The sequence below is a fragment of the Streptomyces sp. NPDC055099 genome, from assembly GCF_053607685.1.
Genome location: NZ_JBSGUA010000013.1, coordinates 223,751 through 272,218, shown reverse-complemented (window position 1 = coordinate 272,218; position 48,468 = coordinate 223,751). Strand labels below are relative to the sequence as shown.

At 70.3% G+C, this 48,468-nt stretch carries 48 protein-coding genes and 2 pseudogenes (1 of these 50 running past the window's edge); 23 read left to right on the top strand and 27 right to left on the bottom strand.

Going from position 1 to position 48,468, the window contains the following annotated elements; translation table 11 throughout:
- Positions 1-3,213: 3,213 nt before the first annotated feature.
- The 9 genes from ACWFRU_RS29600 to ACWFRU_RS29560 all read left to right on the top strand — a co-directional run bounded on the left by ACWFRU_RS29600 (position 3,214) and on the right by ACWFRU_RS29560 (position 12,298).
- A complete protein-coding gene (locus tag ACWFRU_RS29600) occupies positions 3,214-3,633 on the top strand; it encodes a hypothetical protein (RefSeq protein ID WP_453691166.1) in 420 nt (139 codons plus the stop codon).
- Between the two features lie 66 nt (positions 3,634-3,699).
- Positions 3,700-4,122, top strand: a complete 423-nt coding sequence (locus ACWFRU_RS29595; RefSeq protein WP_365825742.1) for a phage tail protein — start codon at positions 3,700-3,702, stop codon at positions 4,120-4,122.
- 73 nt (positions 4,123-4,195) lie between these two features.
- On the top strand, positions 4,196-4,915 hold the full coding sequence (locus tag ACWFRU_RS29590; RefSeq protein WP_453691165.1) for a CIS tube protein: 720 nt from the start codon (positions 4,196-4,198) through the stop codon (positions 4,913-4,915).
- Positions 4,915-6,831, top strand: a complete 1,917-nt coding sequence (locus tag ACWFRU_RS29585) for a VgrG-related protein (RefSeq protein ID WP_453691164.1) — start codon at positions 4,915-4,917, stop codon at positions 6,829-6,831. The genes ACWFRU_RS29590 and ACWFRU_RS29585 overlap by 1 nt, the downstream gene beginning before the upstream one ends.
- A 55-nt stretch (positions 6,832-6,886) precedes the next feature.
- Positions 6,887-7,339: a GPW/gp25 family protein gene (locus ACWFRU_RS29580; protein ID WP_363212340.1), complete on the top strand. Its 453-nt coding sequence runs from the start codon at positions 6,887-6,889 to the stop codon at positions 7,337-7,339.
- A complete protein-coding gene (locus ACWFRU_RS29575; protein ID WP_453691163.1) occupies positions 7,339-9,297 on the top strand; it encodes a putative baseplate assembly protein in 1,959 nt (652 codons plus the stop codon). The genes ACWFRU_RS29580 and ACWFRU_RS29575 overlap by 1 nt, the downstream gene beginning before the upstream one ends.
- 43 nt (positions 9,298-9,340) lie before the next feature.
- Positions 9,341-9,916 (top strand): phage tail protein, encoded by a 576-nt coding sequence (locus ACWFRU_RS29570; protein ID WP_453691194.1) that lies wholly within the window; start codon positions 9,341-9,343, stop codon positions 9,914-9,916.
- The gene (locus ACWFRU_RS29565) at positions 9,913-11,217 is read left to right on the top strand and encodes an NADase-type glycan-binding domain-containing protein (protein ID WP_453691162.1); all 1,305 of its coding nucleotides are present in this window, start codon (positions 9,913-9,915) and stop codon (positions 11,215-11,217) included. Before ACWFRU_RS29570 ends, ACWFRU_RS29565 begins: the two co-directional genes overlap by 4 nt.
- Positions 11,218-11,896: 679 nt before the next feature.
- Positions 11,897-12,298 (top strand): hypothetical protein, encoded by a 402-nt coding sequence (locus ACWFRU_RS29560; protein ID WP_453691161.1) that lies wholly within the window; start codon positions 11,897-11,899, stop codon positions 12,296-12,298.
- An 89-nt stretch (positions 12,299-12,387) separates the two neighbouring features.
- Here the strand turns inward: ACWFRU_RS29560 and ACWFRU_RS29555 are convergent, their stop codons facing one another.
- Both ACWFRU_RS29555 and ACWFRU_RS29550 read right to left on the bottom strand, forming a co-directional pair.
- Positions 12,388-12,930, bottom strand: a complete 543-nt coding sequence (locus tag ACWFRU_RS29555; RefSeq protein ID WP_453691160.1) for a hypothetical protein — start codon at positions 12,928-12,930, stop codon at positions 12,388-12,390.
- A 167-nt stretch (positions 12,931-13,097) separates the two neighbouring features.
- Positions 13,098-13,547 (bottom strand): annotated as a pseudogene (locus tag ACWFRU_RS29550) (helix-turn-helix domain-containing protein); the annotation flags it as partial.
- 92 nt (positions 13,548-13,639) lie between these two features.
- Here ACWFRU_RS29550 and ACWFRU_RS29545 point away from each other — a divergent pair.
- Positions 13,640-14,416, top strand: a complete 777-nt coding sequence (locus ACWFRU_RS29545; protein WP_453691193.1) for an alpha/beta fold hydrolase — start codon at positions 13,640-13,642, stop codon at positions 14,414-14,416.
- A 75-nt stretch (positions 14,417-14,491) separates the two neighbouring features.
- On the opposite strand, the gene ACWFRU_RS29540 is transcribed toward ACWFRU_RS29545, so the two are convergent.
- The 3 genes from ACWFRU_RS29540 to ACWFRU_RS29530 form a co-directional block, all read right to left on the bottom strand.
- On the bottom strand, positions 14,492-15,211 hold the full coding sequence (locus ACWFRU_RS29540; protein WP_453691159.1) for a dienelactone hydrolase family protein: 720 nt from the start codon (positions 15,209-15,211) through the stop codon (positions 14,492-14,494).
- A 171-nt stretch (positions 15,212-15,382) separates the two neighbouring features.
- Positions 15,383-15,850 (bottom strand): NUDIX hydrolase, encoded by a 468-nt coding sequence (locus ACWFRU_RS29535; RefSeq protein WP_453691158.1) that lies wholly within the window; start codon positions 15,848-15,850, stop codon positions 15,383-15,385.
- Positions 15,851-16,420: 570 nt separating this feature from the next.
- Complete coding sequence (locus tag ACWFRU_RS29530) at positions 16,421-17,125, bottom strand: TetR/AcrR family transcriptional regulator (RefSeq protein ID WP_453691157.1); 705 nt, start codon at positions 17,123-17,125, stop codon at positions 16,421-16,423.
- A gap of 145 nt (positions 17,126-17,270) precedes the next feature.
- Between ACWFRU_RS29530 and ACWFRU_RS29525 the strand changes: the two genes are divergently transcribed.
- The 6 genes from ACWFRU_RS29525 (at position 17,271) to ACWFRU_RS29500 (ending at position 24,943) form a co-directional block, all read left to right on the top strand.
- Complete coding sequence (locus ACWFRU_RS29525) at positions 17,271-18,506, top strand: oxygenase MpaB family protein (protein ID WP_453691156.1); 1,236 nt, start codon at positions 17,271-17,273, stop codon at positions 18,504-18,506.
- Between the two features lie 17 nt (positions 18,507-18,523).
- Positions 18,524-19,750 (top strand): oxygenase MpaB family protein, encoded by a 1,227-nt coding sequence (locus ACWFRU_RS29520; RefSeq protein ID WP_453691155.1) that lies wholly within the window; start codon positions 18,524-18,526, stop codon positions 19,748-19,750.
- Between the two features lie 240 nt (positions 19,751-19,990).
- On the top strand, positions 19,991-22,315 hold the full coding sequence (locus ACWFRU_RS29515) for a molybdopterin cofactor-binding domain-containing protein (protein ID WP_453691154.1): 2,325 nt from the start codon (positions 19,991-19,993) through the stop codon (positions 22,313-22,315).
- Positions 22,316-22,360: 45 nt separating this feature from the next.
- Positions 22,361-22,837: a (2Fe-2S)-binding protein gene (locus ACWFRU_RS29510; protein WP_453691153.1), complete on the top strand. Its 477-nt coding sequence runs from the start codon at positions 22,361-22,363 to the stop codon at positions 22,835-22,837.
- Positions 22,838-22,981: 144 nt separating this feature from the next.
- Positions 22,982-24,049 (top strand): class I SAM-dependent methyltransferase, encoded by a 1,068-nt coding sequence (locus ACWFRU_RS29505; RefSeq protein WP_453691152.1) that lies wholly within the window; start codon positions 22,982-22,984, stop codon positions 24,047-24,049.
- Between the two features lie 126 nt (positions 24,050-24,175).
- Entirely contained in the window at positions 24,176-24,943 is a 768-nt protein-coding gene (locus ACWFRU_RS29500) for a hypothetical protein (RefSeq protein ID WP_453691151.1), read from the top strand.
- Between the two features lie 22 nt (positions 24,944-24,965).
- Here the strand turns inward: ACWFRU_RS29500 and ACWFRU_RS29495 are convergent, their stop codons facing one another.
- The 5 genes from ACWFRU_RS29495 to ACWFRU_RS29475 form a co-directional block, all read right to left on the bottom strand.
- Entirely contained in the window at positions 24,966-25,562 is a 597-nt protein-coding gene (locus ACWFRU_RS29495) for a GTP-binding protein (protein ID WP_453691150.1), read from the bottom strand.
- Entirely contained in the window at positions 25,543-25,989 is a 447-nt protein-coding gene (locus tag ACWFRU_RS29490; RefSeq protein ID WP_453691149.1) for a DUF742 domain-containing protein, read from the bottom strand. The genes ACWFRU_RS29495 and ACWFRU_RS29490 overlap by 20 nt, the downstream gene beginning before the upstream one ends.
- Positions 25,986-26,450 carry a roadblock/LC7 domain-containing protein gene (locus ACWFRU_RS29485; RefSeq protein ID WP_453691148.1) on the bottom strand — a complete coding sequence of 155 codons (465 nt, stop codon included), beginning with the start codon at positions 26,448-26,450 and terminating at the stop codon, positions 25,986-25,988. The genes ACWFRU_RS29490 and ACWFRU_RS29485 overlap by 4 nt, the downstream gene beginning before the upstream one ends.
- Complete coding sequence (locus ACWFRU_RS29480) at positions 26,447-28,798, bottom strand: nitrate- and nitrite sensing domain-containing protein (protein ID WP_453691147.1); 2,352 nt, start codon at positions 28,796-28,798, stop codon at positions 26,447-26,449. The genes ACWFRU_RS29485 and ACWFRU_RS29480 overlap by 4 nt, the downstream gene beginning before the upstream one ends.
- 147 nt (positions 28,799-28,945) lie before the next feature.
- The gene (locus ACWFRU_RS29475) at positions 28,946-29,728 is read right to left on the bottom strand and encodes an MHYT domain-containing protein (RefSeq protein WP_453691146.1); all 783 of its coding nucleotides are present in this window, start codon (positions 29,726-29,728) and stop codon (positions 28,946-28,948) included.
- Positions 29,729-30,107: 379 nt separating this feature from the next.
- On the opposite strand from ACWFRU_RS29475, the gene ACWFRU_RS29470 reads away from it, so the two are divergent.
- The 3 genes from ACWFRU_RS29470 (at position 30,108) to ACWFRU_RS29460 (ending at position 31,392) form a co-directional block, all read left to right on the top strand.
- On the top strand, positions 30,108-30,416 hold the full coding sequence (locus ACWFRU_RS29470; RefSeq protein ID WP_453691145.1) for a hypothetical protein: 309 nt from the start codon (positions 30,108-30,110) through the stop codon (positions 30,414-30,416).
- 33 nt (positions 30,417-30,449) lie between these two features.
- A complete protein-coding gene (locus ACWFRU_RS29465) occupies positions 30,450-30,995 on the top strand; it encodes an N-acetyltransferase family protein (protein ID WP_453691144.1) in 546 nt (181 codons plus the stop codon).
- Positions 30,996-31,107: 112 nt separating this feature from the next.
- Complete coding sequence (locus tag ACWFRU_RS29460; protein ID WP_453691143.1) at positions 31,108-31,392, top strand: cupin domain-containing protein; 285 nt, start codon at positions 31,108-31,110, stop codon at positions 31,390-31,392.
- Positions 31,393-31,422: 30 nt separating this feature from the next.
- Here the strand turns inward: ACWFRU_RS29460 and ACWFRU_RS29455 are convergent, their stop codons facing one another.
- The 3 genes from ACWFRU_RS29455 to ACWFRU_RS29445 form a co-directional block, all read right to left on the bottom strand.
- Positions 31,423-31,812, bottom strand: coding sequence for a hypothetical protein (locus ACWFRU_RS29455; RefSeq protein WP_453691142.1), 390 nt, complete (start codon positions 31,810-31,812; stop codon positions 31,423-31,425).
- A gap of 103 nt (positions 31,813-31,915) precedes the next feature.
- On the bottom strand, positions 31,916-32,311 hold the full coding sequence (locus ACWFRU_RS29450) for a DUF4267 domain-containing protein (RefSeq protein WP_453691141.1): 396 nt from the start codon (positions 32,309-32,311) through the stop codon (positions 31,916-31,918).
- A 169-nt stretch (positions 32,312-32,480) separates the two neighbouring features.
- Entirely contained in the window at positions 32,481-33,398 is a 918-nt protein-coding gene (locus tag ACWFRU_RS29445; RefSeq protein ID WP_453691140.1) for an NADP-dependent oxidoreductase, read from the bottom strand.
- 120 nt (positions 33,399-33,518) lie between these two features.
- Between ACWFRU_RS29445 and ACWFRU_RS29440 the strand changes: the two genes are divergently transcribed.
- A complete protein-coding gene (locus ACWFRU_RS29440) occupies positions 33,519-33,998 on the top strand; it encodes a winged helix-turn-helix transcriptional regulator (protein ID WP_453691139.1) in 480 nt (159 codons plus the stop codon).
- 41 nt (positions 33,999-34,039) lie between these two features.
- On the opposite strand, the gene ACWFRU_RS29435 is transcribed toward ACWFRU_RS29440, so the two are convergent.
- Positions 34,040-35,431: an MFS transporter gene (locus ACWFRU_RS29435; protein WP_453691138.1), complete on the bottom strand. Its 1,392-nt coding sequence runs from the start codon at positions 35,429-35,431 to the stop codon at positions 34,040-34,042.
- A gap of 648 nt (positions 35,432-36,079) precedes the next feature.
- The gene (locus tag ACWFRU_RS29430) at positions 36,080-36,454 is read right to left on the bottom strand and encodes an STAS domain-containing protein (RefSeq protein ID WP_453691137.1); all 375 of its coding nucleotides are present in this window, start codon (positions 36,452-36,454) and stop codon (positions 36,080-36,082) included.
- A 214-nt stretch (positions 36,455-36,668) separates the two neighbouring features.
- Between ACWFRU_RS29430 and ACWFRU_RS29425 the strand changes: the two genes are divergently transcribed.
- Together ACWFRU_RS29425 and ACWFRU_RS29420 are read left to right on the top strand one after the other, a co-directional pair.
- Complete coding sequence (locus tag ACWFRU_RS29425; RefSeq protein WP_453691136.1) at positions 36,669-37,085, top strand: ATP-binding protein; 417 nt, start codon at positions 36,669-36,671, stop codon at positions 37,083-37,085.
- A gap of 154 nt (positions 37,086-37,239) precedes the next feature.
- Positions 37,240-37,968 carry a hypothetical protein gene (locus ACWFRU_RS29420; protein ID WP_453691135.1) on the top strand — a complete coding sequence of 243 codons (729 nt, stop codon included), beginning with the start codon at positions 37,240-37,242 and terminating at the stop codon, positions 37,966-37,968.
- A gap of 73 nt (positions 37,969-38,041) precedes the next feature.
- Here the strand turns inward: ACWFRU_RS29420 and thrS are convergent, their stop codons facing one another.
- The 5 genes and pseudogenes from thrS to ACWFRU_RS29395 form a co-directional block, all read right to left on the bottom strand.
- Positions 38,042-39,370 (bottom strand): threonine--tRNA ligase, encoded by a 1,329-nt coding sequence (gene thrS / locus ACWFRU_RS29415; RefSeq protein WP_453691134.1) that lies wholly within the window; start codon positions 39,368-39,370, stop codon positions 38,042-38,044.
- A gap of 157 nt (positions 39,371-39,527) precedes the next feature.
- Positions 39,528-40,370 (bottom strand): maleylpyruvate isomerase family mycothiol-dependent enzyme, encoded by an 843-nt coding sequence (locus ACWFRU_RS29410; protein WP_453691133.1) that lies wholly within the window; start codon positions 40,368-40,370, stop codon positions 39,528-39,530.
- 48 nt (positions 40,371-40,418) lie between these two features.
- Positions 40,419-40,682 (bottom strand): hypothetical protein, encoded by a 264-nt coding sequence (locus ACWFRU_RS29405; RefSeq protein ID WP_453691132.1) that lies wholly within the window; start codon positions 40,680-40,682, stop codon positions 40,419-40,421.
- Between the two features lie 424 nt (positions 40,683-41,106).
- Positions 41,107-41,748 (bottom strand): nucleotidyltransferase domain-containing protein, encoded by a 642-nt coding sequence (locus ACWFRU_RS29400; protein WP_453691131.1) that lies wholly within the window; start codon positions 41,746-41,748, stop codon positions 41,107-41,109.
- A gap of 24 nt (positions 41,749-41,772) precedes the next feature.
- Positions 41,773-42,000, bottom strand: a pseudogene (locus tag ACWFRU_RS29395) (prolyl aminopeptidase); the annotation flags it as partial.
- Here ACWFRU_RS29395 and ACWFRU_RS29390 point away from each other — a divergent pair.
- Positions 41,977-42,762, top strand: coding sequence for an alpha/beta fold hydrolase (locus ACWFRU_RS29390; protein ID WP_453691130.1), 786 nt, complete (start codon positions 41,977-41,979; stop codon positions 42,760-42,762). The pseudogene ACWFRU_RS29395 and the gene ACWFRU_RS29390 overlap by 24 nt on opposite strands.
- A gap of 152 nt (positions 42,763-42,914) precedes the next feature.
- Here ACWFRU_RS29390 and hypE read toward each other — a convergent pair whose 3' ends face one another.
- The 7 genes in view from hypE to ACWFRU_RS29355 are tightly spaced (at most 10 nt apart) and all read right to left on the bottom strand, a layout consistent with a single transcriptional unit that may run on beyond the window.
- On the bottom strand, positions 42,915-43,949 hold the full coding sequence (gene hypE / locus ACWFRU_RS29385) for a hydrogenase expression/formation protein HypE (RefSeq protein WP_453691129.1): 1,035 nt from the start codon (positions 43,947-43,949) through the stop codon (positions 42,915-42,917).
- On the bottom strand, positions 43,946-45,052 hold the full coding sequence (gene hypD, locus ACWFRU_RS29380) for a hydrogenase formation protein HypD (RefSeq protein WP_453691128.1): 1,107 nt from the start codon (positions 45,050-45,052) through the stop codon (positions 43,946-43,948). The genes hypE and hypD overlap by 4 nt, the downstream gene beginning before the upstream one ends.
- Positions 45,049-45,297, bottom strand: coding sequence for a hypothetical protein (locus ACWFRU_RS29375; RefSeq protein WP_453691127.1), 249 nt, complete (start codon positions 45,295-45,297; stop codon positions 45,049-45,051). The genes hypD and ACWFRU_RS29375 overlap by 4 nt, the downstream gene beginning before the upstream one ends.
- A 10-nt stretch (positions 45,298-45,307) precedes the next feature.
- On the bottom strand, positions 45,308-46,636 hold the full coding sequence (locus tag ACWFRU_RS29370) for a Ni/Fe hydrogenase subunit alpha (RefSeq protein WP_453691126.1): 1,329 nt from the start codon (positions 46,634-46,636) through the stop codon (positions 45,308-45,310).
- Entirely contained in the window at positions 46,633-47,388 is a 756-nt protein-coding gene (locus tag ACWFRU_RS29365; RefSeq protein WP_453691125.1) for an NADH-quinone oxidoreductase subunit B family protein, read from the bottom strand. Before ACWFRU_RS29365 ends, ACWFRU_RS29370 begins: the two co-directional genes overlap by 4 nt.
- A gap of 1 nt (position 47,389) precedes the next feature.
- Positions 47,390-48,208: an FAD/NAD(P)-binding protein gene (locus tag ACWFRU_RS29360; RefSeq protein WP_453691124.1), complete on the bottom strand. Its 819-nt coding sequence runs from the start codon at positions 48,206-48,208 to the stop codon at positions 47,390-47,392.
- On the bottom strand, positions 48,205-48,468 hold the 3' portion of the coding sequence (locus tag ACWFRU_RS29355; RefSeq protein ID WP_453691123.1) for a Crp/Fnr family transcriptional regulator. It continues 195 nt past the right edge of the window; only the last 264 of its 459 coding nucleotides appear in the window; the start codon falls outside the window, past its right edge; its stop codon occupies positions 48,205-48,207. Before ACWFRU_RS29355 ends, ACWFRU_RS29360 begins: the two co-directional genes overlap by 4 nt.

Here is a 48,468-nt window from a genome sequence, read left to right as displayed (position 1 = left end):
TCTCCCCGGCCCGCGGCCCCCCCCCCCCCCCTCGGGGCGGCGGCACCGCGCCCCGCGCCCCCCCCGTGGCCCCCCCGCGGCGCGGCCGGCGCCCCGCCCCCCCCCCCACGGCCGGTCACGGAACTCGAAAGGGCCGCGAACCCGGCACCCTGGACGCCCACCTCGCCTTCCCCGTCGGCGCGCCCCCTGCCGGTGGCGCCGCTGCGGCAAGTGCAGCGGGCAGAGGTGTCACCGGGCGCTCCCGGGGTATCCGGGGCGGTGGCGGCGGCGGTGCCGGGCGCGACTGGCGGCCCGGGGCAGCGTGCTGCGTCTCGTCGGACCACGGGCGCCGCTGGAACGCCGCGTTCGGGGCCCGGGCCCGGGCAGGCGCGGAGGCCGGGGCCGGTGGCGGCGTCCGTACCCGTGCAGCGTGCTGCGGCGCCCGGGGTCCGGAGCACGGACGCACCTGGCGGCGTCCAGAGCTCTGGAGCACGGCGGTCGCGGAGCCCCGAGGTGCGGGGCTCCGACCGACAGGGCCCCGTGCCCCAGACCGTGCAGCGCTCGCGTGCCGTCCAGGAGGGGAACGGGACGTCGGTGGTCACGCCGTCCCGTGCGCCGAGCGCTGCCACGCCGCCGCCGACCCCGGCCCGTGGGGTACGCGTGACGCCGACTCCGGTCGCCGCACCCTTGGCGACCACGCGTCCGCCCGCGCTCACCAAGGCGCCGGCGGTCCCTGCGGCCGTGCAGCGCCGCGCTCTGCCTGTTGTGGCCCGTCGGGAGTCCGCGGCACCCCGGGTTGGCACGAGTGGCGGGCTGCGGGCGGGGGCGGCCTCGTCATCGGACGGGGGTGTCGGGGAGCGGGGGAGAGGTGAAGTCGGCTCGTCTGTCCGGCCGTTGACGGGGCCTTCGGTGGATCGTGGGACGAGCGCTGCGGGCGCTGTGTCTGGGTCGAGTTCGCCCGCGTCTGGGTCGACTGTGTCGCTGGCGCGTCTGCCGGGTTCGGCTGGGCCCGAGCCGGTGCCTGAAGCTTCGGCTGTGCGTGGCTCGACTGCTGCGTTGGCGTCAGAGTCGAGTACGTCGCCTGCGCGTCTGCCGGGTGGCCTGCCTGGGTCAGAGCCGAACGCTTCGGCCGTGCGTGAGCCGACTGAGTCACCTGCGCCGAGTACCTGGTCCGCGCCTGCGTCCGTGCCGGGTGTGTCGGCGGCGTCGGCGCCGGCTGAGGCCGTGCGTGAACCGGCTGCGTCCCGTGCGCCGAGGCCATCGTCTGCGACCGTGCAGAACGCGACGGCCGCGTCTGCTTCCGATGCTCGGGCCGCGCGCGAGACGAGCGTGCCGTCCGCCTCTACGTGGACTGCGTCGCCCGCGCACGCGTCGAGTCCGCCTTCTGCGCCTGTGCAGCGTGCGACGGCCGCGTCTGCGCCCCATGCTCGGGCCGTACGCGAGACGAGCGTGCCGTCCGTCCCTACGCCGACTGCGTCGCCTGCGCACGCGCCGAGCCCGACCCCTGAGCCTGTGCAGCGTGCGTCGGCCGGGGATGCGTCCCGTGGTCGGGCCGTACGCGAGACGAGCGTGCCGCCCGCCCCTACGTCGGCTGCGTCCGCCGCATCGAGTCTTTCGTCTGCGACCGTGCAGAACGCGACGGCCGCGTCTGCTTCCGATGCTCGGGCCGCGCGCGAGACGAGCGTGCCGTCCGCCTCGACGTCGACTTCGTCCCCCGCGTCGAGTCCGTCGTCTGCGCCCCTGCCGAGTGCGTCCGCCGCATCTGCGCCCCATGGTCGAGCCGTACGTGAGTCGAGCGTGCCGCCCGCCCTCAAGCCGTCTGCGGCCTCCGCGCACGCGCCGAGTCCGCCTTCTGCGCCCGTGCAGCGTGCCTCGGCCGCGTCTGAGCCCCCCGCCCGAGCCGTACGCGAGACGAGCGCGCTGCCAGCCTCCCAGCCGACTGCGTCCCGCGCGCCTCAGCCGATCCCTCCGGCGTCCGCCGCGCCCTCGCCCCCCGCTACGGCGAGTACTTCCGCACCGGCTGCCGCGAAGCCGATTGGCCCGAGCCGACCCTCCAACCCGGAGCCGGCGGTCCAGCGGGCGATACCTCAACCGCACAGCCCTGCCCTGCCCGCGACACGCCCCTCACCGTCCGCCCCATCTGCCGCGGCACCCGACGCGCGTACATCCGCGGATAACCCCCGCACACAGAGCAGTACTTCGCGTGCGAACGCAGACAACTCATCTGCCATCCCGCCGACATCACCTGCAAGGGTGGCTGCCAACGGCCCGCAGACGTCAAGTGCGGCCGCCGTCTCAGCGTCCGTCACCCCTCAGCCTCCGCAGCCTCCGCCAGTCCAGCGCAGCGCCCACCGCAAGGTGCCCCGTGTGGGTCTCGGCGCTCCGGTGACGTCGGACGTGATGCCCAAGACAGCACGGCTAGCCCTGCCTTCGTCCTCGCCGTCCGCGTCTCACCCTGCCCCGACGACGGGGGTCACCCCCGCAGCGTCCACCACCCCTGCCAAATCCTCAGTGAGCCCGGCCTCCACACCGTCCGAGCCCAAGGTCCAGCGCGCCACCGCTCCCGTCACCAAGCCTGCCCCGCGCGGGCGTACCCCGCTCGGCGCGCCCCTGACCGCACCGCCACCGGGAGCCGTGCCGCTCACGAACGCCGTGCGGCAGGGTCCCAGCGCAGCGCAGGGCGGTGACCGCGCAGTTGCGCCACCGGTTCAGCGGGCCGTCTCCTCCCGCTCGCCCTTCACGTCGAGCGACGTGTCGCGCACTCACGTACCTACGACGATGCAACAAACCCCCGCAGCCGGTCCGTTCAATCCGCACGCCGACTTGTCCGCACCGGCGTCGCATCCCGCGCCGCGCACGGACGTAACGAAGCGGCCCCCTCAGCTGCCGGAGCCCTCGGGCCCGATGACGCCACCCGTCCAGCGAGCCGGCACCCCCAACTTGCTCCCCTCGCACGCCCCTTCACCGCAACCCACGACACCCACCCATGTCGCCAACACCCGTGCAGAGCTGCCCGTTCAGCGCGCCACCGCCACCGCCCTCCCCAAGGAGGGCGCTCCGAAGCAGGCTCCCCGCGTGTCTCAAGCGAACGCCGCCGCGCCACTAACCGCCCCACGGCCGAACGCGCCAGCGATCCCGCCGGTCCAACGCGCCACCCCCGCCCCCCAGCCGCCCCTCCCCGTGGCCCGCCTCGCCCCGCCCCCGGCACCGTCCCCAGCGGCTTCCGCTCAGCCGTTGCCCATCGCCCGCACCGGACCCGTCGTGCAGCGAGGGTTCCGCTCGGCGACCCGTTCGGCCACCGAGACGCTCGCCGCCTCCGCCGCGGCGACCGTCGCGACCACGCTGGGGCGGCTTCGGACGGGCGGTCAGAACCAGCAGGGGCGGCCGAGCCGGCAGGAACAGGAAACGGTCGAGGACGATCCCTTGCCCTTCCCGCCCGACAGGAACACCGCGGCGGTCACCTCCGCCAGTGCTGCCGCCCCGCCGCCCGCGTACACCCGTGTGCCCAAGGGGACGTTCGACCCGAAGGACCTCACGGACTTCCAGATCGACGAACTCGTGCACCTGATGATCGGCCGCATCACGCGCCTGGTCCGCACCGAACTCCGCATGGACCGCGAACGCATCGGCAGGCTCCGAGACGACCGCCGCTGACCTGCCCCGTTCACCGTCCTGGCGCGCCCCGCGCCGCAGCAGCAACGACAGAAAGGCCCACCCGCGATGCCCCGCCAGGACCCGGGTTCCACGATCTGGTTCAGCCTCTCCATCGACGGCCAGAGCCTCGGTTACTTCAACGGGTGCGAGGGTCTTTCGTCCCAGGTGGAGATCGAGCACCGCCAGGAGGGCGGGAACAACGGGTTCGTCTGGCAACTGCCGTCCCGCGTCACCTTCTCCACCATCCGGCTCACCCGCCCCCTCACCCCGGACACCACCAAGGTCGCCAAGTGGATCTCGTCCGTGCAGACGGGCATCAAACGGCCCACCGCCGAGATCGCGGCGCTGCGCGCGGACGGCTCGGAAGTGGCGCGGTGGGGGCTGATCGACGTGCTTCCCGTCAGCTGGCAGGGGCCCCGGCTCGACCCCAGCAGTCCGGCCGTCGCCACGGAGGTCCTGGAGATCGCCCACCACGGGTTCACGGACTGAGGGTCCGCACAGAGCAAGGGGCCCGGGGTCCGCGTGGCCCAAGAGTCCGGAGAGAGGAGCGGGAGACACCCACATGCCCAAGAGCAAAGGCGCCGGCAAGAGCCTCGTGCGCGCCAGCCTCGCCATTCACGAGCCCCCCGTCGGCACCAGCACCACGCCGGGCGCGCTCATCAGGACGTTCAACTTCGACTTCAACCCGGCGCAGCTGACCATCGGGCGCCGTGCCAACTGGACGGTGACGCCGACGGCCGACAACCGGGACGGCGCGATGCCGGAGTTCATGGGTTCGGAGCAGCGCCAGATGAGCGTGGAGATCTTCCTCGACTCCTCCGGCAAGCCGACGAGCAACCAGGTCCTGAAGAAGGTGCAGACGCTCCTCGACTGCTGTGGAGTGACGCCCAAGAGCAAGAAGGCCGACCAGCCGTCGCCGCCGTGGGTGATCTTCCAGTGGGGGTCGTTCAAGACGGCCCGGTTCACCGCGTACGTGGCCTCCGTGGACGCCTCGTACACCCTCTTCGGCACCTCCGGTGTGCCCATCCGGGCCACCTGTCAGTTGCAGCTGCACGAGATCCCGAGTGACGCGCAGGGGCAGAACCCGACCTCCGGCGCGCTCACCGCGCAGAGCGTGCACCGGGTCGTCGCGGGCGACTCGCTGCAGTCGCTGGCCTGGCGCGAGTACGGCGATCCCACGGTGTGGCGGGCCATCGCCGAGGCCAATGGGATCGACGACCCCTCCACCCTCACGTCCGGCACCGAACTGGTGCTGCCCGCGGCGCAGGAGGTGGGTCGCTGATGGCCGGTGTCGCCTTCTCCAGCGTCATGAAGGTCAAGCTCGGCGGGGCAAAGCTCCCCGACGCGTACGCCCGGATGTTCGTCGACGGCTGGGTCGACCAGGGCGCCGGGGTGCCCGCCGCGTTCCGCCTCACCTTCCGTGACCCGCACCGCCTGCTCCTGAAGGACCTCAACGTGAAGTTCGGCACCGAGGTGGTGCTGACGCCCGTGTCCGACGGGCAGGGCTCCGGTGAGCCGCTCCTCACCGGCGAGGTCACCGCCCTGGAGGCCGACTACGACGGCACCGGGTCCTTCACCGTCATCCGCGGCTACGACCTCGGGCACCGTTTCCTGCGCCGGCGCCGTGTGGTCGCGTACGCGAACGAGACCGCGTCCTCGATCGTCAAGAAGCTGGCCGGGCTCGCGGGCGTGCCCGTAGGGAAGATCGAATCATCCAAGGGGAACTACGAGTTCATCAGCCAGCCCAACGTCACCGACTGGGACTTCATCGCCCGCCTGGCGGACGAGAACAAGATGGTGATGTCCCTGGACGGGAAGGGCAAGTTCAACTTCGTCTCGCCCAAGCCTTCGGCGGGCGCGCCCTCGCCGACCGGCGCACGCAGCGAGAAGAACCCCCTCGTCCTGAAGTCAGGGACCGACATCCTGCGCCTGCGCACCTCCGTGACCGCCGCCGACCAGGTGGCCGAGGTGGAGGTGCGCGGCTACGACGTGGCCACCGCACGCGAGATCGTGGAGACGTCGCGCCGCGCCAACAACCCCGTCTTCTCCATCGGCTCCTCGCCGAAGAAGGCCGCGGCCGCCTTCAAGAAGACCAAGCTCGTGCAGACCTCGATGCCCTACGACAAACGGCCCGAGGTCAAGCATGCCGCCGACGCCCTCTTCGACGACGTGTCCTCCTCGTTCTCCGAACTGGAGGTGATCGTCCACGGCAACCCCAAGCTGCGTCCCGGCGTGCCCGTGGCGCTCGCCGACGTCGGCTGGCCCTTCCAGGGCAAGTACACGACGACCTCCGTGCGGCACGTGTTCGGCAACGGCCAGCGCTACGAGTCCTGGGTGACCGTCAGCGGCCGGCAGTGGCGCTCCTTGTACGGGCTCACCTCGGGCGGCACGGAGAGCGAGCCGCGGCTGCCCGGCGTGGCCAACGCCGTCGTCACGGACGTCGACACCAAGGACGAACAGGCCCGCGTGAAGCTCAAGTTCCCCTGGCTGGACGACACCTACGTCAGCGACTGGACGCGCGTGGTGCAGCTCGGCGGCAAGCGCGGCGGCGGCATCTTCCCGCTGGACGTGGGCGACGAGGTCCTCGTCGGCTTCGACCGGGGCGCGCTCGACCACCCCTTCGTGATCGGCGGGCTCTACAACGGCAAGGACAAGCCGACACGGAACAAGGCGCCGCTGTACTCCGGGGCGCGCAACCAGGCCAGCCGGCACACCATCTCCGACCGCACCGGCAACCGCGTCGACCTGCTCAGTCAGCGGGTGGGCGCCCACCGGGGCGTGCGGGTCTCCACGGGTGACGACAAGCTGACCGTCAATCTGGACCGCGCCAAGACCGAGATCACCGTGGACAGCAAGGGGTCGGTCACCATCAAGGGCGGCCGCTCGGTGACCGTCCGGGCGGGGACGGACCTCACGCTGAGCGCCAAACGCAACGTCTCCATCCAGAGCGGCGGGATGCTCAGCCTCCGGGCCGGGAGCGCCGTCAACGTGAACGCGGGCGGTGGCGGAGTCAGCGTCAACACCTCGTTCTTCAATGTGCGGGCGGCCGGCATGGCCTCCCTCATCGCGACGGGCGGGGTCACGGTGAACACCGTCGGAGCGATGGCACTCACCTCCGGCGCCACGATGGCCCTGAACTCGACCAACATCGGGCTGAACGGTGTGGTCCTGGTCAACCGCAAACCCCTGCCCTTCTGATGACCCACACGCTCGCGCTCACGCTCGTACCCAAGCAAGGACCGGTGACTTCCTGATGGCCGAACAGTTCGTCGGCTCCGGCTGGGCGTTCCCACTGCGCATCGGCCCCACCGGAGGCATCGCCCTGGTCAGCGGGGAGCGCGAGGTCGAGGAGGCCATCCGGCTGGTCCTCGCGACCGCCCCCGGCGAGCGGCCGATGCGCCCGGAGTTCGGCTGCGCCATCCACGACCTGGTGTTCGCGCCGGTCAACGAACAGACCGCGGGCCGCATCCAGCACGAGGTGTACCTGAGCCTGGACCGCTGGGAGCCGCGCATCGAGGTGCACGAGGTCGAGGTCACCGCGGGCGAGGACCAGAGCGTGCTGTTCATCGACGTGCGCTACGCGATCCGCGGCACGAACAACCCGCGCAGCCTCGTCTTCCCCTTCTACGTCATCCCCTCCCACGAGGAGCCGGGAGCCGCGGAGACGTCCGACGGCCCCGGCGCCTTCCCCGAAAGCGACCGCTGATGTCCCTGCAGAGCCCCAACCTCGACGACCGCCGCTTCCAGCAGTTCGTCGACGACGCCAAGCGCTACATACAGCAGCGCGCCCCGGAGTGGACCGATCACAACGTCTCCGACCCCGGCGTCACCCTCGTCGAGACGGTCGCGCACATGGCGGACCAGATCGTCTACCGCCTCAACCGCGTCCCGGACAAGAACCACCTGGCCTTCCTCGACCTGGTCGGCATCACGCTGTTCCCGCCGTCCGCCGCCCGCACCGACGTCACCTTCTGGCTGTCCGCGCCCCGTGACGAGCCGGTGGCCGTGCCGGTCGGCACCGAGGTGACCACGCTGCGCACCGAGACCGAGGACGCCGTCGTCTTCGCCACCGAGCACGATCTGCGCATCGTGCCGTGCATGCTGCGCCACCTGATGGTGCAGCGCCGCGGGGAGCCCGTCACCGACCGCACCGCCGACCTCGCCGAGGGCAGCGACGTACTGTGCTTCAGCGAGGCCCCGAGTCCCGGTGACTGCCTGCTGTTCGGCCTGACCGCCGCCGTCCCGCACTGCGCGGTCGCCCTCGAACTCGACAGCCGCGTCGACGGCGTGGGCGTCGACCCCCGCCAGCCTCCGCTGGTCTGGGAGGCCTGGACGGCGGACGGCTGGCAGCCGTGCGAGGTGCACAGTGACGGCACCGGCGGCCTCAACCGGCCCGGCGACGTGGTCCTGCACGTGCCCGGCGGCCACGTCCTGTCCCGCAACGGCGGCCATGAGGCGGGCTGGCTGCGCTGCCGGGTCACCGAACCCCTGTCGGACCAGCCCTTCTACACCACATCGCCGACGGTGCGCTCCAGCGACGCCTGCACGATCGGCGGCACCACTCCCGTCGTGCACGCGGACACGGTGTACGACGAGCCGCTCGGCGAGGCCACCGGGCTGCCCGGCCAGCGGCTGCGGCTCGCCCATGCGCCCGTTGTCGGCGACGAACCTCCGGTGCTCCTGCAGACCGCCGAGCACAACGGCTGGGAGGACTGGCAGGTGGTCACACACTTCGCCGAATCCCGCCCGGACGACCGGCACATCACCCTGGACGCGACCACCGGCGCCATCGCCTTCGGCCCCGCCGTGCGCGAGGCCGACGGCACCCTGCGCCAGTACGGCGCGATCGCCCCCAAGGGTGCCGTCATCCGCGCCCGCCGCTACCGCATCGGCGGCGGCCGCTCCGGCAACGTGGCCCGCGGCGCGATACGCGTGCTGCGCACCTCCATCCCGTACGTCACCGAGGTCGTCAACCGGGAGGCCGCCCGGGGCGGTGTCGACGGAGAGACCGTCGAGGAGGCCAAGGTCCGCGCGCCCATCACACTGCGCGCCCAGGAGCGTGCCGTGACCCTGCGCGACTACGAGGAGCTCGCCCGCCGCGCCGCCCCGGAGACGGCCCGCATCACCTGCCTGGAGGGCACACCCGACGAGCACGGGGCGCACGCGGTGCGTGTCCTGGTCGTGCCGCAGGCCGTCGCCGACCCCGGCGGGCGGCTGCGCTTCGAGCAACTCGTGCCCGGGGACGCCCTGTTGGAGCGCATTACCCGCCACCTGGACGAGCGCCGCCTGATCGGCACCCGGCTCGCCGTCGGCCCGCCGTTCTACCAGGGCATCACCGTGGTGGCCACGGTGCACGCGTTCCGCGGGGTGGAGACCGACCGCGTACGGCGCGCGGCCCACGACGCCATCTACCGCCACCTCGACCCGCTGACCGGCGGCGCGGACGGCCGGGGCTGGCCCTTCGGCCGCCCCGTCCAGGCGGGCGAGATCTTCGCGGTGCTGCAACGGGTACCCGGCGTGGAACTGGTGGACGAGGTCGTCCTGCACCCCGCGGACCCCCTGACCGGCAAGCGCGGCGACCGCACCGACCGCATCGACCTGGAGCCGTCCGCCCTGGTCTTCTCCTTCGACCACCGCGTACGCGTGATCGGGGACGTCTCGTGAGGACCACCCCGTGGCATCCGGAGCGTCAGCGGGGCGGCCGCTGATGAGGGGCTCCATCGACGGCCTGGGCTCCTCCGCGCCCATCGGGATGATGCTCCCGGCCGTCTTCGCCGACGACGATCTGGCCCAGCGTTTCGTCGCGGGCCTCGACGAGGTCCTGGCGCCGATCCTGAACGTCCTCGACTGTCTGGACACCTACTTCGACCCCGCGCTCACCCCGATCGACTTCGCCCGGTGGCTCGGCATCTGGGTGGGCGCCGAGACGGACGGCATCGATTCCGAGGAACGCCTGCGCGCCGCTGTGGCCGCCGCTGCCGCGCTGCACCGGGTACGCGGCACGCGCCAGGGGCTGTCGGAGGCGGTGCGACTGGCGTTCGGCACCACACCGGAGATCACCGAGAGTGGCGGCGCCGCGTGGAGCGCGCGCCCGCGCGGCCCGATCCCCGGCAGCCCCCGCCCTCACCTGCACGTGGCGCTGCGGCTGCCCGACCCGACACCGGCGGACACCCACCGCCTGGACGCGCTCGTCGCCGCCGCCCGCCCCGCCCACATGCCCTACACCGTCACCGTCACCCCCAACGTCACCACCACCGCCACCGAAAGGACCCTGGAGTCATGACCAGGCAGAACTGCACCGAGTGCGACGCCCGCGTGGAACCCGGTCAGTCGTTCTGCGACGCCTGCGGCGCCGTCCTCAGCTGGGATACGGCCGGGGCGCGCTCGGGGGCGGCACCGGCCGCGGACTCCCGCGCGGGCTCCGCGGCCGTGCCGGGCGCCGCCCAGGGCCCCGGCCGGGACACCGCCGCCCGCCCGGGCCAGACCGGTCCCTCCGCCCCGGCCCCGGCCGCAGGCGGCCCGGCGCAGCCCCCGGCCGCCGACGGGCGCGCCACCGACTCCGGCCTGCCCCATCGCGCCGCGCCTCCAACGCCCGCAGCCACGCCCGAGCGCCAACCCGCCCCTGGAAACCCGGACTTGACCGACACGACACCCAACGACCCGGTGGCGCCCGCGCACACCCCCGGCCCTGAAACGGTCCGTTCCCTCCTGGTGCCCGTCTCGGACCCGGAGGCGGCCACCCCGCCGCCCCCGGCCGTGAGCCCGGTCCTGCCCGGACGGCCCGACGCCGAACGCCCGCACGTACGCGTGCCCGGACAGCAACCGCAGGCCGGCAACGGCCCGCCCTGCCCGTGGTGCGCCACCCCGAACCGCCCCGACCGGCACTTCTGCGCCCGCTGCGCGATGCCGCTGGCCGAGACACCGGGCCAGCCGTCCGCGCCGCTGCCGTGGTGGCGCCGGCTCATCGGCCCCGGCCGCAACCAGACGCCGTGGGCGGGTGAACGCCCCCGGCTGCGCCGCGTGTTCGACCACATCGGCACCTGGATCACCTGGGCCCTCGTCCTGGCGCTGCTCATCTTCGTCGCGGTGAACCTCTCCGACGGCATCCAGGCCACGCGCGACCACTTCGCCAAGCGTGCCCCGGTCGAACCGGACAAGATCCGCGCCTCGAACGCGTACGCCGGCCATGGAGCGAAGCTGGCCTTCGACAAGCTCAACAACACCTGGTGGGGCCCGGGGGTAGCGGAATCGGGTCAGGGCGAGTGGATCGAGGTGAGTTTCGTCCGGCCGACCCGCCTGCTGGACGTCATCATCACGCCGGGCGTGTCCACCCGGGCCGACGAACTCGGCAAGTCGGCCCTGCCGCACCGGGTCAAGGCCACGGTCACCAAGAAGGACGGCTCCACCGCGACCCGCGAACTCACCCTGGACCCGGGCCCGGGCGGCCAGCGTCGCTCCTTCCGCGTCGGCGAGGTCACCCGGGTCCGCTTCACCGTCGAGTCGGCACACGCCGCGTCGGCCAAGAAGCAGGTGGCCATCGCCGAGGTAGAACTCTTCGGCCGATCCAACGGCAGTCGCACCTGAGCGCACGAGGCCGCCGGGGAGTTGGTCGTCGAGGCACGGGATGCGACGATCGGTCACCGTGACCTCAAGAAAGCTCCATCGCGAACCCAGCAGACTGCAGATGGTTTCCGTCGAACCCACAACGTCGTCGGAAGCCGTCTGCATCGTTCGATGTGTGGGCGGCATAGCTCGGGCCGGGCAGAGCTTCAATGTCGAATCCGCGACTGACGCGGCACATTCAGGCTCCCGCCAAATGGTGCTGGAAATAATTGAGCGCTACGGGAGGCAAGTTGATCTCCTCGACCCTCCGCACAGCGGCAAGGTCGCTTTGTCCGGCAGAGGAGTGGCGTCCCTCGGCAAGGGAGTAATCATCACCTCCGAGACCGGGCCACCTGGCGGGCGCCTCGACGCATGAGGACGACCTGTGCTGCCGGCACGGCCGGTGCCGACAACTCGCGTGCTGGTGGCGACATCTTCCACAACCCGCGGGTAAATCACTACGCTGTAACTCCCGTAACTACGCTGGCGCCCAGGTGGCGCGGCGCGCATGGCACGGCCGAATCGGGGGCGTATGAGGCACATGGACGAGGCGGGTTCGGGGCGCACGGCGGGTGCGACTCCTGTGCCAGGTTCACCGGACCAGACGGACCGTGAAACGAACGCGACAGGCCAGTTGAATCTGGAGAGTATCCTCGCGGGGATGGCCGCAGCGCCGTTCCTGCAAGCCATATTCTCCGAACTCGGAAACAGAGTGGGGATCACGGTCGGCGGGACCCTGGAAGATGCAGTGAGTCGCCTGCGGAGACTGCGTGGTGACCGGCAAGAGGATCACGAGTCCACTGCGGACCAGAAGATCGAATTCGTGGAGTGCGCGGGCTGGATCGTAATGATTGAACCCGATGTCCCCGTTGAGGCGCTCGGGCACCTCTACGGGATTCGCGGGGCCACGGTTCATGATTTCCGAGAAAAGCTGGTCGAGAACTACGTCATTGCTTGGCGTGATGATGCGTGGCGCTTCGTGCCCGTTACGGAGGTGACCGTCGAGGGGTACCAATGGAATGGCGAGACGAGTCAGTGGGAGGTCAGCGGGCTAAGGAATTAGCCATGCGGAAGTCTCCCCTTGAATCGGTTTCCGCAGCTCTGGACGCACAGGACTTCGGCCGTCACAAGGTTCCCACGCGGGTACGAGGATCAGTCCCTGCTGCCCGTACGTGGGCGGCCGTTGTGGCGCAGGCGGATCCGGCGTCGGGGGTGGGAGCGCAGTAGGGGGTGCAGGCTCCAGTTCTGTTCCGAGGCCACGCCCAGGACATAACCGGCGCCCGCACCGCGGAAGTAGTGGGCCCCGAGGTCGAGGTCGCGGTCGTACCCGGCAAGGACGGTGGCGTTCTCGACGCGTCGGGTCTGCTTCTCGATGCGGCGGTCCACGCGTGCGCGGTAGTACGCCGTGTTGCCCTCGCGGACCAGGGACACCGGGGTCACGCACCACAGCGGGATGAACGGGACCTGGCCCAGGGTGGCATCGAGGACTCGGACGGCGCCGTTCTCGGCGCGCGGCACCATGTAGACGAACAGCTGTGCCACGGACGCCGCGCAGTAGCAGAGAGCCGCCAGGAGGAGCCACACCACCCACCACAGCGGCAGCAGCAGGAGGGTGAGGGGCAGCAGCAACAGCCAACGCAGTGGGGCCGGACGAACAGGGAAGGGGCCCCACGCGGGGTCGTCGAAGTCAGGCACGGGCGTTGTGTCCCCCTTGGTTCGCCGCGGTGTGCGGCCACAGGCGCGTGAGTATATGTCGAGAGGTCTGCGAGTCCTGGGCGGGATGCCCTTCTCTGTGCGACGGCCGTTCGATCCGTGCCCGGTGGTGTGGCCGACGCGTGGGTGCCCTTGATGAGGGCACCTCCTCATGTGACGGCCAGGCTCGCCTGCCACGCACCCGGGCGCACGCCTGTCGCCTTCCGGAAGAACACGGAGAAGTTGGATGCGTCGGGAAATCCCAGCGCGTGGGCGCAGCGGGCCGCGGTGAGGCGGTCGTGTGCGAGGAGCCGCTTGGCTTCCAGGGCGATCCGGTCGACGATGTACCCCTTTGCCGTGCGGCCGGTGACCTGCTGCACCGCTCGTGAAAGGGTGCGGGGCGCATAGCCCAGGGCGCGGGCGTAGTAGCCCCCGTCATGATGTTCCCGGAAATGCGCCTCGACGCTAGACCGGAACAGCCGGAAAACCGGATGCGAGGACTGCGCCTCGGCGTGCGGTGGCCGGAGCCGGGCGATCAGCGCGGAGAGCAGGATCTCGGGCAGCTCCGTCGAGACGTCCCCCGGCGGGACGGTCACCTCGAGGAGCAGATGGTCGCGTGCGGCGACCAGTCACTCCGATGTCCTGTGTGAGCGCACAAGTTTCCATGGACGCACAGGGAAATCACCCGTCACAAGTGACCAGGAGAGCCATGATGAACACGACGCCGTCGACGTCGTTGCCCGCTTACGACCATCGGCCGGGCGCCGGTCCGACCTTGGTGTTCCTGCACTACTGGGGTGGTTCCGCCCGCACCTGGGATCTCGTCGTCGACCGTCTCGCGGGCCGTGACGTGCTCACGGTCGACTTCCGCGGGTGGAGCCGGTCGCGCGCTCTGCCCGGCCCCTACACACTCGGTCAGCTCGCCGACGACACGCTCGCCGTACTCGCCGACGCGGGCATCACCGACTACGTACTCGTCGGGCATTCGATGGGAGGCAAGGTCGCGCAACTGGTCGCGGCGACCCGGCCCCCGGGCCTGCATGGCATTGTTCTCGTCGGCTCCGGTCCGGCGAGGCCCGCCGCGCAGATCACTCCCGAGTACCGGGAAACCCTTTCCCACGCCTACGACTCCGAGGAGTCCGTGGTGGGGGCACGGGACCACGTCCTCACCGCGACCGAGCTGCCCGCGTCGCTCAAGGCGCAGATCGTGACCGATTCGCGAGCCGGAGCCGACGCCGGACGTACCGAGTGGCCGCTGCGCGGCATCGCGGAGGACATCACCGAACATACCCGCAGGGTCAGCGTTCCCGCCCTCGTCGTCGCGGGGCAGAACGACCGTGTCGAGCCCGTCGAGGTGCTCCGCGACAACTTGGTGCCCTATCTCTCCCAAGCCGAGTTCATGGTGATTCCGGCCACCGGTCACCTGATCCCGCTGGAAGCTCCGGCCGGCCTTGCCGCCACCATTACGGCCTTCGCACCGGCGGTCTGACGCGAGAGGGCGTCAACCGATGCATTGCGACGCTCAACTGGGACGTTTTGACGGTGGCGGCGCGGCTTCGTCGCCCTACTTCAGGTGCCGGTCGAAGAAGCGGCCCCCGTCCTCCAGCTCGAACCACGGGGTGCCGGTGTGCCCGCCCAGGTTGGCGTGCAGCGTCTTCTCCTTGGTGCCGAAGGCGTCGAACAGGTCCAGGGCCCGCTGCCGCGGGTTGCCTTCGTCGTCCCACTGCAGCAGAAGGAGCAGCGGGATGGTGACCTGCCGGGCCTCTTCGCGCTGGGCGTGCGGCACGTAGCCCCCGGCGAAGAAGCCGGCGGCCGCGATGCGTGGCTCGATCGCCGTGAGCCGGATGCCCAGGGCGGTCCACCCCGAGTACCCGACCGGGCCGTCGATCTCGGGCAGTGAAAGGAGGGCGTCCAAGGTGGTCTGCCATTCCGGGGCCGCTTTCTCGACCAGCGGGCCGACGAGCGACTCGAAGATCTCGTCGACGGGCTCGCCGGCCTGCATGGCCCGGTGAAGGTCGGCGCGGACCTGCTCCTCGGCGGCGGACCGGGGCCGGTCGCCGCACCCGGCGGCGTCGATGGTGGCCACCGCATAGCCGTGCGCCGCGGTGTGCCGGGCCCGGGCCACGAGCCGGGCGTCACGCTTGGGCAGGCCGTTGTTGTGGGCCATCAGGACCAGCGGGGCGGGAGCGGACGCGGGAGTCCACAGGGTGCCGGGGATCTCGCCGAGGGTGAATTCGCGTGCGAGTACGCCGTCGTCGAGGCGCTGTTCGGAAGTGAAGTGCATGGTCGTGCCTTTCGGGAGCTCGCGAACGGCGCTCCCGGACGACCTATCGCCCGACCGTGACCCCGGAGGGGAGCACCCATGTCGTTTCTGCGTTCACGGGTACCACCTCCTCGTTCTCTCGCACGGCCTCCGGAAAAGTAGCAGGGGTTGCCCTGGCCGGCCAACGAATTATCAGCGGTCACCCCACGGGCCCTCCGGCGCCAACGCCCTGAGTACGGTCAGTAGCTGCGGCGGCTCGACGGGGTCCGGCAGTGAGCCCAGATCCGTCCACGCGATCCAGATGTGGGTGTCCAGGCTGGCCTGCTCGTCGGGGAGCAGGCCTGTGCGCACCAGCGGTGGCCGGTCCTCGGCGAACCGGGCGACGAAGAAGTGCTCCGTGCCCGTGTACCGCTTGCCGTTCCACCGCACATCGCGGTCCACGGGCACGGACCGGTCCAGAACGGCCGCCGGGTCGAGGCCGGTCTCCTCGGCCAGCTCGCGACGTGCCGCCACCAGCGGGGTCTCGTCAGCCTCGATGCCGCCACCGGGAGGCTCCCAGAGCCAGGTTCCGTCGAACGGATCGCGCCAGCGCAGAAGAAGCAGGCGATGGGCAGCGTCCAGGCAGATGACCCGGGCGGCGGGCCGTTGCGTTGTCTCCACCACCCTGACGCTACGCGGCACTTGAAATCCCGATCAAGGCCCGACGTGTGTCCCGGCTCCCGGCGTGAGGCCCGGGGCCCGCGGCCGAGGTCTGCGGGGCGTCAACGGACGCGGAGTGTCGAGACACGAAGGCGTGTGCGTTTTTTCGCCTCCTGACGGGGCCATCTCATGGTGCGCCATGGGTCGTTGAGCTGATCATGAACAAAAACGACTCGGAGCAAGAAGCGAGGGTGAAGGTGGCGGGAGCCTACGGGCTTGATTCTCCGCCGCGCGGTAGTGCTGCGTGCGTGTGGTGTGGGGAGATGCGGGGAGTTGCCTTGGGCGCCGAGCGGCGACAGCCTCAGGACGCGGGCAGAACGAGGGGTGGCATCTGGGTGTGGCTTCGTCGGTTGCGGCGGACCGTGGTGCCGACCCTGTGGGCGGCGACGGTGATCGTCGCGCTGGTGGCCGGGGTGCGGCGAGAAATCCCGTAGGGCTTGGAGGCAGGTATTGTTTTTTGGCCTGTCGTCGCAGGGCCGATCTTTGCTCCTCAGTGCTGGCCGCCGGGGACGCAGCCGGCGCAGGCGGGTCCTATGAGTGAGCAGGCTGTGGTGGTCCGAGCATGGGCACGAGGTACTGCCGGGCCACCGCCCGCATCCGCTCGTCGTCATCGACATCGATGACCTGGCTGGGGATGACGAGGAAGGAGGCCGAGACGCGGACCATCATCTCGGCGACGACCTCGACGTCCACCTCGGCCGCCACCTGACCGGCCCGCTGTTCCTGGCGGAGGCGTTCGGCGACGAACTGCTGCACCACGGCAAGGGTGCGGCCGCCGTCGCCGGCGGTCGACAGCGTGACGGCGTCGGGCTCGACGGCCATGAGGCCGCCGATGAGGCGGTTGTGGCGGATGGCGCGCAGGGAACTGACGAAGCCCAGGACGACTCGGTCGGAGACGGTCTCGGCGTCCTGGATCTCGCGGCTGAACTGGTCGAAGTAGCGCCGGAATTCGCGTCGTACGACGTGCTCGACCAGCGTCTCCTTGGTGGCGAAACGGCGGTAGACGGTGATGCGGGAGACGCCCGCAAGGCGTGCCACGTCCGCCATGGTGGAGCGCTTGATCCCCATCCGGCAGAACTGTTCGTACGCGGCGTCCAGCAGCCGCGTGGACACGTCGTCGTCCGTATCGGCCCCGTCGGCTTTGTCGGTGGCGTCGCTGAACGCGAGTTCAAGCACCGACAGGGCCGACGGGGCGCCGGAAACAGGCCCGGTGAGGTCCGGCGGGACAGGTTCCACTTCTGCCTCCCTGATTGCGTGCGGCCCCTGGCGTTCAAGCCTCGTCTGTGCTCCCCTGTTGATACAGAGATGCTGAATGCGTTTCATCGTACCAAGCGAACTGCGGAACCACAGAGCTGCCGAACTCATGGAGGAGTTCAGAGCAATGGATGGACTCAGTAGACGCAAGATGTTGACGGCGGGTGGTGCCCTGGGGGCCGTCGGCGCGCTGGGAGCGGCTTCGCCGGCCAGCGCGAGGGCGCTGTGGACCTGGGCCCCGAGCAATTCGATAGCGGGCGAGGGCGCGGGAGTTGACCCCGAGTGGGTGTGGGACGAGGAGGCCGACAAGCTGCTCGCCTCCGTGATCGACCGCGGCGACGTGCCCAAGGTCAATGAACTGCTGCGCACCTGGACCCGCAACGACCAGCCGACCCCGGCCGGACTACCGCGGGATGTACGGGAGTTCATGGAAAAGGCGCGCCAACTGCCCTCGTGGGCGGACTGGGACAAGCTGGAGCGGGCAGCCGCGTTCAACAAGTCCCGTGGCTTTTACCTCAATCTGCTCAACGGAGTGGGCGGCGGCATGCTGAGCACCGCCATCCCCAGGGAGGCGCGCTCGGTCTACTACTCCAAGGGCGGCGCCGACATGGAGGACCGCGTCGCCAAGACGAGCCTGCTCGGTTTCGCCATCGGAGACCTGAACGCCTACCGGCCCGACGGCGATGTCATCGTGCACGCCGTCAAGACCCGCATGGTGCACGCGGCCGTGCGCCATCTGCTGCCGCAGTCCCCGGCCTGGGTGCGCAACAGCGGCGGCCAGAAGATCCCCATCAGCCAGGCCGACATCCTGGTCACCTGGCACAGCCTGGCCACGTACGCCATGCAGAAGCTCCTTGAGTGGAAGGTCCCGGTCAGCTCCGCCGACGCCGCTGCCTACCTGCACGTGTGGCAGGTGACCGTGCACATGCTCGGTGTCCGTGACGAATACATCCCGGTCAGCTGGGAGGCGGCCAACTCCCAGTCCAAACAGGTCCTGGACCCGATCCTGGCCTCCACCAGGGAAGGCGTCGAACTGACCGACATCCTGCTGGGCCAGCTCGCCGAGCAGACCAGCCCCGGCGGCATCGACCGGCCCCTGTGCAACGCGCTCGGCCGTTATCTGGTCGGTGACCGGGTCGCCGACATGGACGGCATCCCCAAGGAGCCGTTCTGGGACGGCGTCCTGGAAAGCATCTGGCCGAAGCTGGTGGCCTTCCGCGAAAAACTCATCCCCCTGCCGCTGGTGCCGCCGCTCGCCTGGACGCTCGACGAAGCGGCCCGCCAGTACATCCTGTTCTACCTCACCAAGGGCAGGGGCACCCACATCGAGATCCCCGACACCAACCGGCCGGGCACCAGATGAAGGAGGAGTGCGCAGCGATGGATGAACTCAGCAGACGCAAGGTGTTGTTGACGGGCGGAACCCTGGGCGCCGTCGGGGCTCTTGGTATGGCCTCGCCGGCCGGGGCGCGGTCCCTGTGGTCGTGGTCTCCCGCGTCGTCGATCGCGGGCAAGGGCGCGGGCGTCGACCCGCAGTGGCTGTGGGACAAGGAGGCCGACCCGGTCTTGGCCGCCGTCCTCGACCGCGGTGAAGTGGCCAAGGTCAACGAGGCGTTACGGCAGTGGACCCGCAACGATCAGCCGCTCCCGGACGGACTGCCGCGTGATCTGCGGGAGTTCATGGAGTACGCCCGCCGGATGCCGTCCTGGGCCGACCGGGCGGAACTCGACCGCGGCGCCCAGTTCAGCAAGACCAAGGGGATCTATGTAGGGGCGCTGTACGGCCTCGGCAGCGGTCTGATGAGCACCGCCATTCCCCGGGAGGCGCGGGCCGTGTATTACTCCAAGGGCGGTGCGGACATGAAGGACCGCATCGCCAAGACGGCGCGGCTCGGCTACGACATCGGTGACTTGGACGCCTACCAGCCGCAGGGCTCGATGATCGTGACCGCGGTGAAGACGCGGATGGTGCACGCGGCGGTACGGCATCTGCTGCCGCAGTCCCCGGCCTGGGTGCAGAACAGCGGCGGCCAGAAGATTCCCATCAGCCAGGCGGACATTCTGGTCACCTGGCACAGTCTGGCCACACTTGTCATGCGCAAGCTGAAAGAATGGCGCGTCAGGGTCTCCGACGGTGACGCCGACGCCTATCTGCACGTGTGGCAGGTGACCGCGAACATGCTCGGCGTCCGAGAGGAGTACATCCCGGCCACCTGGGAGGCGGCCGACGCGCAGTCCAAGCAAGTCCTCGACCCGATCCTGGCTGCCACGACGGAAGGGAAGGCGCTGACCAAGGTCCTGCTCGACATCGTGGCCGAACTCGACGCCGGCCTGACGCGTCCGCTGATCAGCGCGTTCTCCCGCTACACCCTCGGCGACCGGGTCGGCGACATGATCGGCCTGTCCAAGGAACCTGTCCTGACGCCCCTGGTCGCCGGTGCCTGGCCGCTCCTGGTGGCCTTCCGCGAAAAGCTGATCCCGCTTCCCGGCATCCCCGGGATCATGTGGACCCTGGAGGAAGCCATCCGCAAGTTCGTCCTGCTGTTCCTCGCCGAAGCCCGCCTGCCCATCTCCATCGACATCCCGGACATGAACCGCCCCTCCTGAAGGCCTGCCCGTCCCCAAGGCCCGCGACATCCGGCCCGGCCGCGCTCGGGTGTCGATCCACGCCTGGGGCGGTGGCACCCCTCCCGCCACCGCCCCAGGCAGCCCCCGCCCTGCCTCCCACGACCACCGGAGCCGAGCCCCACCCATGGACACCACGATGACATCGCTCACCAGCGCGACCACGACCCGACTCCTCCCGCCAACTGCCGGGGACACCACGCCGGGTGGGGGCGGCCATCGATGAACGATGCTGATCGCGGGCCCGGACAACCAGCCCCGCAGGACTCCGCCCTGGGCAGACGCCGCTTCCTGGGTTTCGTGCTGGCGGCGCCGACACTGGTGACCGCCGCCGAACTCATACCCGCTGACCGGGCCAGGGCGCAGGCCCCCGCGGACGGCATCCCCTCGCCCGAGGTCACCGAACTGGTGGACCTCAACGACGTGATGACGGCGGCGGCCCTGCCGACCTCCGGCCTGATCACGGTCCAGGTCAACAACGACGGCACCGTTTCCTTCGCGCTGCCGCGGGCCGAGGTGGGCCAGGGCATCACCACCTCGACGGCCATGCTGATCGCCGAGGAGATGGACGTACCGCTCGCGCAGGTGCGGGTCACCTTGGCCGACGCGCGACCGGAGCTCGTCTTCAACCAGCTCACCGGCGCGTCCAACACCACCATCTCCACCTACACGCCGGTCCGGGTGGCCGCCGCCATCGCACGCGGACGGCTGCTGCGGGCCGCGGCGGTCGAACTCGGTGCCCCTGTCGGCGACCTCACCCTCACAGCGGGAGTCGTCACCGGCCCCGGGGGCAAGAACATCGCCATCGGCGCACTGGCCGAGAAGGCCGCGGGCGTACGGACACAGCAGGTCACCGCCGAGCTCAAGCCCACAGAGCAGTTCACCGTCATCGGCACACCCCAGCGCCGTATCGACGCCCTGGACGCGGTCACCGGGCGCAAGAAGTTCGCGATGGACCTCAGCGTCCCGGACGCCGCCCCGACCATGGTGTGCCGTCCCCCGACCATCAACGGCAAGGTCGGGTCAGTGGCCAACGCCGGGGAGGTCCGCGCCATGCCGGGCGTCACCGACGTCGCGGTGATCTCGACCGGGGTGGCGGTGCGCGCCAAGACCTTCGGGCAGTGCATCGACGCCGTGCGCGCGCTGAAGGTGGCGTGGAAGGCGGGAACGGCGGAGGGCAAGTCCGACGCCTCCGTGCTCAAGAAGCTGAAGGCCGCCGAAGTGCCGCTCGGGCTGCCGCCGCTGACCCCGTACGTGGAGGGCAGCTTCACCTTCCACTTCCGCAGCAACAGCGCGCTGGAGACCAACTGCGCCATCGCCGACGTGCGTTCGGACCGCGCCGAGGTCTGGTCGAGCCTGAAATCGCCGATCGTGGCCAAGGAGACGATCGCCGCCAGACTCGGGCTGCCGCTCAGTGCGGTCACCGTGCACGTCACCGAGGGCGGCGGCTCCTTCGGGCGCAAACTGTTCTTCGACGCCGCGCTGGAAGCCGTCGAGATCTCCCGGAAGATCGGCAAGCCGGTCAAGCTCATGTGGCACCGTGCCGACGACTCCCGGCAGGGCCGCACCCACCCCATGGCCACCTCCCGCGTACGCATCGCCTACCTCGGTGACACCGTCCTCAGCTATCGCCAGCGCCACACCAGCGTGGCCACCGACCTCAGCCACGGCTTCGGGGAGATCCTCACCGCCATGGCGGCGAAACTGCCCGTGGCCGACCTCGGGTTCTCCGAGACGTTCTTCCAGCTCTCCCAGTCCATGCCCTACAACTTCGGGGTCCACAGCCGCCTGCTGAACGAGACCGACAAGAGCTTCAACACGGGCAGCATGCGCAACGTCTATTCGCCCGACGCCACCTGCGCCCGCGAACTCCTCATCGACGAGCTGGCCGCGAAGATGGACAAGGACCCCTACCGCTTCCGGCGCGACTTCCTCAAGGACAAACGGTCCAAGGCCGTACTGGAGAAGGTCGCCGAGGCCGGGCAGTGGGGCCGCCCGATGCCGGACGGCATGGCGCAGGGCATCGCGTTCCACTCCGAGTACCACGCCACCAGCGCCGTCCTGGTGGAGATCGACTGCCGGCCCGAGACCGTCAACCGACCCATCCGCAACGGTGTCACCGGACCACGCGTCACCAAGGTCGTCCTCGCTGTGGACGCCGGACTCACGGTCAACCCCCGCGGACTCGAGGCGCAGATGATGGGCTGTGCCATGGACGGCATCGCCCTGGCCCTGACCTCCAGCCTGCACCTGCGCGACGGCTACTTCCTGGAGGCCAGCTGGGACAACTACTTCTACACGCGACAGTGGAACACGCCACCCGAACTGAAGATCATCATCATGCCGGACACCGGCGAAAAGCCGGGCGGAGCAGGGGAGTTGGGTGTCTCGGCAGCCATGGCCGCGGTCGCCTGCGCATACGGCCGTGCCACCGGCGCCATGCCCACCACCTTCCCCATCAACCACGCCACGCTCTCCTTCGAACCCAAGCCGACGACCCCGCCCATCCCTCCGTCCCCGACCGACGGCCTGGACCACGCGTTCTGACGCGCCGCCTTCCGCCAACCCTCGCCCCTGATGTAAGGAGCCCTCGTGCCCCAGCACACCTTCCGCCTCAACGGCGAGCAGGTCACCGTCGACATCGCCGACGACGAACGACTGTTGTGGGTGCTGCGCGACGTCCTCGGTGTCACCGGCCCCAAGTACGGCTGCGGCATCAACGTCTGCAAGGCGTGCACCAGCCACGTCAACGGCAAGGCGGTCAACCCCTGCGCGATCCCGATCGGCGACCTGCGGCCCACCGATGAGGTCACCACGATCGAAGGACTGCCGGCCACGGTGGGCAAGGACCTGCACCCCATGCAGGAAGCCTGGCTCGACCACGACGTGGCCCAGTGCGGCTACTGCCAGCCGGGCCAGATCATGGCCGCCGTCGCACTGGTCCGCCGTGCCGCGGAGGAAGGCCGCGAGATCAGCGAGGCCGACCTCGACGGAATCCGCAACATCTGCCGCTGCGGCACCTATGCCCGGATACGCGAGGCCATCAAGTCGGGGGCCGCCCGGATGTGAGGGCAGCGAGGGGCGAGGGAAGTAGCTGATGGTCGCCACCCGATCACCGTGTGCAGGCATCTGCTGTCCCGGTCCGGCCCGGCCACCGAAAGAGGCGTAACTTGGTGCATGGGGGCGAGTGTGATGTTGCTCTGAGGAGGGACCATGACACTGGATCCCGCACGGCAGGAGGAATTCGCCGGCCTCATGGTCGACGTACTCAACAAGGGCGTGCTGGCCCTCCTCGTCAGCGCCGGCCACCAGACCGGCCTGTACGACACGATGAGCACGCTGCCGCCCTCCACGAGCGATGACATCGCCAAGGCGGCGGACCTCGACGAACGGTACGTCCGCGAGTGGCTGGGCGGCATGGTCGTCGGCGGGTTCGTCGAGTACGACCCGGAGGGAGCGCTGTACGTGCTGCCGCCGGAACACGCCGCCTCGTTGACCGAAGCCGCGGGCCCCGACAACCTCGCCGGCATGACGCCCTACATCGCGTTGATGGGCGAGGTGGAACAGCAGGTCATCGAGGCCTTCCGGCACGGCGGAGGCGTCCCGTACTCCGCATACCCCCGCTTCCAGGCGCTGCAGGCCCTGGAGACGGGCCGGGTGTACGACGCGGCTCTCGTCGAGCGGATCATCCCGCTGGTGCCCGGCCTGCCCGAGCGACTGCGCGACGGCATCGACGCCCTTGATGTCGGCACCGGACAGGGGCACGCGCCCTTGGTCCTGGCCCAGGCGTTCCCCCGCAGCCTCTTGCACGGCCTCGACCAGTCCGAGGAAGGCATCGAGGCGGCACGCGAGGAGAGCGCGCGGCTCGCCCTGGACAACGTCCACTTCACGGTCGGCGACTCGACGCAGATCACCGGACGCTACGACCTGGTGACCGCCTTCGACGTCATCCACGACCTGGCCCGGCCGCAGGAGACCCTGAACGCCGTCGCCGCCTGCCTGCGCGAGGGAGGCACCTTCCTGATGGGCGACATCGCCGCGTCCAGCAATCTGGAGGAGAACCTCGACCACCCCTTCGCGCCTGCCCTCTTCGGCTTCTCGGTCTTCTACTGCATGACCACATCTCTGGGCGCCGGCGGAGCGGGCCTGGGCACGATGTGGGGCGAGCAGACCGCCCGCCGCATGCTCGGCGAGGCCGGCTTCACCGACATCCAGACGCGGTCGGTGGAAGGGGACCCCATAAACCTCTACTACGTGGCGAGGACCAAGTCGTCCTCGTGAACCGGGGCAGCCGCGATGATCCGCACCATCGCCAGCGAATTCCGGTGCGCGGCCCGGCCCCACCGGGTAACGTGACGATCTTCGGCCGGCTGAAGCCGTACGGAGTCCTCGAAGGACGAGTACATCTTGCATCTCGACGACCGTCCCGCTGCCCGCCGTCTTCGTGCCGCCCTGGACAATCTCACGGTCACCTTCCGCGGCATGACCGCACGCCCGGATGAACACAACTGCGAATGCCACTGGGGCAGTCCGGAAGAACTCGCACTCCTGAAGACGCCGGATGTGGAACTGGATCCGGACCTGCTGCGCAGGGCCTGGCAGGCCACCGACTGGAGCGATCACGCGGCCGTGCTGCGCCGCGTCCTGCCGCAGTTCGCAAGGACCCTGGTGGCCGGTCGTGCGGAGGCCTTGTTCGGCCTGGAGGAGGCGGGAGACTCCTTCGCTCGCGCACGATGGCAGCAGTGGCCCGATGACCACGCCGCTCCGGTACGCGAGTTCCTGCACGCCTGGTGGGTCGCCAGCCTCACCGATCCGGAGGCGGCCGTTCCCGCGCACCAGGTCTTCGCGATGTGTGTCGAGGCGTCCGGAACGGTCACACCGTGGCTGGCCGACTGGGAGGAGCAGACCGGGAACCTCAGCGACCGACGCCTCACCGAGGCGGCCGCCGAGTGGGCGTACGAGCTGCTGGGCGAGAGCCTGCCGTGGTACGTGAACTGGTACGAGCATGACGAGGAGAAGATCCGCGCCGACCTGGTCGCGTGGCTGCTCGGCCACGCTGCGACGCGGCTGCGGGAGTCGGGCGCATCGGAGGATCTGCGGCACCGGATACGGTTGCTCGGCCTCGCCGACGAGGATCGTTGGAACGATCCGCACTGGCCGGGCCACCGCTACTGACGGCCGGCGGTCGGCATCGGCGTCAGCGGGCGACCAGTTCCCGGCTCAGGACGTGCTCGACCAGACAGATCAGGACCTCTTTGCCGGACTCCCTCTCGCGTACGTCGCAGAGCAGGACGGGTGTGTCCGGGTTGAGGTCCAGCGCGCGGGCCACCGCGTCGGGGGTGTGGCTGCGGATCCCGTCGAAACAGTTCACCGCGACGATGAACGGGATGCCGCGGCTCTCGAAGTAGTCCACGGCGGGAAAGCAGTCCGCGAGCCGACGGGTGTCGGCGAGGACGACCGCGCCGAGGCAGCCCGTGGCCAACTCGTCCCACACGAACCAGAACCGGTCCTGGCCGGGCGTGCCGAACAGGTACAGGGCGAGGTTGTCGCGCAGGGTGATGCGGCCGAAGTCCATGGCGACCGTGGTCGTGGACTTGGTGGCCACCCCCTGGAGGCTGTCCACCGGACGGGAGGCCTCGGTCAGGGGTTCCTCGGTGCGCAGGGGGCGGATCTCGCTGACCGATTCCACCAGGGTGGTCTTGCCGACGCCGAAGCCGCCGGCGATCAGGAGCTTGAGCGCGGTGAAGTCGGCGGGCGCCGATTGCCGCGTGCGGTCAGAGTGCGCGGAGGCCATTGATCACTTCTCGCAGGAGGTGGGCGGGAGGATGTTCTGTCCCGGAGGCGGCAGCGTCGGCGGTGGACGCGGGCGGGGTGATGTGGATCAGTCCTTGGGCCGTGAGGTCGCCGAGCAGGACGCGTACGACACCAAGGGGCAGCCCCGAGTCCGATGCGAGGTCCGCGACAGGGCTCGGGCCCTGGGCGCACAGGGCCAGCAGCGCGCGCTGTTCGGGCGGGAGCGGGCCGCGCGGGGTGGTCGCGGTGGGCCGGACGATCGCCATGAGGCCGACGCGCTCGGCGCCGTTGTCCGTGCGGGCGCGGCCTGCGGTCATGGCGTAGAGGCGGACCAGGGGCCCGGCATCGGCGTCGTAGCGGTCGGTCCAGGCCTCGGCGGAACGCTCACCCGGGCCGCCCGGGCGGTGGTTGGGGGGCTGGTCCGTCATGAGGCCTCGCCGTCCGGTGTCGGGGCGCCGTCCGACCGTACGGGCACCGTGAGGTGTTCGCGCACCCGGTCGACCAGCAGGGCCATCTCGTAGGCGACCAGGCCGATGTCGGCGTGTCCGTCGGTGAACACGGCGATGCAGGAGCCGTCTCCGGCGGCGACCACGAAGAGGAAGCCGCCCTGCAGTTCGACCATGGTCTGCACGACGCCGCCCGCGTCGAAGTGCCGGCCCGCCCCCTTGGCCAGGGAGTGGAAGCCGGAGGCGATGGCGGCAAAGCGCTCGGACTCCTCGCGGCCCATCGCCTGCGAGGCGCCGACGCACAGGCCGTCGGTGGAGAGCATCACCGCGTGCCGCACCTCCGCGACGCGGTCGACGAGGTCGTCCAGGAGCCAGTCGATGCCGCCCGCGCCGTGGTCGTCGTCCTGTTGGCCCATGGTGGTGACGGAGTAGGTCGGCGTCATCGGTCGTGGGACCCTTCGTCGTTCGCTGTGTGGTGGTGGGCCTCGGGACCCGGGGTGGTGGGGCGGGGCGGGGCGTCGCGGGTGGCCGAGGCGCGGCGTCGGCCGGAGCGCAGTGACGCCATCGTGGCGCGGGCGGCTTCCGGGGAGCGCAGGCGCGGGCCTGGGGCGGGGTCTTGGCCCGCGTCCTGGTCCTGGCGCAGTTCGGGCGCGAGGCTGGCCTGGCGTACCCGGCGCGGTAGTTGGTCCTCTTCGTCTGGCGTCGGGGCGGGGTGCGCGGTGGGGGCGGGTGGGGTTTGGGGCTGCTGGGGTGCGGCGTGCCGGGCGCGGGCGGGGAGTTGGTTGCGCTCGCGCTGGGCGGGGATGCGCGTCAGGGACGGTACGGGGGCCGGTGCGGGGCTGGTTTCCTCCGCCCGGGGCGGCTGCGGCAGGGGGCGCAGGCCCGGGTGCGGGGCCTCCAGGAGCTGCTGCGGGAGGAAGATGAGGGCGGTGATGCCGCCGTAGACCGAGCGGCGCAGCGTCACCTCGATGTGCTGGCGTTGGGCGAGGCGGTTGACGACGAACAGGCCCAGCTGGCGCGAGTCGAGCAGGTCGACGTCCGCGGCCTGGATCTTCTCGTTGGCCGCGGCGAGTGCCTCGTCGCCCATGCCGAGCCCGCGGTCCTCGATCTCCAGGACGCAGCCCGCGCCGACCTCCTGGGCGCGCACCACCACGGGGGTGTGCGGCGGCGAGTACACGGCGGCGTTCTCGGTGAGTTCGGCGACGAGGTGGACGAGGTCGGCGACCGCTGTGCCCGCCAGACGCAGGTCGGGGATGTCGTCCAGGTGGACGCGCTCGATGTCCTCGGTCTCCGCGATGCCCGCGCGCACGGCGTCGATCAGCGGGACGGGGGTGCGCCAGGCGCGGCCGGGCGCGGAGCCGGAGAGAATCAGCAGGGACTCGGCGTGGCGGCGCATCCGCGTCGTCAGGTGGTCCAGGCGGAAGAGGTCCTCCAGGTCGGTGGGGTTCTCGGTGCGGCGCTCCATGGTGTCCAGGAGTTCCAGCTGCCGGTGCAGCAGCAGTTGGCTGCGGCGGGCGAGGCTGACGTACACGCCGGAGATTCCCGTCAGCACGGCGGCGCGGCCCGCCACGGCGCGCAGGGCGGCGCGCTGCACGGTGGTCAGGGCCGCGCCGACCTGCCCGACCTCGTCCCGGACCGGGTCGCGGGAGAGCGGTGCCTCCTTCTCCAGGTCGAGGGCCTCGCCGTCGTGGATGCGGCGGATGGTGGCCGGGAGCCGGTGGGCGGCGAGTTCCAGCGCGGAGTTGCGCAGTCCGGTCAGGTCGGCGACCAGGCCGCGTCCGATGCGTACGGAGAGCAGGAGCGCGAGGATCACACCGACCAGGCCGAGGAGTACGGCGAGGCCGGAACTGCCCAGGTTCGCCAGGGAGTACGGCTTGGCGTCGACGCCCGTGTCGATCGCGCCCCGCTCGGCGTCGGCGAGCCCGGCCAGGGTGGGGCCGGCGGTCGCGTGCCAGCGCGCTGCGGTCACCGCGGTGGCGGCGCCGGATGGGCCGGCGGCGGAGATGTCGTCCTGGGAGGCGGCCAGCTCGGAGGCGGCGGGGGAGTCGAGCACCTTGCGATAGGCGGTGGCGTCCTCGGCCCGCAGGTCGGCAACCGCCGCGTCGGCGAAGGCACGCTGCTCGGCGACGGCGCCGACGAACGTACGGTAGTGGGCCGCCGACATGCTCCCGCTCGCCCGCGCGGCGTCGAGCACGGCGTCCTGGCGGCTCAACGCCTCGCGGGAACGGGCCAGTTCGAGGACCGCGCGGGAGGTGGAGGCGCGGTCGGGCTGGTCGGCGCCCGCGAGTTTGGAGCGGACGGCGAAGGCCCGGTCGACGGCCGTGCCGTAGTCGGAGAGCACGGCGGAGGCGCCGCGGCTGCTCTCGCGCCGCTCACCGAGTGAGCCCGCGCTCGTGAGCAGGGAGCGCACTCGGCCGGGCAGCGCGGCGTCGAGGGCCGCGAGGTCGGTGCTGCTGGAGCGGACGCCCGCGCGCAGCGCCGTGACGGCCTTGTCCGTACGGGCCTGCGCCGCGTCGAATTCGTCCCGGGCGGCGTTGCCGGGCGTGGCCTGGTACTTCAGGGCCGCGGCCCGCTCGTCCTGCGCCGCGGAGGTGAAGTGGGCGACGGGCCGTACCAGGGTCGCGTTGATCTGGCGGAGCTGCTCGGTGGCCGAGACCTGGGATGCGGTGGTGACGGCCGCGTGTCCCCACAGCGCCATCAGCGAGAGGACCGGCACGGTCAGCAGCGTGACGACTTTGGCGCGGATCGATTTGGGGCGCCAGCGTTCGGGCACCAGAGGGCGTGCGGGCATGACGAAGGGGCTCCTTGGCGGTGCAGGAGTGTGCGGGCGCGCGCGGTGCGTCGGGCCCAAGGAACGCGCGGCGCCGTCGTACGTGACGTGACGGCGTGCCGCGGTGGGGGAGAGGCGGGCGGGGCTGAAGTGGCCGCCCGGTCGCGGTCAGGCGACGGGGAGTTCGACCTCGTGCAGCGGACGGGCCGCGGCCTCGCTCTCGGCGCGCTCACGCGCCGTGGGGGACAGCGCGACGAACGCGCAGGTCAAGAAGAGGAAGGAGCCGAGCACCACGGCGAGCGGCAGGATGAAGGCGGTGGCGCTCGCACCGTCCAGGGGCGTGGTGCCGGCGTGTACGTCCACGGTGACGGCGGCCATGCCGGTGTAGTGCATGCTGCTCACCGCCAGGCCCATCACGAGCGAGGCGACGGCTGCGACGGCGGGCCCGCGCACCGACAGCGCGGCCCACAGAGCGGCGGAGGCGGCGACGATCGCGATGAGTACGGAGGCCGCGACGAGGGCGGGGTCGTACGAGAGTGAGCCGTTGAGTTGCGCGGCCGCCATGCCGATGTAGTGCATCGCGGCGACGCCGAGTCCGGTGCCGATGCCGCCCAGCGCGATCGAACGCGGCCGGGACTTTCCGTAGCCGGCGGTGAAGACGCCCGCGCCGACGACGGCGATGGCGACGACCAGGCTCAGCAGCGTCAGCGGGATGTCGTAGCGGATCGCGGTGCCCTGGACGGTGTAGCCGAGCATCGCGATGAAGTGCATGGTCCAGATGCCGGCGCCGATGGCGACGGAGGCACTGATCAGCCAGTTCCGCTTGGACCGCCCCCCGGCTGCCAGGGCGCGCACGGTGCAGCGCAGACCCAGCGCGGCGCCGACGGCGGCCATGGCGTACGACAGGACCGGAGTGGCCCAGCCTCCTGCCATGTGGTGCATGTGACCCACGGGATTCCTCTCACGTTGCTGTGTCGGCCCCCCGGCGATCCGGGACGCTAGCACGCAGTGGATCAATGAACCGGAGGAGCGAAATCCGCTTGATGTGAGGGTTACCGAGCAGTAAAGCCCGAGTTCACGGGCCACATGCTCATGGAACCGTCACCGGTCGCACACACAGGTGCGACTCTTGTCACGCCACGTATCGAACCGCTCGTGACACCGGGGGCGAGGCGCCCGGTTCCGGACATGCGGGACATGGTGGTGCAGGGTCCGCTCGGCGAACGGACGTATGTCCGATGGCGTGTCCACGAGTTTGATGGTGGATTAGTCACCCGAGGGGCAGGGAAATAGGTGGGGCACACGAGCACCGCCCAAGCGAGGAGCCGTCATGTCCACCTTCGTGATCACTGTCCCTGGCACCTTCCTCACCGACATCGATGAGGCGGCACGCTCGGCGCTGGAGCGAGGCTTGGCTTCTCGGCACACGGAGGTGAGCGAGGGCGAGGGCCTGGATCTGCTCACGTTGAATGAGGGCGGCAGGTTCTCGGTCCGTCTCGAAGTGAAGGCCGCGGACCGCTACGAGGCGGAACTCGAGGCGTCGCGGCTTGTCACGACGGCCTTGGAGGAAGCGGGCATCAATGTCGCAGATGCCCCGCTCGGACCGCCGGCTGTCACCGGCATCGACAGCGATCTCTGACGCGGCTTCTGCCGCGTGTGCTTCCATGCCGGAGTGAACAAGGAGAGCTTCGGAACCACTGAGGACAAGCCAGACCGCAGAGTCCGGCGCAGGACTGACGGGGACATCGCGACGTGCGTCGAGGTTCTGGAGAAAGTCCACCACACTGACGGCTACCCGGTGAACTGGCCCGAGCAGCCCGGCGATTGGCTGTCGAACGCATCCCTGCTGGGGGCTTGGGTCGCCGACCTCGACGGCCGTCTCGTCGGCCACGTCAGCTTGTCCCGCAGCGGTGAGGGCGACCTGGCCCCAGGATTGTGGAGCGAGCGCACTGGGACGCGGAGGGAGCTGACCGCGGTGGTCAGCCGCCTGTTTGTCGCCCCGCAGGCGAGAGGGCACGGAATCGGCGCACTGCTGCTCGGCCAAGCCGTACAGGAGGCGCGGCGAAGCGGACTGCATCCGGTGCTCGACGTCGTGGCTTCCGACATGGCCGCGGCAGCCTTGTATGAGCGTCTGGGCTGGAAACGCCTGGCCACGCTCGAGCAACGGTGGAGCCCGCACCAGACCGTGACGGTCCACTGCTACGCAGCCTCATCGTGATGCGGACAGCCCCGTCCCGCCCGTGCGGGGGCAGCGGCAGTTAGCCTGCCGCTTGTGATGTGGCCCGCCGGTCGCCGTACAGGTGTGGCACCCGACGACGAGGAGCTGAGCCATGACGACTACCGCCCGTGCCACCTTGCAGCACGAGGACGAGCAGGTACGGGTCACCCGCTGGGATTTCGACCCCCAGGAGAGCACGGGCCGTCACGTGCACGAGTATGACTACATCGTGGTGCCCGTCACCGACGGACGCACCGACGTGATCACCCCCGATGGCACGGTCGCCTCCTCGCAACTGCAAGCAGGCCAGTCCTACGCACGCCCGGCCGGCGGTGAACACGAGGTTGTCAACGTCGGTGATACACCCTTGGCCTTTGTCGAGATCGAGATGAAGTAGCACCTCAATCCGGCCGCCCAGGCACCCGTGCTACGCCGTAAACCGGTTGAAGCCGGTCAGGCGGGGCGAGTGACTGAACTCGATCGGATCGCCGTCCGGCGTGGAGACTGCGCTGACGATGTCCGGCTCGGGGTCGCCGAAAATCTCGAAGTACTCCACCGTGCAGTGCTCCATGACGCCACGAATGTAGGGGTCGGAGATCTTCCAATGGGTGCGGATGGCCTCCGTGTCCGCGTACAACTGGAAACTGTGCGCGAGCATGCGTTCCTCGTCGATGAAGACGTCGACCATGAGCTGAGGGCCGTGTTCGCCGGTGAAAGCGATGGCTTGCGCGATGGCTTCCTTGAACGCGGTGAGATGACCATCAGTGATGCGCATGGTGTTGCGGAAGAGGATGGTGTTGGACTCAGTGATCGCCATACACCAACCATCACGCCTCAACCACGCTTGAGGTCAAGGAGACTTGGGCGCTCACTGCCTCAGCCGTGCTGAGACCGAGGCGCGCCTGCCCTCTGCCCTTGCCTCACGCAGCTGCCGCCGGCCGCTCGCGCAGCAACAGGCCCCCGGTCAAGGCGACCGCGGCCGCGGTCAGTCCGTGGACGCCGTACGCGGTTGCCGCCGAGCCCCCTTGGTTCAGCACCATGACCATGTCGCTGACCGGGACAACGGCCATGGCCGCCAGCGCCAGCCCGAGCGCCTTGCGCTGCCCGGCCAGCAGCAGCGCGAGGATGACCAGTCCGAAGCCGATGTCGCGCATGCCCTTGACCGCGAGAAATCCCTCGCCCTGGTTCTGTGGCCAGGTCGGCAGTCCGAACCCTTCGGCCGATGCCTGCGGGTCGAAGAGGAAGAGGGCCCCGATGTAGAGGAGGAACAGGCCGCCGAGGGCGGCGAGGACGGTGGCGAGGCGCTTCATGGGCATGGCCGATCTCCAGAGGGTGTGGTGCGGAGGGGGGAACGAATCGGGGAGGGGGGCGCAGGCGGGCATCGCCTGGCTCCACCTGCCTCACCGGGCCTGCCCCGGCGTTCGGGCTTCCGGAGGGCAGGTGCCGGTGAGGGAACCTGGCGGCGCGCTCGTCGGGTCGGGCTGGTCAGGGGCGGATGACGTAGCGGCCGCGGAGGCCGCCCTCGGCGGTTGCCCGGTGGGCGTCGGCGGCCTGGTCCAGGGGGACGGTCGCGTGCACGCGGGTCGGCAGTTCGCCCGCGGCGGCGCGGGTGAGGAGCTCGGCGATCCGGGCGTGGTCGGAGGTTGTGAGCAGGGAGGAGACCGAGATTTTGCGCTCGGCGGAGGGGCCGAGACCGGGCCGCAGGCCGACGTAGGCGCCGCCGTCGCGGACCAGCGCGAGCGCCTGGTCGTTGAGTTCCGCGGCGTCGACGACCGCGTCCCATTCCGGCTCGGCGTGCTTGGTGAAGTCGGCGCCGAGGCCCCGCACGAACGCCTCGTCGCCAGGGCGCGCGAGCCCGGTCACCTGCCAGCCGCGGTCCTGGGCGAGGACGGTGACGTTGGCTCCGACTGCCCCCGCGGCGCCGGTCACCAGCAGCCGGTCGGCCCCGGCGGTCGCGTCGCCGAGCAGGTCGACGATCTGCGCGGCGGCCAGGCCGTTGAGGGGGACCGTGGTCGCGGCCAGCAGGTCGAGGCCGTCGGGGACCGGGGCGACGTCGGCCGCCGCGACCACGATCTGCTCGGCGTACGTGCCGTAGTCGCGGTCGAAGCCGGCCACCAGGCCTGCCACCCGCGTACCGGGGGCCAGGTCGACGCCCGGCCCGGCCACGTCCACGACGCCCGCGAACTCCCAGCCCAGACCGGTATGTTCGGACTGGTGCACCAGCCCGATCGTGTGGAAGAAGCCCGCTGCGACGCCGAGGTCGGTGGGGTTGACCGTCGCCGCGGCGATGGCGACGCGGACCTGCCCGGGGCCGGGCTCGACGACGGGCACGTCGATGATTTCGATCGAGTCGGGGCCTTTCGGGACGCGCACGACGGCGGTACGGAAAGTGGCAGCACTCATGGGCCTTGTTCCTTTGCGGTGGGGTGATTGCTTCCGGGCTCCATGCTGGTTTCGTTAACCTCACTGCGAAAGCAGGCACTTGAAAGTGCGTAACCCCCTCGGGCGGCGAAGGAGCGATCGATGGCGACGCGGACGGCGGCCCAGCGGCGGGCAGAGGAGAAGGCGAGCTACAACGCGTTCATGGAGGGCTGCCCCAGCCATCAGCTGCTCGAGCGGATCTCCGACAAGTGGGTCGCGTTGATCCTCGCCGCGCTCGGCAGCGACGGACCGCACCGTCCCGGGGTCGAGCACGGAGACGGCCCGCGGCCGATGCGCTATTCCGAACTGTCCCGCCGGCTCGCGGGCGCCAGCCAGAAGATGCTCACCCAGACCCTGCGCTCCCTGGAGGTGGACGGCATGGTCACCCGGACCGTGACGCCCACCGTTCCCGTCACCGTCACTTACGAGATCACCGACCTCGGCCTGTCCCTGAACCGCGTCATGATCGGCCTCAAGGGCTGGGCCGAAACACACATGACCGAAGTGCTCGCCCACCGCGAGGAACACCACCGAGCCGCAGGCGAGCGCGAGCAAGGTGAGCAAGGTGAGCTTGGTGGCTGAGCGGCTGAGCGGCTGAGCGGCTGAGCGGCTGAGTGTGATGCTCAGAGGCGGCGGGCGCGTGGAGCGGCGCGGGGGAGGAAGAACATCAGGACCCACATGATCAGCAGGCCGCCGATCACATACGGGAGTGTGGCGGTGAAGGCGTCGACGACCTCGCTGCCGCGGGCGGCGGCCGACTGGTCATGAGCGAAGAACACCACCCCGGTGAGGACGACTCCCAGGGCGATGCCCAGGTGCATGGCTGTGTTGAACAGCCCCGAGGCCGACCCGGCGTGCGCGTCGTCGACGCGGCCGATGGTGAGGTCGGTGAGCGGGGCGCCGATCATGCCAAACCCGAAGCCCAGCGCCAGGACCGGCCAGGCCATGGCGGTCATCGACAGGTTGGTGCCGTAGGTGGCGGCCAGCAGGTCGAACGCGGCCAGGGCCAGTGCCGCAAGCAGCGCACCGGCTTGGGGTGCGCGGCGTCGGTGGCGGGCAACGGCGGCCGTGGCGAGCCAGGCGCCCGAGATCTCGGCAAGGGTGAGGAGGAGGAAGCCGAGCGCCGCCTGTGACGGGCTCAGACCCAGGCCCTGCTGCATGAAGAGCGTCCAGCACATGAAGAACAGGCCCGACAGCAGCCCCAGAACCAGCTGCGCGGCCATGCCTCCGGAGAAGGGACGGCCGGAGAACAGGGACAGCACGATCAGAGGCAAGCCGCCCTTACGGGTGGCCGCCCGCTGCTGCAGGACCAGGACCACCAGCACGGCACCACCCGCGGACATGGCCGTGAACGTCCACCACGGCCAGCCGAGGCCACCGCCCGCGCTCAGGGGGTAGGCGATCAGCAGCAGTCCGAGCGCGCAGAGGACCATCCCCAGCAGGTCCGGGCGCAGAGCCCGGCGGTCGCGGGACTCGCTGATGTACCGGTGGCCGAGCACGACGGCGGCAACGCCGAGGGGAATGTTGATCAGGAAGATGGACCGCCAGGTCAGGCCGAACAGATCGGCCTGGACGAGGAAACCGCCCAGAACGGGTCCGGCGACGCTGCCGACGGACATGACGGTCCCGTAGAGGCCGAACGCCTTGGCGCGGGCGCTGCCGGAGAAGGTGACATGCAGGGTGGCAAGGACCTGCGGGATCATGGCTGCCGCGCCGGCCCCCTGGACCGCGCGGGCGGCGATCAGGGCGGCGGGGCTGGTGGCCAGAGTGCACAGCAGGGACGCGGCGGTGAAGACGCCGGTGCCATGGAGGAAGGTGCGCTTGCGTCCGTAGAGGTCACCGAGGCGGCCTCCGGTGATCAGCCCGATGCCGAGGGCGAGGGCGTACGTGGCGTGGGTCCACTGCAGACCGGTTGCCGTGGCGCCGGTGTCCTTCTGGATGGTGGGCAGTGCGGTGTCGACGACGGACGCGTCCAGGACGGCCATCAGTTCACCCAGCAGCACGACGGCGAGCATGATCTGACTGCCACGGCGCGAGGACCGTCCAGTACGAGTACGGGTACGAGTTCGAGTACGGGCAGGGGCAGCGCCCGGGCAGGACGGGGCGTTGCGGGTGTCACGAGACACGGAGCAGGGGTTCCTGTTCTGAGAAGTAGGAGAAACGGGCAGGCCGAGGCCCGCGTACGCCTACTGCGCACAGGAGAATGCCACGGAGCCCAGGCCATCGGGAACACCGTCTTCACAGCGGACAGCGCAAACCGCTCGATCGCTCGGGCGGGGGTCCGCGGGCAGAGCCCGGGAAAGACGGCTACTTGGCCTGGGATATAAGTCATCACCTCGAAGGACACGCACACGTCATGCGAGACGGCACAGGAACCGGGCCAGCATAGACGTCCGCCCGCCCCGGCGAGGAATGCTTTTCCAGGCGCCCTGCGGCGCTTCGCGCCCCATTTGTCCCGCGCCTGGCGCCTCAGGGGCTGAATCTTGCTGTTACCGCTTGTGGATCAGCGGATACAAGGACCGCCCGCACCGATATTCGTGCGGGCGGGCGGACCCTGTGCCCAGACCCCGCACAGGGGACGCTCGGTGCGCAACGCAGAGGGGAGGTGGGATGCGACCTGGACGTTGCGCGACCGGCGCGGTGTGTCCGCCGGGGCGGCGGGGCTACGCGAGTGCTTCGCGGAGGGTGTCGTGGCAGTCGATGACGGTTTCGACGCCGACGATGCCCAGGGTGCGCTTCACGGCGCTGCCGGGTGCGGCAAGGCGCAGCCAGCCGCCGGCTTGGGCGAAGGTGTGGTGGGCGCCGAGGAGAATGTTGATGCCGCTGGAGTCCATGAACGTGACCCGACGCAGGTCGAGAACGACCCGGGGGAGGGGCGCGTCGACCTCGTTGAGAGCCTGCTGCAGGATCGCGCCGCTGTGGTGGTCGATCTCGCCGGACAGGGACAGTACGCGGATGCCGTCGGTGGCGGTGGCCACGATCGACAGCCCGCCCGGTGGTCGTGGGTCTTCCGTTCCGGACGTCTCGGTCTCAGTCATGTTGGCGATACTGGCACATGATCGTCGCCTCTGGAGCACTGGTTGGATCAGGTCTGGCCTGGGGCGAAAACCACCTCTGTGCTGAGGTGTCAGATGCGTGCCCGGGGGTAGGCGCCGGGAAGGTCTATACATGGGGGAGTGAAGCGGCGTAATGGGATCAGGTCCCGAAGATGATGACGACGGTTCTCACTCGGCCGGGCACGCACTGGAGACCATGGTGGCTCTGGAGGGGGACGGCTCGTGCATCGCCCAGGCCCGTGACCTCGCCGCCGACTTCTTGACCGCGGCGCGATCCGAGCACGGGGTGCCGGTGGCGGAGCGCGGCATGGAAATGGCACGTCTGGTGGTCAGCGAGCTGGTCACCAACGCGCTCAAGTACGCCCCGGGGCCGGTGCTGGTGCGTCTGCGCATCACCGGAGAATCGGTGCTGATCACGGTGTGGGATTCCGAGCCGGTCCTCCCCGTGGTTCGCGGCGTCGATGCCGGACGTATCGGTCAACACGGCCTGGAGATCGTGCAGGCCGTCGCCCACGAGCTCTCGGTGAAAAGCGAGACGGTCGGCAAACGCATCACCGCGCGCCTGGCTCTGACCGACGAACCGATCGGTGCCGCCGTCAGCGCAGGTACGTGAGGGCGAGGGACAGTAACGACGACCCCGCAGGATGGGGCGCCAATAGAGACCGGCCTCGGTGAGCTGCACTCGGTGAGCCGTGGGACTTCGCTGCTGCTCGGGTGCGGGCCCGACAGGTTGGGCACCTGAGCGCGCACGGGGGAGAATCCCGGCCATGGTGATGGCACAGCACTGGTACGCGTCCGCCCCCGTCGTGGACGGCCTGCCCCTCTTGGATGCCCCCGGCTTCTGGGCGGCGCACCTCGCCGACCTCAGTGACGGCACCCCGGCGGAGGCGTTCGGTGTCGACGCGGCGGATGCCGGTGAGGCCCTGGAGCAGTTGCATGACCGGACGGCGTGGCCGATGTTCACCCTGCCGCTGGCCGACGGCTTCGCGATTCTCGTGCACTACAACAGCGGCGAGGAGTACACGACCACCGACTACTTCCTCACGCACCCGGACTGGCCGGCCTCCCGCGCCGCCCTCGTCCTGGCCAGCGACGACCAGGACCGCATCGGACCCGGCCTCTGCTGGCCGGAGTTGGCGGCTCTCCTCACGGCGCCCGCCGAAGCGGACGGGGTCCTCGACCCCCACGCCCGGCTGCTCCTCCTTCTTCCCGTACTGGGCGACGCGGAGGCCCTGCCCGAAGTCCTGGCCATGGTCATCGAAGCGCTCGTCGCGCAAGGCGCCCCGCCCGACTGCGAACCGCTGGCCCAGCGCCTGCTGGAGGGGCACCCCATGTGGGGCGCCGCGACATGGACGTACGACATCGATGAGCGAAGCTGGCTCTGCGACGGCGAACACAGCCCGCGCCGGACGCCGCTCGGGGAGCACCTGCCCGCGGCGCAGCGGACCGCGTTGGAGGGGGTGCTTGCGGGGCGTGCGCCGGAGGTACGGGCGTGATGGCGAAGCGTGAGGGTGGGGAGAGCCGGCCGGGTGGCCGATTTCCGGCCGACATCCTCACCTAGGTTGACTGTTACGAGGTGGCGTCGGCCCACAGTTCGGTGCTGTGGGCTCCGATGAGGGCGCTGATGTGGGTGAGTGCGTCACTGACCGGCCGCGGGTCGAGTCGGCGTCCGTCACGCAAGCGCAGTGCGACGTGATCGTCAGCGGCCTCCTTGGCGCCGATGACGGCTTGGTAGGGGACCAGGCGGGCCTCGCGGATGCGGGCACCCAGACTGCCGAGGTCCGGTCCCGCGATCTCGGCGCGCAGACCGAGACGGGTGCAGCGTTGGGCGAGGGCAACGGCGTTCGGGAGTTCGGTGTCGGAGATCGGGAGGATCACCAGCTGAGTGGGGGCGAGCCAGGCGGGGAAAGCGCCCCCGTGCTGTTCGATGAGATGGGCGACGGCTCGCTCCACGCTGCCGATGATGCTGCGATGAACCATGACGGGGCGGTGCTTGGCGCCGTCCGCGCCGATGTACCGCAGGTCGAACTGCTCGGGCTGGTGGAAGTCGACCTGGACGGTGGACAGGGTGGATTCCCGCCCGGCGCCGTCGGTGACCTGAACGTCGATCTTGGGGCCGTAGAAGGCGGCCTCGCCCTCCGCTGCCTCGTAGGGCAGACCGGAGCGGTCGAGGACGTCGGCGAGCAGGGCGGTGGACCGCTGCCATTTCTCGGGTGCGGCAACGTACTTGCCGCCGGGACCCGGGAGGGAGAGCCGGTAGCGGGTCGGGGTGATGCCGAGCGCCTCGTACGCCTGGCGGATCATCTCCAGTGCCGCCTGTGCCTCCTGGGCGACCTGGTCCAGGGTGCAGAAGATGTGCGCGTCGTTGAGCTGAATCGCCCGCACCCGGGTCAGACCGCCCAGCACGCCCGAAAGCTCGGAACGGTACATGCCTCCCAACTCGGCCATGCGCAGCGGCAGTTCCCGGTAGCTGTGGGAGCGGGAGCGGTAGATCACCGCGTGATGGGGACACAGGCTCGGCCGCAGGACGACCTGCTCACCGCCGAGGTCCATCGGGGGGAACATGTCGTCGCTGTAGTGTGCCCAGTGCCCGGAGATCTCGTACAGCTCCCGCTTGCCGAGGACCGGTGAGTACACATGCCGGTAGCCCGCTCGCCGTTCGGCGGCGCGGATGTATTCCTCCAGGGTGTGCCGCACGGCCGCGCCGTCCGGCAGCCAGTACGGCAGACCGGCGCCGATGAGTGGGTCGGTGTCGAACAGGCCCAGTTCACGGCCGAGTTTGCGGTGGTCCTTCATGACGGTCTCCTCGCGGACATCGGGCGAGTGACCGCAAGGCGAAGCCCCGGGGCACTCGCCCCGGGGCTTCGGACTGAGACATCTGTCAGCGCGCCGGGACACTCTCCGGCGTCGTCGTCACAGCAGTGGCAGCGCGCTTCATGCCGCAGACGCTAGCAGGGCGTTGCCGATGCCCACTCGGCATTTTTTCAAGGGTGTCCGGGGCGCGCAGAGGTCGCAGCCGGCCGGGCAGATCAGGTCGCTGGCGATGCCGGCGCCGTCAGTGGACGATGGACACGATGTGGCACGCGGCTTCGGCGAGCCGGCGATCTCCCCGCACCTGGGCCCGGGACAGGGCGTCCGCGGGATCGATGTTCCGCGTGGACAAGCGCCATACGGACTCTGTGTCCAGCAGCATGGTTGCGGTTGGTCGCCCGCTCGGCTTTTCCGCCAACGACCAGCGATCCGCTGCGGCAGTGACTGTCCAGCATGCGCCGCCGGGGCCCTCGGCGATCACCTGGACCTGCGCTCCTACGGGTGCCGACGTGTTTCGCAGTGTGTAGGGCAGGGCCCGCATGAAGGTGTCGAGGACCATACCCAGGGCACGCGGCTCCGGATCGGTGTCGCGGCCGATGGCGTGGCGGATCTGCTGCCGGTGAGTCCAGTGCTCGGTGAACTCCCGGGCGATGTCCAGCCACGCCGGCGCGGGCGCGACGCCTGCCCACGACACGCCCAGGGCAGCCGCGTGGAGGTCGGCTGTGGCGAACTGTTGGGCGAGCTGGGTCCCGGCTGCTGTCAGGGCATCGATGAGCGCGGCCGGGCTGTCGTCGGCGTGCGACTCGACCCATTCCTGATTCGTACGGTGGATGAACGCTTCGAGGGTCTCGCCATCGGCGAAGCCGTTCCGGTAACCGTGGCCGAGGCGGCCGTAGTAGCCGCCGAGAAGGTGGGTGGCGACGTCGTGCACCGTCCACTGCCCGGCTGCCGTTCTGCCCCAGTCGGAGGGTGCCAGACCACGCAGGGTGTCGAGCAGCGACCTGTGCTCCGGACCGAACAGCGCACGCGCGTCGATCGGGGGCCCCAGCCAGGAGCTGCCGGACACACCGTTGGACTCGGGACTCATGGGGCACAGCCTGACAGGCAGAAACCATGCCCTGCCATCGAATACCCCTCACGCCCCGGAGTGTCCGGGTACGTCGCGCTCTTGGGCCCCGACGTATCCCGACCTGCCGACTGCGACAACAGGGCTGGGACCAGACGAGCGAGAATCCAGCGCATGGATGATGCGTTCACACTTCTCCGGCGGGCTGTCGACCTGCTGCCCGAGGACGCCGTTGCTGAGAACGGCGCGCCGCTCGGGGAGGTTCGTGAGGGTGTCGCGCACCAGGAATGGGAAATCGTGCTCGACCTTCTCATCGAGATCGCGGATGTTCATCCCACGGCCCAATCCTTCTGGGAGGCCCTTGCTGAGGCCGCGCGGCAGATGATGCTCGACCGCACGCGCCGCTGGTGCCAGTGGCGGGGCCGGGAAGCCACGTTCGGAACCTTCCGTGCGACGCTGACCCTGCTGGGGACAGACGAGGGCGGACGCCGTGGCGCCTTCTCAGGGGATGGTCAGCTCCGACCTCTGTGGGACATCGGTAACCGCACTGCTGATGGAGAGCGAGATCTGAACATCGCCTCGATATGGGTGGAGTTCGCGCGGGAACTCGGCCCTGGGGAGACCGCAGATGTCCGGCTGGCTCCTCTGCGCCCCGAGCAGTGGCGGATTCTGAGGCCCGGTCACGTGATCACCATGCATGAGGGCCGACCTGTCGTCGGGACGGCCACAGTCATCGAGGTTCCAAGCCAAGCCTCGGCTACAGGTCCGCAATCCAGCGGTGACCCGGGTGCACACGGGCGAGTAGCTCGGCCAGGGCCTCGCGCTGAGTAGAGGTCATGTGCGGGACGGTCGCCTCGAAGTCCGTCTGATCCTTTCGACGGGTGTGCTTGGCCTTGAACAGCAGGACCAGTTCGGGTGCCAGATACGGGATGCCGTCGTGGGTGCGGTGAATGATGTCGCTGTAGGGAAGCCGGATCCTCTCGTCGCGTCGGCAGATCCAGGTGTCGCCGTCGTGCGGTTCGCGGAACACGTCGAGCAGGTAGTTTCCGGTCGCCGGGTCGCGGAGCCATGTCTGATGCACGGCGGCCAGCACCTCTGGTGTGGTGTCCTCCCACATGCGGCCGCTGCCTACCGCAGCGAAGACGTAGCCGGGGAAGCGGTCGCGGACTTCCGGAAAACTCGCGGCCGGAATCGCGATCTCGATGTCTCCATGCGCGCGCGTCTGCCTGCCGAGGAAGAGGTCCAGCGCCCAGCCCGAGGCCACGCACCAGGGCGTACTGATCCCGGTCAACCGCTGCGCGACCTCACTCGGAGTCCAGCAGGATGACCACTTGGCGTGCAGGGCTTCGATCTCGTCGGGTGACATCTCGATGCCACCGCTGGGTAGCTGCTCGCTCACTGCAGGAATCTATCAGCGGCGGTTTGAGGTGTGCCGTGCGGAGGACGGAAATGGACGGCTCGCGTGCGGACGGCTGCGCCCACAGCCGCGCTGGTCGAAGAGGACGACTCGATACTTCTCCGGATCGAAGTACTGGCGCGCACCGGCACCGCACCCTGACCCCGGCCCTCCATGGACGACGACTGCCGGCTTGCCGTCCGGATTGCCACAGACCTCCCAGTACACGAGGTGACCGTCCCCGACGTCGAGCATCCCCTGGTCATATGGCTCGATCGGTGGGAACAGCTCGACCCCCTCACCGACATGAGGCACAACACCACCCAGCACCTGATCGCCGATATGGAGCAGCTGCGCGAGCGCCTGGGGATCGACCGCTGGTTGCTGTACGGCGGCTCGTGGGGCTCCACACTGATCCTGGCCTACGCCGAGACGTACCCGGAACGGGTGTCGCAGATCGTCATCTCCGCTGTCACCACCACCCGGCGCTCCGAGATCGACTGGCTCTACCGCGGTGTCGGCCGGTTCTTTCCCGAGCAGTGGGAACGCTTCCTGGCGGGTGCTCCCGGCACACCGCGAGACGGCGACATCGTCGCGGCCTACGCGCGTCTGGTGGAAGACCCGGAGGCCGCGGTACGGGAGAAGGCCACGGCCGACTGGTGCGCCTGGGAAGACGCGGTCCTCTCCGGAGAGACGAACGGCGCCTCCAATCCCTACGGCGACCGTCCGCCCTCCGCACAGCTGGCTTTGGTGCGCATCTGTGCGCACTACTTCTCCCACGGTGCATGGCTGGAAGAAGGTCAACTGCTGCGCGAAGCCCATCGCTTGGCCGGCATCCCCGGTGTCCTGATCCACGGCCGACTGGATTTGGCCGGTCCGCTCGACACCGCCAGGGAGCTGGCCCGCGCATGGCCCGCCGCCGAGCTGGTCGTCGTCGATGACGCGGGCCATCTGGGCAGTGACACGTCACGCGCCCATGTGCTCAGGGCTCTTGACCGTTTCGCCCACGCCGGGTGAGTCCGAACTGCGGTCGCCGTGGGACTGTCGGCGCTGCGGCGTGGCGAGGCGGGCCCCCGCCGGTCCGTATCTCAGGCGGATCACCGTCTGCGCGCGAGCGAGGTGCCGCCGCTTCCGTGCCGCGCGGTTCGGCCACGGGCTCGTATCGCCTGTCAGCAGATACGCGGGAGTTGTTCGCCCAGGGGCATGTCCACCACCCGCCGGGCGCCGACCAGCGTCCGGAGCGTGACCCGGCCGCTCGGCCCCTGCGGCAGTACCTCGCCGATGCGGGCCGCACCCCGGCCTTCGGGGAGCGTACGCATGGTGGCGAGGGCCTCGTCGGCCGCGGAGGGGCTGACGAAGGCGACCAGGCAGCCTTCGTTGGCGACGATGAGGGGGTCGAGGCCGAGCAGGTCGCAGGCGGATGCCACCGCGTCAGGTACCGGGAGGGCGATCTCGTCGATCTCGACGGCGACGGACGAGTCGCGGGCAATCTCGTTGAGTGATGCGGCGAGGCCGCCACGGGTCGGGTCACGCAGGGTGTGGAGGTGTTCGCCGAGCGGCGCCAAGGCGCGGACGAGACGGTGCAGGGGGCGGCTGTCCGAGGCGATCTCGCTCTCGAAGCCGAGCCCTTCGCGGGTGGAGAGCACGGTGGTGCCGTGCAGACCGATCGGTCCCGAAAGGAGGATCGCGTCGCCCGGGCGGGCGAGTGCGGCGGAGGGGTGCAGCATCGAACGACGTTGCCCGATTCCGGTGGTGTTGATGAACACCTTGTCCACCGCGCCGCGGCCCACGACCTTGGTGTCGCCGGTGATCACGGGTACTTCGGCGTTGCGGGCCGACTTGCCCAACGACGCGAGTACCGAGCGGAGTTCGGACAGCGGGAGGCCCTCCTCGACCATGAGGGCTACGGACAGGGCCAGCGGCCAGGCGCCGCGCATCGCGAGGTCGTTGATGGTGCCGTGTACGGCGAGCGAGCCAATGTCCCCGCCGGGGAAGAACAGCGGGCTGACGACGAAACTGTCGGTGCTCACGACCAGGTCGGGGTGGCCGGGGAGCAGCGCGGCGTCTTCCAGCGGGCCATTCTGTCCCTCAAAGGCCGGCAGGACCAGGGTGTCCAGGAGTTCCGCGGTCAGGCGCCCTCCGGCGCCGTGGCCGAGCAGGACGCGTTCGTCCTCGTGGCGCGGGGTGGGGCATTCCATGGTCATGGCGCGTCCTCGGGGTCTCGGGTGCGGCCGACGGCGTGGAAGGCGGCGCACGTTCCCTCGGCGGACACCATGGGCGCGCCGAGTGGGTGGCGGGGGGTGCAGCGGGTGCCGTAGGCCGTACAGTCGGTGGGCAGTCGGGAGCCGGTGAGGATGGCGCCCGCGATGCACTCGGGGTCCTCGGCCGGGTGCAGTGAGCCCACGTCGAAGCGGTGTGCGGCGTCGAACTTCGTGTAAGGGTCGGCGAGTTCGAGTCCGCTGTCGGGTAGTGCTCCGATGCCGCGCCAGGCGCGGTCGGTGACGCGGAAGACTTCACGCACCGCGTCCTGGGCCTCGGTGTTGCCGCCGCGGTGGACCGCCCGTACGTACTGGTTCTCGACCTCGTGGCGCCCCTGCTCCAGCTGGGTCACGGCCATGAGGATGCCCTCCAGGAGATCCAAGGGTTCGAAACCCGTGACCACGATGGGCACTTGGTACCGGGAGGCGATCGGCTCGTACTCGCGCCAGCCCATGATCGCGCACACGTGCCCGGCCGCCAGGAACGCCTGTACCTCGCAGTCCGGGTTGTCGAGCAGGGCGGTCATCGCGGGGGGTACGAGGACGTGGCTGACCAGGACCGAGAAGTTGGTCAGGCCCAGGCGGGCCGCGTGCAGGACCGCCATGGCGTTCGCGGGCGCCGTCGTCTCGAATCCGACGGCCAGGAACACCACTTCACGATCAGGTGACTCCTGCGCCATACGCACCGCGTCCATCGGCGTGTACACGACGCGCACGTCCGCGCCGCGCGCCCGCAGGGCCAGCAGGTCGGTCTCCGAGCCCGGCACGCGCAGCATGTCGCCGAAGCTGGTGAAGACCACGCCGGGCCGGGCGGCGATGGCCATGGCCCGGTCGAGGGTCTCCAGGGGCGTGACACAGACCGGACATCCGGGCCCGTGGATCATGCGGATGCCGGCGGGCAGCAGTTCGTCGATCCCCTGGCGGACCAGTGTGTGGGTCTGTCCGCCGCATACTTCCATGATCTGCCAAGGCTGTGTGGCGGCCGTCCGCAGCTGGTCCAGGAGGCGGCGGGCGAGCTCGGGATCGCGGTACTCGTCGAGGTACTTCATGAGGCGCCCCGTCCGGAGGCGGTATCGGTGTTCTGCCTGGCGGAGGGGGCGGCGTTCGGGCCGGGGAGGCCGACAAGGATGTCGACGGCGCCCTCGGCGGCGCGGACCAGACGCGCCGGGAGCGGCACCAGCGTCCGGTCGCGGGGCGCACCGCCCACCGTCACCACCCCTTTCTTCAGGGTGGTCGTCTGCCCCGTCAGCGCAACGGGCCCTTTGGAGGAGGTCGGTTCCGGCGTGACAGTCATGGAGGCCTCCTCAGCGACTGGTGACGCGCTCGACCGTGAGGTCGAGGAAGTGGGTGGAGCAGGAGATGCACGGGTCGTGGTTGCGGATGGCCCGCTCGCACAGCCGGGTCAACTCCTCGTCGTCCACGCCCCGCCCCGTGATCGCGGTCTCGGCGATCCGGCGCAGGTCCTCCTCGATGGCGCCCTGGTTCTGCGCGGTCGGCGGAACGAGGAGGGCGTCGGTGACCGTGCCTTCGGCGTCCAGGACGTAGCGGTGGTAGAGGAGGCCGCGCGGTGCTTCGGTCGCGCCGTGGCCGGTGCCCGCGGTCGGCGGTACCTCCACGAAGGAGCGCGGCGGCGGCTCGTACGTCTCGATGATCCGCAGTGCCTCCTCGACCGCGTACACGGCCTCGACCGCGCGCACCAGGATCGACCGGAAAGGATTGCGGCACACTTCCCCGTCGAGCCCGGCCTCGCGCGCAGCCTCCCGGGCGGTCGGCGACAGCAAGTGCCCGCTGATCGCGAACCGGGCCAGCGAGCCGGTCAGATGGCGCCGACCGTCGAGCCGGGAATGCAGCGCCGTGGAATGCGGCACCTGCTCCTCGCGTACGTGGTCCGGGAAGTCGGGGACGGGGAACGCGGTGCGCGTTCCGTCGGCGCGCAGGATCGTGGGGTCGCCGCCCTCGATGGCGTACGTTTCCGGGGCGGCCAGCGCCAGGAAGTCTGCGTCCACGGTGGCGTCGGGGAAGTCGAAGCCTGCCACCCAGCGGACCGTTTCCCAGGCGTCGTCCTGGGCGCGCCTCAACTGCTCGGCCAGTGGGCGCAGTTCCCAGGGCGTGGGTGCCCGGTGGAAGCCGCCCAGGCGGACGTTGACGGGGTGGATGGCGCGGCCGCCGAGCAGTTCCAGGATCGCGTTGCCCGTTTGCTTGAGGCGCAAGCCCCGCTCCACGTGGGTGCGATGGGTGCGGGCGAGACCGATCGCATCGTCGCAGCCCAGGAAGTCGGGGGCATGCAGGAGGTAGATGTGCAGGACCTGGCTCTCGATCCATTCACCGCAGTACAGCAGTCTGCGGAGCTCGCGGATGGCCGGGGTGACGGTGACTCCGCAGGCGTCCTCGATCGCCGCGCAGGCGCTCATCTGGTAGGCGACCGGACAGATGCCGCACACCCGGGCGGTGATGTCCGGCGGCTCGGTGTACGCGCGACCGCGCAGGAACGCCTCGAAGAAGCGCGGCGGTTCGTAGATCTGCAGCCTGGCCTCGGTCACGGCCGTGCCGTGCACCCGCAGGTGCAGGGCGCCCTCGCCCTCCACACGGGAGAGTGAGCCGACGTGCAGGACGCGGGAGCCTCGGTGGGTCACGTCTCCTCCTCGATCTCCGCGAAGGCGGCGGCGTTGAAGGTGTGCAGGAAGCGTTCGGTGTCGCGGTCGTCCATGCCGTCGCGATGCAGCAGCGGGATGAGCGCGGGCAGATTCACCGATCCGGACGGGCCGAAGCAGCCATAACAACCGCGCCCGTACGCCGGGCAGATCGCGCCACAGCCGGCGTGCGTGACCGGGCCGAGGCAAGGGGTGCCGTGGGCGACGGTGACGCAGACCGTGCCGCGCCGCTTGCACTCGAAGCACACGCTGTGATTCGGGATGCCGGGCTTGCGGCCGGCCAGGTGGGCGGTGATGACCTCGAGGAGCTGGCCCTTGTCGATCGGGCAGCCGCGCAGTTCGAAGTCGACGTCCACATGGGCGGAGACGGGGGTGGAGGTGGCCAGGGTGTCGATGTAGTCGGGCCGGGCGTAGACGGTGCGGCGGAACTCCTCGACGTCCGCGAAGTTGCGCAGTGCCTGGATGCCGCCCGCGGTGGCGCAGGCCCCGATGGTCACCAGGGCGCGGGACTGCGCACGGATCTCCCGTATCCGCTCCGCGTCGGCGGCAGTGGTGACCGACCCTTCGACGAGCGTGAGGTCGTAGGGCCCGGGGCGCACGGCGCTCGACGCTTCCAGGAAGTGAGCGATCTCGACCTGCCCGGCCAGCGCGAGGAGTTCGTCCTCGCAGTCGAGGAGAGTGAGCTGGCAGCCGTCGCAGGACGCCAGCTTGAACACGGCGAGCTTCGGTGTCATCTCACAACTCCCTTACGGAGAGCAGGGATGCGGCCCGGCCCCAGTCGATCACCGGGCCGTCGCGGCACACCAGGACACTTCCGAGCTGGCAGTGGCCGCAGTGCCCGGTGGCGCAGCGCATGTTGCGTTCGAGTGAGACCCGGATCCGGTGTGAGGGCAGGCCGCGGTGGAGCAGGTCGCGGGCGGTGGCGCGGATCATCACCTCGGGGCCGCAGATGTAGGCCGTGGTGTTCTCGGGGTCGAACCGGGCGCCGTTCAGCAGGGTGGTGACGACGCCGACGTGGCCGCTCCAGGCGGGGGCCGGGCGGTCGACGGTGACCGCGCAGTGCAGTGGGCCGCGAGCCGCCGTCCAGGCGCGCAGGTCGTCGGCGTAGAGCAGATCGTCCGGAGTGCGGGCGCCGATCAGGAGATTTGGCCGCCCGTACGCGTGCGGGGCGGCCAGTGCGTCGAGCACCAAGGGCCGCAGCGGGGCCAGACCGATCCCCCCGGCGATGATCAGCAGGTCCTGCCCGGTGGCTCCGTCGAGCTCCCAGCCGGTACCGAAGGGGCCGCGCAGCCCGACCTGGGCGCCCGGACCGAGGCCGCACAGGGCGGCCGAGACCGCCCCGACCGAGCGGATGGTGTGGACGAGTTCGTGACCGTTGACGCGGGACACCGAGACCGGGATCTCGCCGACCCCGAAGGCGTACACCATGGCGAACTGGCCGGGTGCGAAGGACGCGAGGGCCGTTGGGCCCGCGGGCGTGAGGGTGAGGGTGACCGTGTCGGCCGTCTCGCCGCGCACGCGCGTCACTCGGTAGGGCAGGGGAATGCCGGTCATGGCCGGCCGCCACTGCCGTAGGGGGCGTACAGGTCGAGCAATCGGGTGCGGGACGCGTGCAGCCGGTGGGCGACCACCCGGCCCACCCATACCGCGATCGCGCGGCCGAATTCGGGGTCGTCCGCGCACATCGCCCGTACCGCCGGCGCGCCGAACTCATAGGCGCGCACCGGACTCATGGCCTTGGCGCCCAGTTGCCATACATAGGGCGGGAAGTGCCAGGACCAGCCGATCAGTTCACCGTGTCCGAGCGACTCGAC

Excerpts from the sequence above, each read along its gene's own strand:
- ACWFRU_RS29595 (WP_365825742.1), top strand. The coding sequence starts at position 3,700 with ATGCCCCGCCAGGACCCGGGTTCCACGATCTGGTTCAGCCTCTCCATC.
- ACWFRU_RS29590 (WP_453691165.1), top strand. The coding sequence starts at position 4,196 with ATGCCCAAGAGCAAAGGCGCCGGCAAGAGCCTCGTGCGCGCCAGCCTC.
- ACWFRU_RS29585 (WP_453691164.1), top strand. The coding sequence starts at position 4,915 with ATGGCCGGTGTCGCCTTCTCCAGCGTCATGAAGGTCAAGCTCGGCGGG.
- ACWFRU_RS29580 (WP_363212340.1), top strand. The coding sequence starts at position 6,887 with ATGGCCGAACAGTTCGTCGGCTCCGGCTGGGCGTTCCCACTGCGCATC.
- ACWFRU_RS29575 (WP_453691163.1), top strand. The coding sequence starts at position 7,339 with ATGTCCCTGCAGAGCCCCAACCTCGACGACCGCCGCTTCCAGCAGTTC.
- ACWFRU_RS29570 (WP_453691194.1), top strand. The coding sequence starts at position 9,341 with ATGAGGGGCTCCATCGACGGCCTGGGCTCCTCCGCGCCCATCGGGATG.
- ACWFRU_RS29565 (WP_453691162.1), top strand. The coding sequence starts at position 9,913 with ATGACCAGGCAGAACTGCACCGAGTGCGACGCCCGCGTGGAACCCGGT.
- ACWFRU_RS29560 (WP_453691161.1), top strand. The coding sequence starts at position 11,897 with ATGGCCGCAGCGCCGTTCCTGCAAGCCATATTCTCCGAACTCGGAAAC.
- ACWFRU_RS29545 (WP_453691193.1), top strand. The coding sequence starts at position 13,640 with ATGAACACGACGCCGTCGACGTCGTTGCCCGCTTACGACCATCGGCCG.
- ACWFRU_RS29540 (WP_453691159.1), bottom strand. The coding sequence starts at position 15,211 with ATGCACTTCACTTCCGAACAGCGCCTCGACGACGGCGTACTCGCACGC.
- ACWFRU_RS29525 (WP_453691156.1), top strand. The coding sequence starts at position 17,271 with ATGGATGGACTCAGTAGACGCAAGATGTTGACGGCGGGTGGTGCCCTG.
- ACWFRU_RS29520 (WP_453691155.1), top strand. The coding sequence starts at position 18,524 with ATGGATGAACTCAGCAGACGCAAGGTGTTGTTGACGGGCGGAACCCTG.
- ACWFRU_RS29515 (WP_453691154.1), top strand. The coding sequence starts at position 19,991 with ATGAACGATGCTGATCGCGGGCCCGGACAACCAGCCCCGCAGGACTCC.
- ACWFRU_RS29505 (WP_453691152.1), top strand. The coding sequence starts at position 22,982 with ATGACACTGGATCCCGCACGGCAGGAGGAATTCGCCGGCCTCATGGTC.
- ACWFRU_RS29495 (WP_453691150.1), bottom strand. The coding sequence starts at position 25,562 with ATGGCCTCCGCGCACTCTGACCGCACGCGGCAATCGGCGCCCGCCGAC.
- ACWFRU_RS29490 (WP_453691149.1), bottom strand. The coding sequence starts at position 25,989 with ATGACGGACCAGCCCCCCAACCACCGCCCGGGCGGCCCGGGTGAGCGT.
- ACWFRU_RS29485 (WP_453691148.1), bottom strand. The coding sequence starts at position 26,450 with ATGACGCCGACCTACTCCGTCACCACCATGGGCCAACAGGACGACGAC.
- ACWFRU_RS29480 (WP_453691147.1), bottom strand. The coding sequence starts at position 28,798 with ATGCCCGCACGCCCTCTGGTGCCCGAACGCTGGCGCCCCAAATCGATC.
- ACWFRU_RS29470 (WP_453691145.1), top strand. The coding sequence starts at position 30,108 with ATGTCCACCTTCGTGATCACTGTCCCTGGCACCTTCCTCACCGACATC.
- ACWFRU_RS29460 (WP_453691143.1), top strand. The coding sequence starts at position 31,108 with ATGACGACTACCGCCCGTGCCACCTTGCAGCACGAGGACGAGCAGGTA.
- ACWFRU_RS29455 (WP_453691142.1), bottom strand. The coding sequence starts at position 31,812 with ATGGCGATCACTGAGTCCAACACCATCCTCTTCCGCAACACCATGCGC.
- ACWFRU_RS29450 (WP_453691141.1), bottom strand. The coding sequence starts at position 32,311 with ATGCCCATGAAGCGCCTCGCCACCGTCCTCGCCGCCCTCGGCGGCCTG.
- ACWFRU_RS29445 (WP_453691140.1), bottom strand. The coding sequence starts at position 33,398 with ATGAGTGCTGCCACTTTCCGTACCGCCGTCGTGCGCGTCCCGAAAGGC.
- ACWFRU_RS29440 (WP_453691139.1), top strand. The coding sequence starts at position 33,519 with ATGGCGACGCGGACGGCGGCCCAGCGGCGGGCAGAGGAGAAGGCGAGC.
- ACWFRU_RS29435 (WP_453691138.1), bottom strand. The coding sequence starts at position 35,431 with ATGCTCGCCGTCGTGCTGCTGGGTGAACTGATGGCCGTCCTGGACGCG.
- ACWFRU_RS29430 (WP_453691137.1), bottom strand. The coding sequence starts at position 36,454 with ATGACTGAGACCGAGACGTCCGGAACGGAAGACCCACGACCACCGGGC.
- ACWFRU_RS29425 (WP_453691136.1), top strand. The coding sequence starts at position 36,669 with ATGGTGGCTCTGGAGGGGGACGGCTCGTGCATCGCCCAGGCCCGTGAC.
- ACWFRU_RS29420 (WP_453691135.1), top strand. The coding sequence starts at position 37,240 with ATGGTGATGGCACAGCACTGGTACGCGTCCGCCCCCGTCGTGGACGGC.
- ACWFRU_RS29410 (WP_453691133.1), bottom strand. The coding sequence starts at position 40,370 with ATGAGTCCCGAGTCCAACGGTGTGTCCGGCAGCTCCTGGCTGGGGCCC.
- ACWFRU_RS29405 (WP_453691132.1), bottom strand. The coding sequence starts at position 40,682 with ATGAACATCCGCGATCTCGATGAGAAGGTCGAGCACGATTTCCCATTC.
- hypE (WP_453691129.1), bottom strand. The coding sequence starts at position 43,949 with ATGACCATGGAATGCCCCACCCCGCGCCACGAGGACGAACGCGTCCTG.
- hypD (WP_453691128.1), bottom strand. The coding sequence starts at position 45,052 with ATGAAGTACCTCGACGAGTACCGCGATCCCGAGCTCGCCCGCCGCCTC.
- ACWFRU_RS29375 (WP_453691127.1), bottom strand. The coding sequence starts at position 45,297 with ATGACTGTCACGCCGGAACCGACCTCCTCCAAAGGGCCCGTTGCGCTG.
- ACWFRU_RS29365 (WP_453691125.1), bottom strand. The coding sequence starts at position 47,388 with ATGACACCGAAGCTCGCCGTGTTCAAGCTGGCGTCCTGCGACGGCTGC.
- ACWFRU_RS29360 (WP_453691124.1), bottom strand. The coding sequence starts at position 48,208 with ATGACCGGCATTCCCCTGCCCTACCGAGTGACGCGCGTGCGCGGCGAG.